Raw genomic sequence first — 55782 nt, 5'->3', positions numbered from 1 at the left:
GCCATCCGGGCGCGCAGCTGGTCGCACTCGCCTGCGAAGACGAGCGGCGGAAAGCTCTCCAGTTCGCTGACGACCTTACGCAGAGCTCCCTGGTCCGGATACTCCGGCTGCTGGGCCGCGGGGAGGTGTCGCCAGGTGTTCATGTCCAGGATGGAGGCGTTTGCGTTCACGCCCCCAGCCTACGGGCTGTGTGCGCGGTGTCAGTCCCACGCCCAAACTGTGGGACGCCGGGTCCCGGGACCCGGCGTCCGGCCCCCGCGTGGTGGACACGGGCGCGGCCGTGGGCCTAGGGTTCCCGGCATGTTCGCGCTTTCGACCCGGCACCGCGCTGGCCGGAACTGGTGGTGGACCGCTTCTCCGGCGGCCCGCTGACTGCGCGTACCCACGACTTCGCGAAGGCCGCCCGAGGGGCGGCCTTCGGTGTTTTCCGGGGTCGTCCCTCTCCGTCGGCAGACCGCGCCGGAAGACCGAGAAGGATGACCCGTGAACCTCCAGGACCTGCTGTCCGACCCCCGCCCCTTCGCCCTGCTGCGCCGCCGCACCCCGGGCCACGACGAGCACACCGTGGAGGTGCTGATCGGCCCGGTCCGCACCTACGGCCGGCTCGCCGACCTGCCCGACGAGGGCCTCGCCCTGGTGCCGTTCCGGCAGATCCGCGAGCGCGGTTTCGACGTACGGGACGACGGGACGCCGCTGGCGGTGCTCAGCCCCGAGGAGACGCACACGCTGCCGCTCGCCGAGGCGCTGGACCAGCTGCCCGGCCACGAGGTCCGGGTGCGCGACGGCGGCTTCGACGTCGACGACGAGGAGTACGCCGGGATCGTCGGCCGGGTGCTGCGCGAGGAGATCGGCCGGGGCGAGGGCGCGAACTTCGTGATCCGGCGGACGTACCGGGGCGAGATCCCCGGCTTCTCCCGCGCGGACGCCCTCGCCCTGTTCCGGCGGCTGCTGGCGGGCGAGCGGGGCGCGTACTGGACGTTCGTCGTGCACACGGGCGAGCGGACGCTGGTCGGGGCCAGCCCGGAGGTGCATGTGCGGATGTCCGGCGGCACGGTCGTGATGAACCCGATCAGCGGGACCTACCGCTATCCGGCGGCCGGGCCGACGCCGGAGCACCTGCTCTCCTTCCTCGCCGACGGCAAGGAGATCGAGGAGCTGTCGATGGTCGTCGACGAGGAGCTGAAGATGATGTGCACCGTCGGCGACCGGGGCGGGGTCGTCGTCGGGCCGCGGCTGAAGGAGATGGCACACCTCGCGCACACCGAGTACGAGCTGCGCGGGAGGTCCTCGATGGATGTGCGGGAGGTGCTGCGGGAGACGATGTTCGCGGCGACCGTGACCGGGTCGCCGGTGCAGAACGCGTGCCGGGTGATCGAACGGCACGAGAACGGCGGCCGGGGTTACTACGCCGGGGCGCTGGCGCTGCTCGGCCGGGACTCCGGGGGCGCGCAGACCCTGGACTCCCCCATTCTGATCCGCACCGCCGACATCGACGCGGCGGGCGGGCTGCGGGTCGCGGTGGGCGCGACGCTGGTGCGCGGTTCGGATCCGGCGGGCGAGGTCGCCGAGACCCATGCCAAGGCGGCGGGTGTGCTCGCGGCCCTGGGGGTACGGCCGTCCCGGGCGGCCGCGGAGCGGGAGCGGCCCCGGCTGGCCGACGACCCGCGGGTGCGGGCGGCGCTCGACGGGCGCCGGGCCTCGCTGGCGCCGTTCTGGCTGCGGATGCAGGAGCAGAGCCGGGAGCTGACCGGTCACGCGCTGGTGGTGGACGGCGAGGACACCTTCACCGCGATGCTCGCCCATGTGCTGCGTTCCACCGGTCTGGAGGTGACCGTACGGCGCTACGACGAGTCGGGGCTGCGGGCGGCGGTGCTCGCGCACGAGGGTCCGGTGGTGCTCGGTCCGGGCCCGGGCGACCCCGCCGATCCGGCCGATCCGAAGATGCGCCTCCTGCGCGGTCTGGCCGCCGCGGTGATCCGGGAGCATCCGCACGGTGTGCTCGGGGTCTGTCTGGGCCATGAGCTGATCGCGGCCGAGCTGGGGCTGGACCTGGTCCGCAAGGAGGTGCCGTACCAGGGTGCGCAGACGGTGATCGACCTGTTCGGGCGGCCGGAGACGGTCGGCTTCTACAACAGTTTCGTGGCCCGCTGCGACGAGGAGGCTGCCGGCGAGCTGGCGGCGCACGGGATCGAGGTGAGCCGCGCGGAGAACGGCGAGGTGCACGCCCTGCGCGGCCCCGGTTTCGCGTCGGTCCAGTTCCATCCCGAGTCGGTGCTCACGCTGAACGGGGCGGCGGTGGTGCGGGAGCTGATCGGCCGGCTGCACGGCGCCGGCACGTCGGTGTCCTGACCGGCCGGCCGTGAGCGGTGCGGTGTCCTGGTCGGGGGCCCCGTCCGGGACACCGCACCGCGTGGTCAGCCGAAGAAGACGCCGACCTCCTCGTACAGTTCGGGCTTGACCGTCTTCAGCCGGGCGGTGGCCTCGGCGAGCGGGACGCGGACGATGTCGGTGGCGCGCAGCGCGACCATCGTGCCGAAGTCGCCGTCGTGGACGCAGTCGATGGCGTGCAGTCCGAAGCGGGTGGCGAGCCAGCGGTCGAAGGCGCTCGGGGTGCCGCCGCGCTGGACGTGCCCGAGGACCGTCGTCCGGGCCTCCTTGCCGGTGCGCCGTTCGATCTCCTTGGCCAGCCACTCGCCGACCCCGGACAGCCGGACGTGCCCGAAGGAGTCCCGCGACGTGTCCTTGAGGACCATCTCGCCGTCCCGGGGCATGGCGCCCTCGGCGACGACCACGATCGGCGCGTAGGAGGCCCGGAAGCGGGAGGTGACCCAGGCGCAGACCTGGTCGACGTCGAAGCGGTGCTCGGGGATGAGGATCGCGTTGGCGCCGCCGGCCAGGCCCGCGTGCAGGGCGATCCAGCCGGTGTGCCGGCCCATCACCTCCACCACGAGGACCCGCATATGGGACTCGGCGGTGGTGTGCAGCCGGTCGATGGCCTCGGTGGCGATGGAGACGGCGGTGTCGAAGCCGAAGGTGTAGTCGGTGGCCGACAGGTCGTTGTCTATCGTCTTGGGCACCCCGACGCAGGGCACCCCGTACTCCCCGGACAGCCGCGCGGCCACGCCGAGGGTGTCCTCGCCGCCGATCGCGACGAGGGCCTGGACGTCCTGCTTGGCCAGGTTGTCCTTGATGCGGCGGACGCCGTTCTCGGCGGTGAGCGGGTTGGTCCGCGAGGAGCCGAGGATGGTGCCGCCGCGGGGCAGGATGCCGCGGACCGCCGGGATGTCCAGGCGGACGGCGTCGTTCTCCAGGGGGCCGCGCCAGCCGTCCCGGAAGCCGACGAATTCATAGCCGTAGTTCTGTACGCCCTTGCGCACGATGGCCCGGATGACGGCGTTGAGTCCGGGGCAGTCGCCGCCTCCGGTGAGTACTCCGACCCGCATGGACATGTCCCTTCGCCGCGGTGGTGTGACGCACTGTCACGCTAATGGTGAGTTGCGTCACATCGGGAGAGGCGGGAAGGGTGTTTCCGGCGCGTGCCGGTGACCGCGCCGGGGCGAACACGCCCTATGCGTCGTCGAGTCCGCGCTCTATCGCGTACCGCACCAGCTCGACGCGGTTGTGCAGCTGGAGCTTGCCGAGGGTGTTCTGCACATGGTTCTGCACGGTGCGGTGGGAGATGACGAGGCGTTCGGCGATCTGCTTGTAGCTCAGGCCCTTGGCGACCAGCCGCAGCACCTCGGTCTCCCGGTCCGTCAGCCGGGGCGCGCCGGGCTCCTCGGTGTCCGGGGCGGGGGCGGGTTCGGCGGCCAGGCGGCGGTACTCGCCGAGGACCAGTCCCGCGAGGCCGGGGGTGAACACCGGGTCGCCCACGGCGGTACGGCGCACCGCGTCGAGGAGTTCCTCGGTGGACGCCGACTTCACCAGGTAGCCGGTCGCGCCGGACTTCACCGCCTCCAGCACGTCCGCGTGCTCACCGCTGGCCGACAGCACGAGGACGCGCAACGCCGGGTTGTGGGCGACGAGTTCCTTGCACACCTGGACGCCCGGCTTGGCGGGCAGGTTGAGGTCCAGCACCAGGACGTCGGGGGCGGCGGCCTTGGCGCGGCGGACCGCCTGCTCACCGTCGCCGGCGGTGGCGACCACCGCGAAGCCGGCCTCGCCGAGGTCCCGGGCGACCGCGTCCCGCCACATGGGGTGGTCGTCCACCACCATGACCCTGATCGGGCCCTGTTCCTGCTGCTCGCTCATCGACGCCCCGCCTTCGTGCTCTTCGGTACCTTCAGTTCGACCTCCGTGCCCTGCCCGGGGACGGAGATCAGCTCGGCGCCGCCGCCGAGGTCGCGCAGCCGCCCGCGGATCGACTGGGCCACCCCGAGCCGGCCCTCGCCCTCCGCCTGGGCGAGCCGGCCCTCGGGGATGCCGGGGCCGTCGTCCCGGACGGTGACGACGATCTCGTCCGGCCAGTCCTCGACCAGGATCCAGGCCCGGGCGTCCGGGCCCGCGTGCCGGCGCACGTTGTCCAGCGCGGCCCCCACCGCTGCGGCCAGCTCCCGGGCCGCGGCGGCGGCCAGCTCGACCGGCGCGCCGGGTTCGGCCAGGCTGACCCGGGCGCCCGCGTGCGGGGCGAGCAGGGTCCGCAGGTCGACCGGGCCGTCGTGGCCGTCGTCCGCGGGCTCGTCCACGAGCCGTACGACGGCCCCGGCCAGGGCGTCCTCCGACACCCGGGACACCGGCAGCAGGCCGCCGGAGACCAGGGTGCGCAGGGCCACCTCCTGCTCCCCGGCGAGCCGCCCCAGCTCGGCCGCCTCGCCGCCCAGGGCGGCGCCCCGGCGCTTCACCATGGCGAGCACCTGGAGCACGCTGTCGTGGATGTCGCGGGCCAGCCGCTCGCGTTCCCGGGTCGCCGCCTCGATCTCCAGGGCGCGGGCGAGGGTGCGTTCGGAGGCGCGGGCGACCTCGACGACGTAGCCGATGGCGATGGAGGCGACCCAGACCAGGACCACGTTGTGCACGGTGTCCCGGGCGGGGCTGCCGCGCTCGACCAGGTTGACGGCGGCGACGGCGGTGGAGGCGACGGCCGCCCAGCGCCAGCCGCCCTTGACGGCGAAGGCCAGCACCGAGCCGGCGGTCCATATCGACGGCAGGGTGGGGCCGCCGCCCGCGATCCGCTCGTGGTTGTCGGCGAGCGGGGTGAGCAGGATGCCGGTGAGCGCGACGGTCAGATCGGCGGCCAGGAAGCCCTTGGTGCAGTTCGCCGCGTTCCGGACCCGGGGCAGGGTGGCGAGGGTCCACACCACCAGGACGGCGTAGTAGCCGACGGCGACCCAGGGGCGGACGAAGTGGGAGTACGCGGTGGCGCACAGGCCGATGGCGTAGAGCATGGTGAGCACGCGGTAGCCGGCGAGCGCGCGCCACAGCGGCAGCTCGACCGACATCCTCATGACCCGCTCGCGCTTCGCCACGCCCCCGTGCCCCCGTCGCCCCCCGTCGCCCGTGCTAGGCCTCGGTCTTCTTCTCCGCTTCCTTGGCCGCCTTCGCCGCCTCCGCGATCTGCCGTTTGGCGGCGGTCGCGTAGATGTCGACGTACTCCTGGCCGGAGAGCTTCATGATCTCGTACATGACCTCGTCGGTCACCGCGCGCAGCACGAACCGGTCGTGCTCCATGCCCTGGTAGCGGCTGAAGTCCAGCGGCTTGCCGATCCGGATGCCGGGCCGCATCAGCTTCGGTACGACCTTGCCGGGCGGCTGGATCTTCTCCGTGTCGATCATCGCGACGGGGATGACCGGGGCGCCGGTGGCGAGGGCCACGCGCGCGAGGCCGCCGGGCTTGCCCCGGTAGAGCCGGCCGTCGGGCGACCGGGTGCCCTCCGGGTAGATGCCGAACAGCTCGCCGCGGCGCAGCACCTCTATGCCGCTCTTGATCGCGGCCTCGCCGGCGCCGCGCGCCCCGGAGCGGTCCACCGGCAGCTGGCCGACGCCCTTGAAGAAGGCGGCGGTCAGGCGGCCCTTCACTCCGGGGGTGGTGAAGTACTCGGCCTTGGCGATGAAGGTGACCTTGCGGTCCAGCACGGCCGGCAGGAAGAACGAGTCCGAGAAGGACAGGTGGTTGCTGGCCAGGATGGCGGGGCCTTCGGCCGGAATGTTCTCCAGGCCCTCCACCCAGGGCCGGAAGGCGACCTTCAGCGGCCCTCCGATGGCGACCTTCATCGTGCCGTACAACACCCGTGCTCCTCCTGGTTTCGTCGAACAGACCTTAACCCGGAGAACCGGCGAAGGAGCCGACGACCCTGGTCGGTGTCAGTGCGGTCGCGTACGGTGAACCACATCCGCGAGTTCTTCACGTCTCCGCCGGCCGCCGACGGGGGCCTTGCCCAGGAACAGGAGAGTCGAAAGGTGCCGGTTCTCCCCGGAGCCGAGCCGTACCGCCACGCGGGCGGGGAGGTGGGTGTCCTCCTCTGTCACGGCTTCACCGGCTCGCCGCAGTCGCTGCGCCCCTGGGCGGAGCACCACGCGGCCCACGGCCTCACCGTGTCCCTGCCGCTGCTGCCCGGGCACGGCACCCGCTGGGAGGACATGCAGCTCACCGGCTGGCAGGACTGGTACGCGGAGGTGGACCGCGAGCTGCGGGTGCTCGCCCGGCGCTGCTCGCAGGTGTTCGTCGCGGGCCTGTCCATGGGCGGTGCCCTCGCGCTGCGGCTGGCCGCGCGGCACGGCGGGCGGGTCTCGGGCGTCGTCGTCGTCAACCCGGCGAACAAGGTGCACGGGCTGTCGGCGTACGCCCTTCCGGTGGCCCGGCACCTGGTGCGGACCACCCGGGGAATCGCCAGCGACATCGCGAAGGAGGGCGCGGCCGAGCTCGGCTACGACCGGGTGCCGCTGCACGCCGCGCACTCGCTGCGGGTGTTCCTGCGCCGGCTGGACGGCGAGCTGCCCCAGGTCACCCAGCCGTTGCTGCTGCTGCGCAGCGCCCGGGACCATGTCGTGCCGGCGGCCGACTCGGCCCGGGTGCTGAGCCGGGTGTCGTCCACGGACGTATCGCAGGTCGTGCTGGAACACAGCTACCACGTGGCGACGTTGGACGAGGACGCGGACCGGATCTTCGAGGAGAGCCTCGGCTTCATCGGCCGGCTCGCACCCAGTGTCGGCAAGGAAGGGACGGCCGCAGTTGGCTGAGCACGACTCCGACCGCGGGGACCGCGATCGGGAGGGCCCCGAGCCGGAGGAGCAGGGGGTGCCGTTCGACGAGGACGCCGCCTGGCTGGCCATCGTCGCCGGGTACGGCGAGGAGCCGCCGGATCCGCCGGGTTCCCGGCCCTTCCGGCGGGTGGAGGATCTCGCGCTGCCGGAACCCGAGGAGCCGGAGGAGGAGGGCGAGACCGCGCCGGCGCAGCGTCCGGTACGGCCGCTGGGCAGCTCGGTGTCCTTCGCGCCCGGGGTCGGTCCGCGCGACTACACCGTGGCCGAGCCCTCCGAGGACGACTTCGACGAGGACGACGAGGGTCACTTCGTACCGCCCGAGCCGCCTCCGCTGCCGACCGCCGACACCGCCGCCAAGTTCGCCTGGCTGGGCGTCGTCGGCGGCCCGGTCCTGCTGCTGCTCGCGGTGCTGCTCGGCTGGGACATGACCTGGTGGCTGGCGACCCTGAGCATCGGCGGCTTCCTCGGGGGCTTCGCGACGCTGGTCGCCCGGATGCGTACGGACGACGACGATGACGGCGACCCCGGCCGGGGGGCCGTGGTCTAGCGCGCGTCAGCCGGCCGGGATTCTGAGGGCGGCCAGGACCGGGAGGTGGTCCGTGGCCGCCCTCAGGTCTGCCCGGCTGACGCCCGGCTGGTCCAGGGGCACCCCGCAGCCGAGCACCTCGACGCCCTTGGTGGCGAAGACCGCGTCGATACGGCGGTGCGGCTCGCTGTGGGTCCAGGTGTCCTCGCCGCCCCAGGGGGCGACGGCCCGGCAGTCCTGGAGCGGCCCGGCAAGCCTGCGGAAGGCGCGGCCGCCGGGGCCCTCGTTGAGGTCTCCCCCGGCGACGGCGTGCTCGGTGCCGAGGGCGGCGAGCCGGTCGAGGAGCATGCCGCTCTGCTCGTACCGCTCGCTGCCGTCCAGGCTGAGATGGCAGCTGATCACGCCGAGGCGGGCGCCGCCGAAGCGGACCACCGCGGTGGCGAAGCCACGCCGGTGGAGGCCGGGGGTGAGCGGCAGGAGGGTGTCCTCGGTGCGTTCGACGGTGGCCCGCAGACTGCACAGGATCGCCGGTCCGGCGGCCGTCGCACCGCCGGTGAGGATCACCTGGCCGGAGGCCGCGGCCAGCCGGGCGAGCTTCTTGCGCCAGCGGAAGAAGCGGGGGGCTTCCTGGACGAGGACCAGGTCGGGGTCGCAGGCGGTGATCACCCGGGCGAGGGCGGCGGTGTCGTCGCGCATCGAGCGGATGTTGTAGCTGAGGACGCGGATGACGGCCGAACCGTCGGGCTCTGTCGTGGAGTTGGGGAGCGGCGCGATGACCATGCGGTCAATTTACGCCGCACGGGAGTGGGGGCGCCTCATAGCTCGGGGCGCGGGGTTTCGTGCGCGACTGCCGCGTTGTCGTGGCTGGTCGCGCCCACGCGGCGGAGCCGCATGTTGATACAGCCCCGCGCCCCTTGGTGCAGCACAGCCCCTGGTGCGGCACAGGCTTCTTTACATGATCGGGTCGGGCTCCCGGGCCAGGTCGGCCGCGCCCACCAGGCCCGCCTTGTTGCCCAGCTGGGCGGCGATCACATCGGCCACCGGGCGCCAGTTGCCGCCGACCAGCCAGCGCTTGTACGACTTGCGGATCGGGTCGAGGACCAGTTCGCCCTCGTCGGAGAGGCCGCCGCCGACGATGAACGCGGACGGGTCGAAGAGCGAGGCCAGGTCGGCGAGGCCCGCGCCGGCCCAGCGCGCCAGCTCGCGGTAGGAGTCCACGGCGACCGGGTCGCCCTGGCGGGCGGCCATGGAGATGTGCTTGCCCTCGATGCCGTCCGGGGTGCCGTCGCCGAGGGACAGCAGCACCTCGGCGTTCTCCGGGGTGGCGTTGGCGCGCTGCTTGGCGTAGCGGACCAGGGCGCGGCCGGAGGCGTACTGCTCCCAGCAGCCCTGGGAGCCGCAGCCGCAGAGCAGGCCGTCCGGGACCATCCGGATGTGGCCGAACTCGGCGGCCACGCCGAAGTGGCCGCGGCGCAGCTTGTTGCCGATGATGATGCCGCCGCCGAGACCGGTGCCGAGGGTGATGCAGATGACGTTGCGGTGGCCCTTGCCGGCGCCGAACTTGTACTCGCCCCACGCGGCGGCGTTGGCGTCGTTCTCGACCACGACCGGGAGGCCCACGCGGGCCTCGACCTTCTCCTTCAGCGGCTCCTGGCGCCAGTCGATGTTCGGCGCGAAGTACACCGTGGAGCGCTGCCGGTTCACATAACCGGCCGCACCGATACCCACGCCGACGATCTCGTGTCCGGCGCGCGCACCCTCCACCGCCGAGGCAATGGCGTCCACGATGCCCTCGGGCGTGGTGGGGGTCGGCACCTTGAAGGTCGAGAGGATGTTGCCTTCCTCGTCGACCACGCCGGCCGCGATCTTGGTGCCGCCGATGTCGACGCCGATGGTGAGTCCCATGAATCCCTCAGTTTCGGTCGAGCCCCGCTACGGCCAACCGTACCCGAGGCCCTGCCCCGCGAGGGCGTCAGTCCAGGTCGATGCGTTCCCCCGGGCCGCCGTCCTCCCCCTTGTCGCGCCGGTCCCGCCAGTCCTCGGCGAGGTCGTCGGCGGTCCGGGCGGTCCAGCGCCGCTCCTGGGCCTCGACGGCGGAGCGGTAGGCGGCCAGCAGTTCGCTACCGGCCGCGGCGAGGTGGTCGAAGACGTCCGGGTTGCGCTCTATGACGGGTTCCACGGCGGCCTTCGCCTGCTGGACGACCTGGCGCACCACCTGTTCGGCGGCGGGCCCGGCGAGTGCTCCGAGGAGCGGTGAGCGCAGGCCGGAGAGCTTGTCGGCCACCGTCTCCACGAGCTTCTTCAGTTCCTCGGCGGCCGAGCCCGGCGGGGGGCCGGAGTCGGCGCGGCGGCGGGCCTTCTCGGCGGCGAGGTCCTCGGCGCAGGCCGTGGCCCAGGCGTCGGCGTCGGTCGCCCGGGCCGGCTCCTCGTGCGGATCGGGTGCGGGGCGCTCTTCGCTCATGGCGGACTCCTGACTGCGGTTCGCCTTTACGACGTTACCCGAACGGGCGTGCCCGGTTCAGCGGCCGGCGGCGGGCCACAGGGCGGGGTCGGGGGCGAAGCGTATGCGCAGCTCGCCGTCGCGGAGCGCGGCTCCGGCGACGGTGCAGCGGCGCAGGGCGGAGGGCAGCGGGACGATCCGGCGGAACGGGCCGACGGTGAGGACGAGTTCGTCGCCGCGCCGGATGAGGTCCAGCTCGTCCCGTATCGCGCCGGGCAGCGGGATGTGCCAGACCAGTACGCCGTCCTCGCGGATGGCGTCGGTGACGGGCCACTCGACCGGGGTGGTCGCGGGGTTGACGGCGGGGACGGCGAGGGCGGTGAGGTCGTCGGCGCCCTGGGGGTCGCGGCCGAGGTGGGCGACGGTGTGCGGGGCGTGGTCGGGGCGCCACTCGGCGAGCGCCTTGCGCTGCTGGGCGAGGAGTCCGGCGCACCAGGTGTCGGGGGCGGTGTCCGGCAGGGTGCGGTTGGCGATCAGGGCCTCGGTGGGCAGGGCGCGCAGGGCGAGGCCGAGCCGGGCGGTGCGGACGGCGTCGGTGCCGGCCGGTCCGGGTTCGGCGACCAGTCGTACGGCGGTGCCGGGGTCGGCGAGCACGGATTCCACGGCGGCCAGCTCGACGTCCCAGCGGGCGGCCGTCTCGTACAGCCAGTCGGCGGGCATGGGGACGCCGGCGAGCCGGCCGAGGACCGGGCGCAGGGCGCGGGCCGCCTGCCGCTCGGGCGGGAGCAGCCGGCGCAGATAGCGGCGCAGTTCCCCGGGCAGGCCGAGCAGGGCGAGGGCCTGGGGCAGGGACGGGAGGTCCACGACGAGGAGGTCGTGGCGCTCGGAGAGGGCCGCGTCCCTGAGGGCCCGCAGGAAGGACAGTTCCTCGGCGCCGGGCAGCGGGGTGACCTCCTCGGCGTCCAGGCGGGCGGCGCCGAGCAGGTCGAGGACGCTCGCCGCGCGGTCCTGGAAGGCGGTGAGGTCCTCGCGGAAGCGGGTGGTGGCGTCCGGGCGCCAGACGGTGAGGTGGGGGGCGGCCTCGGTGGGGGCCGGTCCGGTCGGGTGGCCCAGTGCGGCGCCGGGGGTGTCGGTGCGGTCGGCGCTCAGCAGCAGCGTCCGGATGCCGTCGCGGGCGGCGTCGAGCGCGGTGGCGGCGGCGATGGTGGTACGACCGCTGCCGCCCGGGCCCGTGATCAGGATGGTGCGCATGAGGGTGAACCGTAACGGACGGGGTGCCGGACCGGCGCCCGGCGCGGTGGCACCTAGCCGTCGGACTCCACGCGCTGCTTCAGGCCCGCCAGCGCCCGGTCGATGATGACCTTCTCCGCCTTGCGCTTGATCATGCCGAGCATGGGGATCTTGACGTCGACGGTGAGGCGGTAGGTCACCTCGGTGGCCCCCGCGCCCGCCGGCTTCAGTAGGTAGGAGCCGTCCAGGGAGCGCAGCATCTGGGACTTCACCAGGGTCCAGGAGACCTCGTGGTCGCCGGTCCAGGTGTAGGCGAGGGTCTGGTCGTCCTTGATGGCGCCCGCGTCCATGACGAGGCGGACCTGCTCGGCGCGGCCCTGGCCGTCGGTGGCGAGGACCTGTGCCTCCTTCACCTCACCGGTCCAGTCCGGGTAGCGCGCGAAGTCGGCGATCACCGCCATGACGTCGGCCGGAGCCGCCTCGATCGTGATGCTCGAACTGGTGTGTTCCGCCATCGCCGTGGCTCCTCCAGATACCGGACCGAAGAGAGTCTTTCGTGCGCCGGGCTGCGCACGTGTGTGCAGCGTGAAGGCTACCGCGCCGCCGGCCCGCCCCCTTCACCCGCATGTCCGGCCGGTCACCAGGCGAGTGCGAAGGGCCGTCCGGTCCCGGCGAAGTGCCCCACGTTCACGCACTCGGTCGCGCCGATCCGCATCCGGGGGGCGAGCGGCTGGTGGACGTGTCCGAAGAGGGAGTACCGGGGTCTGGTCCGGCGGATGGCGTCCAGCAGTGCACGGCTGCCCCGCTCGAAGCGGCGCGCGACCGTGTCGTAGACCAGCTCGGGCACCTCCGGCGGGATGTGCGTGCACAGCACGTCGACCTCGCCGACCGCCTCGATCTTCGCGGCGTACTCCTCGTCGCTGATCTCGAACGGGGTGCGCATCGGTGTGCGCAGTCCGCCGCCGACGAAGCCGAAGGTCCAGCCGCCGATCTCCACCCGCTGCCCGTCGAGGACGGTGGTCCCGGGGCGCGCGTACTCCGGCCACAGATGCGGCATGTCGACGTTGCCGTAGGTGGCGTAGGTCGGGGTGGGGAACGCGGCGAACAGCTCGGCGTACTGCTTGCGCACCGCCTGTTCGATGGCGGTGGCGCGGTCCGCGGCGATGCCCGCCCACAGCCGGGCGCCGAAGGCGCGGGCCTCCTCGAAGCGGCGGGCGGTGCGCAGCTCCACGAGCCGGTCGGCGTTCTCGGTGCCGAACAGGTCGGGGAAGATCCCGCGCGAGTGGTCGGCGTAGTCGAGGAAGAGGACGAGGTCGCCGAGGCAGATCAGGGCGTCGGCCCCCTCACCGGCTCTGGCCAGGTCCCGGGCGTTGCCGTGTACGTCGCTGACCACGTGGACGCGGGTACCGCGCTGGGCGGAGGGTGTGGAGGCCATGACGATCAAGGGTAGGCGGAGCGGTGCAGTTGTGAACAGTCTCGGTGCCGCCTGCGGTTACTCGCCGGTTGCTTCGGCCGTGGACTACTGTGCGCGAAGGAACGCCGCACATGTGTGACGCAGCGAACATCTCGCAGGGACCCCCTGTCGTAGAAGCCATACCGGCGGGTAACGTCCGGGCAGTCCAGTCGTGCTCTGAATTTCAATCACCGGATTTCGAGCACTAGCCCGAGCCTTGGACCGCACCGTCGCATCGCACAACGTCGTGGCGCCGGCGCCCTATGAGGAGCAGCAGTCTTGCGCGAGTTCAGCCTTCCGGCTTTGTACGAGGTCCCTGCGGACGGCAATCTGACCGACATCGTCCGCAGAAACGCCGCGCAGCATCCCGACGTCGCCGTGATCGCCCGCAAGACCGGCGGGGCCTGGCAGGACGTGACGGCCACCGCCTTCCTCGCCGAGGTCCGGGCCGCCGCCAAGGGCCTGATCGCCTCCGGTGTCCAGCCCGGCGACCGGGTGGGCCTGATGTCCCGCACGCGCTACGAGTGGACGCTCCTCGACTTCGCGATCTGGTCCGCGGGCGCGGTCACCGTGCCGGTGTACGAGACCAGCTCCCCGGAGCAGGTCCAGTGGATCCTGTCGGACTCGGGCGCCACCGCGTGCGTGGTGGAGCTGGACAACCACCTGGCCGCCGTGGAGTCGGTGCGCGAGACGCTGCCCGCGCTGAAGCACGTCTGGCAGATCGAGGCCGGCGGGGTGGCGGAGCTGGGGCGGCTCGGCGAGGGCCTGTCGGACGCGACCGTGGAGGAGCGCAGCTCGCTCGCCCGGGCCGACGACCCGGCGACCATCGTCTACACGAGCGGCACGACCGGCCGGCCCAAGGGCTGTGTCCTCACCCACCGCAGCTTCTTCGCCGAGTGCGGCAACGTGGTGGAGCGGCTGCGTCCGCTGTTCCGCACCGGTGAGTGCTCGGTACTGCTCTTCCTTCCGCTCGCGCACGTCTTCGGGCGGCTGGTGCAGATCGCGCCGATGATGGCGCCGATCAAGCTCGGCTGTGTCCCGGACATCAAGAACCTCACCGACGAGCTGGCCGCGTTCCGGCCGACGCTGATCCTCGGCGTGCCGCGGGTCTTCGAGAAGGTGTACAACTCCGCGCGGGCCAAGGCCCAGGCGGACGGCAAGGGCGCGATCTTCGACCGGGCGGCGGACACCGCGATCGCCTACAGCAAGGCGCTGGACAGCCCCTCGGGTCCGTCCTTCGGTCTGAAGGTCAAGCACAAGGTCTTCGACAAGCTGGTCTACAGCAAGCTGCGGGCGGTGCTCGGCGGCCGCGGGGAGTACGCCATCTCCGGCGGCGCCCCGCTGGGCGAGCGGCTCGGGCACTTCTTCCGGGGCATCGGCTTCACGGTGCTGGAGGGCTACGGCCTGACCGAGTCCTGCGCGGCCACGGCCTTCAACCCCTGGGACCGGCAGAAGATCGGCACGGTCGGCCAGCCGCTGCCGGGCTCGGTGGTGCGGATAGCGGACGACGGCGAGGTGCTGCTGCACGGCGAGCACCTGTTCAAGGAGTACTGGAACAACCCGGGCGCGACCGCGGAGGCGCTGGCGGACGGCTGGTTCCACACCGGTGACATCGGCACCCTCGACGAGGACGGCTATCTGCGGATCACCGGCCGGAAGAAGGAGATCATCGTCACGGCCGGCGGCAAGAACGTCGCCCCCGCGGTGATCGAGGACCGGATCCGGGCGCACGCGCTGGTCGCGGAGTGCATGGTGGTGGGCGACGGGCGGCCGTTCGTGGGCGCGCTGGTCACCCTCGACGAGGAGTTCCTGGGCCGGTGGGCCGCCGAGCACGGAAAGCCGGCGGGCTCCACCGCGGCGTCGCTGCGCGAGGACCCGGATCTGCTGGCGGCGATCCAGGCGGCCGTGGACGACGGCAACGCCGCGGTGTCGAAGGCGGAATCGGTGCGGAAGTTCCGCATTCTTCCCTCCCAGTTCACGGAGGAGTCGGGCCATCTGACCCCGTCGCTGAAGCTCAAGCGGAACGTGGTGGCGAAGGACTACGCGGCCGAGATCGAGGCCATCTACCAGAAGTAGCGGCTTCCTCGCGTCATGGCGCGGTGTCCTCGGCGAGGACCCGCGCCATCGTGCGTTCGGCGAGCGCGGTGATGGTGACGAAGGGGTTCACGCCGATCGAGCCGGGCACCAGCGAGCCGTCGGTGACGTAGAGCCGCGGGTATCCCTTGACCCGGCCGTAGTCGTCGGTGGCCCGGCCGAGGACGCAGCCGCCGAGCGGGTGGTAGGTGAAGTCGTCCGCGAAGACCTTGCCGGCCGGGCCGAAGAGGTCGTAGCGGTAGAGGGTGGCGTTGGCCAGGTTGATCCGGTCGAAGAGCTTCTTCGCCATGGCCACCGACACCGCGCTCTGCTCGGCGGTCCAGCCGAGCCGTACCGCGTCCGTCCGGGAGTCGTACGAGAAGGACGCCCGCTCGGGGTTCCGGGTGATCGCCAGGTACAGGCTCACCCAGTGCTCGAAGCCCATGGGCAGCGGGGCGATCTCGGCGAAGACCGGGTTGTCGGCGTTGTCCCAGTCGTCGATGCCCAGCACCGGCATGGTCGACTGGTCGGCGCCGACGGTGTCCCAGAGGTGGTTGGCGCGGGCGAGCATGGTGTTGCCGTTGGTGCCCCAGCCCGCGCCGACCTCGGCGTTCAGGTCGGGCAGGGTGCCGGTGTCCCGGGCGCGGACCAGGAGTTCGGTGGTGCCGAGGCTGCCGCCGCCGAGGAAGAGGTAGGTGCAGCCGTACTGTTTGCGCTCCACCACCGCGCCGGTGGCGTCGATCCGGTCGGCGGTCAGGACGTACGACCCGTCGCTCGCCCGGCGGACGGAGGTGACCTTCTCCAGGGTGTGCAGGGTGACGTTGCCGGTGCCGAGGGCGGCGGCGAGGTAGGTCTTGTCGAGGCTGCGCTTGCCGTGGTTGTTGCCGTAGATGACCTCGCCGGCGAGCGCGGACCGGGTGGCGGTGCCGGCCGCCTCGGCCTGCATGTAGCCGAAGTCGTAGACGTTGGGGACGAAGGTGGTCTTCAGGCCCGCGCAGGCCGCGGCCTTGCGGGAGGTGCGGGCGAAGCGGTACCAGTCGGTGGACTCGAACCAGGCCGGGTCGACGGTGTTGACGCCGAGCGCGGCGCGGGCGCGCGGGAAGTACGTGCCGTACATCTCGTCGGCGTCCACGGTGGGGAACTGCTCGGTGAAGTAGGAGCGTCGCGGGGTCACCGCCATCCCGCCGTTGACGAGCGAGCCGCCGCCGACGCCGCGGCCGACGTAGACGGACATGGCGTCGTGGTGCACGCGGTCCAGGACGCCCGGGTAGGCGCTGATGTCCCGGTTGACCACGTCCAGCCAGAGGAAGGTGGCGAGCGGGGCCTCGGTGCGGCTGCGGAACCACATGGAGCGCCGGTCGGGGGCGGTGGTGGAGCAGAACACCGTGCCGTCGGGGCCGGCCGTGTTCCACAGCCGGCCCATCTCCAGGACGAGGGTGCGGATGCCGGCCTGGCCGAGCCGGAGGGCGGCGACGGCGCCGCCGTATCCGGAGCCCACGACGACGGCGGGGGCGGACTCGGCCGCGGCGGGCTCGGCCGCCCGGGCCGACTGGAGTCCGATGCGGGTGAAGCCGAGGGCGGCCGCGGTCTGGAGGGCGGCCATGCCCAGGATGTGACGTCTCGTCAGCTGACGCTGTATCAGTTTGGGTGCCATGCGCGCAGCATGGGCGGATTACGGGCTTCCGCCAAGCGTCAACGCACCATCCGGTCAAGGAAGTTCGGGCTGGTTCGCGCTAGAGCACGGCTTTGAGCCGCTCGGCGAGCAGGTCCCAGCGCCAGCGTTCCTCCACCCACCGGCGGCCGCGCTCGCCCATGCGGCGGCGCAGCTCGGGGTCGTCGAGGAGGGCCACGATGCGCTCGGCGGCCTCGGCCGGTTCGCCGCCCCGGACGACCCAGCCGGTCTCGCCGTCCAGGACCGCGTCGGGAGCGCCCCCGGAGTCGCCCGCGACCACCGGCAGCCCGGTCGCCGACGCCTCCAGGTAGACGATGCCCAGGCCCTCCACGTCCAGGCCGCCGCGCCGGGTGCGGCAGGGCATGGCGAAGACGTCGCCGGCGCCGTAGTGGGCGGGCAGCTCGGACCAGGGGACGGCGCCGGTGAAGCGGACGGCGGAGGCGACCTGCGTCTCGGCCGCCATCCGGCGCAGCTCGCGCTCGTAGGGGCCGCCGCCCACGATGAGCAGCACGGCGTCCGGCTGGGCGGCGAGGATGCGGGGCATGGCCCGGATGAGGGTGTCCTGGCCCTTGCGCGGGACCAGCCGGGAGACGCAGACCACGACCGGGCGGTCGGTGAGGCCGAGCCGGGCGCGCACCTCGGCGCCGCCGGAGTCCGGGTGGAAGGTCTTCTCGTCCACGCCGGGCGGCAGCTGCACCATCCGCCCGGCGGCCTCGGGGGTCAGCGCGGTGGCGATCCTCGACCGGGTGTACTCGCCCAGATAGGTGATCGTGTCCGTCGACTCCCCGATCCGCCGCAGCAGCTGCCGGGCGCCGGGCAGCTGGGCCCAGCCCGCCTCGTGCCCGTGGGTGGTGGCGACGAGCCGTTCGGCGCCGGCCCGGCGCAGCGCCGGGGCCATGAGGCCGAGCGGGGCCGCCGCGCCGAACCAGACGGAGGTGCACCCGTGTTCCCGCAGCAGCCCGACCGCGCGCCGGGTCGCCTGCGGGGTGGGCAGCAGCATGGTCGTACGGTCGCGTACGACGGTGAAGGGCTGCTCGGCGTCGAAGGCGGCCGTGGCCAGGGCGCCCTCCCGGCCGCGCTTCCAGGTGGAGGCGTAGACGACCAGCCGGCCGGGGTCCAGGCGGAGCGCCATGTTGTGCAGGAAGGCCTGGATGCCGCCCGGCCGGGGCGGGAAGTCGTTGGTGACGATCAGGGTCTTGCGCATCGCCGCCGACCCTACCGAATCGGACGGCCCGGCCGGGTCTGTGGCAGGTACACAGGAGGGCACGACATCATGGTGCCCGGCCCAGAAATCGAACGGCAGGGGAGCACGTGGAGACGAACGGCACCGGGCGGCCTCCGGCATGGCTGCTCGCGACCTGGGTCGTCACCCGTGCGGTCCTGCTGCTCTTCGTGTTCGGGGTGTTCGTCTTCCCGGGCCCGGACGTCACCTCGGACGTGTCGGTGATCTACCAGGGCTGGTACGAGGTGCTGCGCCACGGAACGTTTCCGCTGGACGACGTGACCTGGCAGTACCCGCCCGCCGCGGCCCTCGCCGTGCTCTCCCCCGCCGCGCTGCCCTTCCTGTCGTATCCGCACGCCTTCTTCGTCCTGGCGTGCCTGGCGGACGCGGCCGTGCTGGCGCTGCTGCTGGCCGCGGGCCGGCGGCCGGGCCGCTCCGCGCACGGCGCCCTGGTGTGGGTGGTGGCGGTGCCGCTGCTGGGCCCGACCGTGTACGCCCGCTACGACGTGATGGTGACCGCGGTGGCGGTGGCGGCGCTGCTGGCCGGGGCGCGGCGGCCGCGGCTGCTGGGCGCGCTGGCCGCGTTCGGGGCGCTGCTGAAGGTGTGGCCGGCGCTGCTGCTGGCCGGTGCCGGGCGGCGGGCGTGGCGGTCGGCGGCGGTGACCGGGTCCGTGGTCGCGGCGCTGTTCGCGGTGTCCATGCCGGGGGCGCTCGCGTTCCTGACCTTCCAGCGGGACCGGGGCACCGAGGTGGAGTCGCTGGGCGGCCTGGTCTTCCATGTGGCCCGGCACTTCGGCTGGCCGGGACAGGTGCTGCTGAACTACGGCTCGGTCGAGTTCGTCGGGCCCGGTGTGGCCACGGTGAGCGCGGGCGCGCTGGTGCTGACCGGGATCGCCTTCGCCTGGCTGGTGCGGTGGCGGCTGCGCGCGACCCGGACCGGGCCGCACTCCCTCGCCGACGCCGCGCTCACCGCGGTGCTGCTGTTCACCGTGACCAGCCGGGTGATCAGCCCCCAGTACCTGGTGTGGCTGATCGGCCTGGCCGCGGTCTGCATGACGCACCGGGCGAGCCGGATGGGCGTCCCCGCGCTGCTGGTGGCGGCCGCGTCCTTCGTGACCGTCCTGGAGTTCCCGCTCGGCTTCCTCCACGTGGTGCTGAGCGACGGCTACGGCCTGACGCTGCTGGCCGTACGCAACGGCCTGCTGGCCACGGCCGCCCTCCTCGCGGCCCGCACCCTGCGGCGCTCGACCGTCCCCCCACTCCCACCACTCCCCTCTGTCCCCGATCAGGCCACTCGCACACGGCACACCTCGGTCCCCTCCTGACCCGGCACGCGGCGCGGGCGCGCCGTCCAGCCATCGGGAAGCTCAGCCGAGCTGGGTCTTGACGTAGGCGCGCCAGCGGGTGGTGAAGGCTTTCGGGGTGGTGGCCAGGACCTTCCGCAGGGCCGTCTCGACCGCGCCGGACCGTTCGTGGTGGGCGCCCACGGCTCGGTAGAAGGTGCCGAGCCGGGCCGTGCCCCAGTGGTCGACGATCATCCGGCAGGCCAGCCAGCCGCCCTCGTAGGCCCGGGCCAGCTCGGTGGGGTCGCTGGTGAAGCGGAAGTCCTTGTCGGCCGGGAGCGCCGGGGGCAGCCGGCCGCCCTGGACCGCGCGGGCCAGTTCCGGCGCGATCTCGTCCGGGGTGCGGCCGGTGCCGAGGTAGCCGATCCAGTCGGCGTAGCCCTCGGAGAGCCACAGCGGGGTCGCCGCGGTGGTGTGGGCGCGGGTGGCCACATGGGTGGTCTCGTGGGTGAGGACGACCTGCCGGCCGAGGGCGCCGAGGGCGGCGTACGCGTCCGGGTTGACCACCACCCGGTCCGCGGGGGCCCGCCCGGCACCCCCCACCTCGCCGGTGGTGACGGCGGCGATGCCCCGGTAGTCGGAGGCGGGCGAGCCGAGCAGGGCCGCCATGCCCGCCAGGGACCGCGGGACGAGCACGACGACCCGCCGGGTCCAGTCCGTGCCCCAGGCCCGGGAGACCGCGGGCACCGCACGGTCGGCCAGCCGGGCGAAGGCGCGCAGCGCGGCGGCGGAGCGGCCGGTGCCGAGGACCAGGCTGTGCGCGCCCTTGACCGCGGTCACCGTGCCCTGGTCCCACAACTGCTGCCCGGCCCGGCCGGCGGGCCGGTCGGCGCTGACGTACCACCTGCCGTCGGCGGTGCGGCCGAGTGTGAGGGTGCGGCGGGCGTCCACGGGGGCGGTGTCGTACCCGGCGACCCGGTAGCGCAGCTCGGCGTCGGCGGTGGCGCCGGAGGCCGTACGGTGCACCGCGGTGACCGTGTAGGCCCAGGAGGCGAGCGGAAGGGCGCGCAGCCGGGTGTACTCGGTCCGGGTGCCGGTGGCGCCGTAGGCCGGTTCGTCGTGGCCGAGCAGCGCCGCCGCGCGCCGGTCCAGCACCCGCTGCACCTCCGCCCGCGCGGAGTCGGCACCCGTCCGCCCGCCGCACCCGGCGAGGGGTACGGCCAGCAGACAGGCCGCCACCGCCGCGGCGCTCCGCACCCGTCTACGACCAGCCATTTGCCGATCGTAAGGGGCACCCCCGGGGCCGCGGCCGGGGAACCGGTCTCACGGCCGGGTCACCGAGGAGACCGGCATCATGTTCACCGGGTCGTAGCGGACCCGCGCGCCCGGGTAGGGGGCGTGGATGACCTGGCCGTTGCCGACGTACATCGCCACATGGCTGGCGTCGGCGCGGTAGACGACCAGGTCTCCCGGGCGGGCCTGGGAGAGCGGGACCTGCCGGCCGGCGAACCGCTGCTCCTGCGAGGTGCGCGGCAGGTGCACTCCGGCGTGTGCGTACGACCACTGCATCAGCCCCGAGCAGTCGAAGCCGGAGGGGCCGTTCGCGCCCCACACATAGGGCCGGCCGAGGGCGGACTGCGCGGCGGCCACCGCGGCGGCGGCGCGGGCGTCGGGAGCGACGGCGCCGGTCAGGTCCGGCAGGTCCGCCGCGCCGGGCATGCCGGGCAGATCGGCGCGGCCGGCGTCGTCGGAGCGCGAGGCCCGGTCGTAGGCGGCGCGGGCGGCCGGCGGCAGCGCGTTCAGCAGCCGCCGGGCCGCGGCGAGCTTGCCCTCCACGGTCTTCTTGTGCGCGGCGACCGCCTTGCGGCTGCGCTCCAGTTCACTGAGCTTCCCCGTGGCCTCGGCGCGCTCCTGGGCGAGGTCGCGCAGCGCGGACCGCAGCTCCTTGAGCCGGCCGGCCTGCTGGCTGCCGATGCGGTCGAGGGTGGACGCCTTGTCGAGGTAGTCCTGCGGGTCGTCGGAGAAGAGCAGCGCCACGGCGGGGTCGATGCCGCCCGCCCGGTACTGCGCGCCGGCCAGCGAACCGAGCTGCTCGCGCAGGGAGTTGACCTGCTGCTGCCGGCGGGCGATGCGGTCCTGCGCGTCGCTCACCTCGCGGCGCAGCGTGTCCTCGCGCTCGGCGGCCTTGTCGAAGGCCTGGGTCGCCTGTTCGGCCTGCTGGTACAGCCGGTCCACCTCGGCACGGGCGTCGCCGGGCGGCGCCGCCTGCGCAGGTACCGCGCCGAACGCGGCGGCCGCGGCGGAGAGTACGCACAGGGCGGCGGCGCCCCGGTCGAATCCGGATGGTGCAAGGCGACGACGGTGGGACCCCACGGCAGTCCTTCTGTTCACGGACAGATACCGTTCCCCGGCGCCTGGGGACGGGGAGGCCCCGGCGCCGGGGAAACGCGGCAGACAGTAGCCGTGCGGAAGGGCTCCGGCCAAAGACCTCGTGCGCCGTCTTCGGCCCGGATACGGTCGCGCCCCGCCGCTGACGCAGGTCACCGGCGGGGCGTGGAGTCAGTTCCGGTCCCGGGGATTCGCTCGTTCGGGCGCCCTCGGGCGGTGGACGTTTCGCGGGTCGGACCGCGGGTCAGACGCGAACGCCGAACTGGAACGGCATGTCCGACATGGCCTCGTAGCGGACCACGGCACCGGTGTGCGGGGCGTGCAGCACCATGCCGTTGCCGGCGTACAGGCCGACGTGGTGGATGTCGCCGTAGAAGAAGACCAGGTCGCCGACCTGGAGGTCGTTGATGCTGTAGATGCGGGTGCCGATGTTCGCCTGCTCCTCCGAGGTGCGCGGGATGGAGACACCGGCCTGCGCGTAGGCCCAGGAGGTCAGGCCCGAGCAGTCGAAGGAGGAGGGGCCGGAGGCGCCGTAGACGTACGGCGAGCCGATCTTGCTCTGGGCGGCGGAGAACGCGGCGCCGGCGCGGCCGGAGGCCGGCGGGGTGTCCTTGTTCCCCATGTCGACCCGCTGGGTGGAGGAGCGGTCGGCGCGCTGCTGCTTCTGCGCCAGCTCCTGCTTCTCCTTGGCCGTCAGGGTGTTGAGGAGCTTCTGCGCCTCGGCGAGCTTGCCCTGGACTTCCTTCTTCTTCTTGCCCAGTTCGGTGCGGGTGGCGGAGAGGTCCTTGAGCTTGTCGCTCGCCTCCGCCCGCTCCTGGGCGAGTTCGCGCTGTTTGTCCTGGATCTTCTTCAGCGCGTCGACCTGCTGACTGCTCAACTGGTCGAGGGTGGACGCCTTGTCGAGGTAGTCGTCCGGGTTCGAGGAGAGGAAGAGCTGGACCGAGGGGTCGATGCCGCCGGAGCGGTACTGGGCCGTGGCCAGCGAACCCAGGCCGTCGCGCAGCTTGTTCAGCTCCTGCTGGCCGCGGGCGACGTTGTCCTGGATGGTGGAGATTTCCTTTTGCAGCTTCTGCTGCTTCTCCTGGGCGCCGTTGTACTTCTCGGTGGCCTGCTCGGCCTGCTCGTAGAGCTTGTCGACCTTTGCCTTGACCTCGTCCTTGCTGAGCTTCTCGCTGGGCGCGGCGTTGGCGGCGTTCGCGCTGAGCGCGACGGCAGCGGCTGCGGCGGTGGTGAGCACGGTCACGCGGGTGCGGCTCGGCTGCTTGGGTCGACGGTGGGACGCCACTGAGGACGAACTCCTTCTTGTGAGTGATCACCCGTTCGGAGGTTCGAGCCCAGACCCTAGTGACCCAGCTGTGATCAGTTCAAATCCTCACAGCAGAAAATCGCATCACGCAAGCCATTCTTTGCCCATAACTCACACGGGGTGAGACGCGATTGACGCTACGTTGCGTGACGATGCGGCCAATTCGGGCATTGAGTATGCCCGTTGGGCGTTCAGGACAGTCGCTTCAGAAGCACCGCAGAGGCCACGGGTCGGGCACCCGCCCTGGCGACCCCGTCGGCCACCTCCCGGTCGGTGGAGGCGACGATGACCGGACGGCCCGGCGGCTCCGCGCGCACCAGCTGCCGGATCAGCTCGTCGGCGGTGATCCCCGGCTTCGAGAACAGCACGCGGACGCCGCGCGGCGGCGCGAGCAGCACCGGCGCGGCCAGTTCGGCGCCGTCGAAGACACAGGTCACCTCGGCGCCGGTCTGCGCGGCGAGCGCCGAGAGCTGGCCGAGCAGCCGGAGCCGCTGCTTCTCCAGCGGCATCTGCGGATAGCCGGTCTTGGTGACGTTGTAGCCGTCGACCACCAGATGCGCCTGCGGCAGCGCGAGCAGCTGGTCGAGGATGGCCGGGTCGTGCTCGGACAGGGCGCGGGCCGCGATGTCCTTGGGAGTCATCCGCCCCGGCTCCACCGCGTCCACCGTCTCCGCCGGGCGCACCGAGACCGGCGGCAGGGCGAGTTCGCGGCGCAGCCCCTGGGTCGCGTCCAGCAGGGTGTCCAGCAGCAGCCGTACCCGCATGTCCTCCACACTGCGGCCCTCGCGGGCGGCCCGGCGGGTCGCCTCCAGCGCGGCCTCCGCCTCGCCGAGCCGGGCCTTGAGCCGCCGGGACTCGCTCTCGGCGGCCGACAGCTGCGTCTGCCCTTCGGCGCGTACGGCCTCCATCTCGGCCTGCGCCTTGCGCAGCGCGGCCTCGCCCCGCTTGACGTCGCTGAGCGCGGCCCGCAGCTTGCGCTGAAGCGATTCCGCTTCCTTCTTCGCCGACTCCAGCTCCGCGCGCAGCCGTTCGGTCTCGGTCCGGGTGTGCTCGCGGGCCTGGGCCAGCTCGGCGCGCAGCCGCTCCAGCTCCGCCCGGCTCTCCTCGTCGGCGCGCTCGGCGTCCGCGCGCTGGGCCTCCTCGCCGGCCGCGGTGACCAGCTTCACCCAGCCCGCGGGGCGCAGTACATAGGCCGCGGCCGCCACATCGAGCGGGTCCGCGGCCGGGGGCGGCGAGCCGGAGTCCAGGGCGCCGGCGAGTTCCGGATGCGCCTCTCTGAACTTCTCCCCGATGCGCTGCCGGAACAGCGGATCGGTCTCCAGCGCCGCCGCCATGGCGTTCCCGGCGAACTTCGCCCGGCGGTTGGGGGCGAACCGGGCATACTGCCGCAGCTGCGCGGGCAGTTCCGCCACGGTCAGCCCGCCGAAGCCGTCCGAGACGATCTGTACGACCCTGCGGCGCACGCCGTCGGGCAGCGGACGGTCAAGCACCTCAGCGGTGCCGTCTTCCGGCCCCCCGCCTGCGGTCTCCACCATCCGTCACACCCCTAAGCCGTCCGCTGTACCCGGGGCCGCTCCGCTCAGGAGTCGGCGCCCGGCCTGTCCACGAGTTCCACCTGGTCCACCGCGTTGCACCAACGGCAGCGCACCGACTCGATGGTCTCACTGACCACCTCGCGCTCCTCCACCTTCGGCTCACCCGCCAGGTCGAGGTGCACGTACTCGACCACCTTCGAGGAACGGGTCACGTCGAACCGGGTGAGGTTGCCGCACAGGGTGCAGCGCCAACGCGTCGTGGCGGTCGGCAGGGGAACCGTCATCGTGGCTGTTCGCTTCCTTCTCGGGTCGGTCCGCGCCCGGGGGGCGGACCCGTGTGGCCGTAACCCTACGGCCTGCCGGGGACTCGCCGCCCGTCCGTTCACGGCGGCGAGGCGGTCTATCCCCTTGCGTCCCCTTACGTCATGCTCTGTGTCCATGATCGGCAACTGGAGCACGGCGGGCCGGACCCTGAGGGCGGTCCGGAACACATCGGCACCGATGACCTACACCCTCATCGCCCTGTGCTGTGTGATCTTCGTGCTGGGCCCGGCCTCCGGGCTCACCGGGGCGTACGGCTCCGGGGAGTCCCTGCTCGCCGCACAGCGCGTGTACTTCCACCGCTGGGGCGTGGTCCCGGCCGAGCTGTTCGAGGGCGTGCCGAGGGCGGCGCTCACCCCGCTCACCGCGCTGTTCGTGCACGGGAGCTGGGTGCATCTGCTCGGCAACATGCTCTTCCTCTTCGTCTTCGGCGCGATGACCGAGGAGCGGATGGGCCGGGTGGAGTACACGCTCTTCTACGTCGGCTGCGGCTACCTGGCCCTGCTCGGTTACGCGGCCGCCAACGCGGCCTCGGAGCAGTCGCTGGTGGGTGCCTCCGGGGCGATCTCGGCGGTCCTCGGCGCCTTCCTCTACCTGTTCCCGCGGGCGCGCGTGACCAGTCTTCTGCCGTTCCTCCTCTTCCTGCCGGTACGGTTCCCGGCCTGGGTCGTGCTGCCGTTCTGGGCGGCGCTCCAGTGGCTCTCGGCGGGGCGGGCCGGACAGGGCCCGGGGGTGGCGTATCTGGCGCACCTGGTGGGCTTCGGGCTGGGCTTCGGCTACGCGTGGGTGCGCTACGGCCGTACGGATAGAGTGAAAGCCGCCCCTGCCCAGGCGCCCGAGGGAGAGAAGCAGCCGTGATCACCGCGATCGTCCTGATCAAGACCAGCGTGGACCGGATCCCCGAGATCGCGGAGCAGATCGCTTCGCTGGACTCGGTGAGCGAGGTGTTCTCCGTGACGGGGACGTACGACCTGATCGCGATGGTCAGGGTGCGGGAGCACGAGGACCTCGCCGAGGTGATCCCGGGCCGGATCAGCAAGATCCCCGGCGTGGAGGGCACGGACACGCATGTGGCGTTCCGTACCTACTCCCAGCACGACCTGGAGGCGGCGTTCGCGATCGGCCTCGACTCCTGACCGTCCGGACACCGCCTCATCGGGAGGTACGGCCCCTCACACCGCCGGCACGCAGCGGCCGTCCTCCGTGCGGTACGTCCACTTGGCACCGTCCCTGACCAGTTCCCGGACCGCGCTCACAAAACGGTCGACGTGCTCGTCGGGGGTGCCCGCGCCGAAGCTGACGCGCACGGCGTTGAGGGACTTCTCGCCCGGGGCCGCCTCCGGCGCACCGCACTCGCCCTGGGTCTGCGGGTCGCTGCCCAGCAGCGTGCGGACCAGGGGGTGGGCGCAGAACAGGCCGTCGCGGACGCCGATGCCGTACTCCGCGGAGAGGGCGGCGGCGAAGTGGGAGCTGTTCCAGCCGTCGACCACGAAGGAGATCACCCCGACGCGCGGGGCGTCGTCGCCGAACAGGGAGAGGACCCGCACCTCGGGGATCTCGGCGAGCCCCTCGCGCACCCGGCGGATCAGGTGCTGCTCCCGGGCGACCAGGGTGTCCCAGCCGGCCTCGGTGAGCGCCTTGCAGGCCGACGCGATGGAGTAGGCGCCGATGACGTTCGGCGAGCCGGCCTCGTGCCGGGCCGCGCTCTCGTGCCACGCCACCTCCACTCCGCCGTCCGGGCGCCGGGTGACCGTGCGGCTGGCGCCGCCGCCCGCGAGGTACGGCTCGGCCGCGCGCAGCCAGTCCGCGCGGCCGGCCAGGACGCCGGAGCCGAACGGCGCGTACAGCTTGTGTCCGGAGAAGGCGATCCAGTCGACGTCGAGGTCGCGGACGTCCACCGGCTGGTGCGGGACGAGCTGGGCGGCGTCCACGACGATCCGGGCGCCGTGCGCGTGCGCGGCGGCGGCCAGCTCGCGCACCGGCCACAGCTCGCCGGTGACGTTGGAGGCGCCGGTCACACAGACCAGGGCCGGGCCGTGGGGCTCGCGGGCGGCGAGCGCCCGCTCCAGGGTCTCGACCGCCTGCCGCGGGGTGCGCGGGGCGTCGAGGTAGGTGACCCGGGTGTCCTGCCAGGGCAGCAGGGAGGCGTGGTGCTCGGTCTCGAAGACGAAGACCTGGCAGCCGGCGGGCAGCGCGCGGGCCAGCAGGTTCAGCGAGTCGGTGGTGGACCGGGTGAAGACCACCTGGTCGCCGGGGCGGCAGCCGAGGAAGTCGGAGACCGTGCGGCGGGCGTTCTCGAAGAGGTCGGTGGAGAGCTGGGAGAGGTAGCCGGCGCCGCGGTGGACGCTGCCGTAGTAGGGGGCGTAGGCGGCGACGTCGTCCCAGACGCGCTGGAGGGCGGGGGCGCTGGCCGCGTAGTCGAGGGCCGCGTAGGTGACCTCGCCGCCGGTGACCAGCGGAACGGTGACATCCCGCCCCAGAACCGGCAGAGGGGCACAAACGGACTGGTCGGCGGCAGCGGTGGAGACGGACATGGCGGAACTCCCGTGAGGCGTGTGGGATCACCGCGCGAGCAGAGGTCGCTCAAGCACGGAGAAAGGGGAAAAGGGTGCGCGGAGGCGGGGCTCGGCGGCCCTAACGCATTCGCTTGCTCACGGAAGACTCCTCGACGACCAGGACCCCTGGTCCACGCTTCGACTCAGCGTGCGAGGGGTCCGCGCTTGCCGTAGACCTCGCTGCCTACGACCTGGTCCTCACCCGGGGCACCCCGCCACGGACGGAGGGTTGCCGGACAGCCGGCCGGGGCCTTGTGGCTGTCGCTCATGACCTGGACAGGAACGTAACGGAGCTGATCGCCGCGCCGCAACTCCTGTCCGCATATCGGGACCTCGGCATGCCGGCGAGGCATGCCGAGGCCGTCGGTCGTGCCGTCAGCTCGACTCGGGCATGCCGGACTCCGGGTAGCCGCCGTAGCGCCGCTCGCGGTTGCGGAGGTCCTTCATCGCGGCGTCGAAGTCGGCCCGCGTGACATCCGGGAACAGCAGCGGGGAGAAGTACAGCTCGGCGTACGGGGACATCAGCGGGAAGAAGGACGACATGCGGACGGCGCCGCCGGTGCGTATGACGAAGTCGACCTGTTCCGGGACGTACGCGTTGCTGGCCAGGATCTCCTCGGTCATGACCGGGATCTTCCCGTTGAGCTTGTTGAAGATCCCGATGACCTCGCGGGAGAGGGACATTCCGAGGATGTAGTGGACCGTGAAGTCCGAGTCGGTGTCCGACGCCTTCCGCATGGTTTCGAGCGATTCGAGGTAGCGGTCCGGCACCAGGTCCAGGGAGCCGGAGTACGCGAAGTTGCAGCTGCCGTGGACGCGCTGGGCCAGGTCGTCGAACGCGTCGAGGAACGTCGTCACCGCGGCCTCGGGGCGGTTGAAGTTCTTCACCGAGGACGTCGTGATGTAGAGGGTCTTGATGCCCTCCTCCCGGGTCCAGCCGATGAACTCTTCGAGCTTGTCCGCCATCGCCTTGTAGCCCTCGTCGAGGGAGACACCGTTTTCGATGGACCAGCGGCGCATGCCGTCGGGCAGAAGCATCAAGTTGGTCACCGTGTTCTCCTTTTGCTGAATGCGCTGGCGCGAACAAGTGCGGGTGTGCGTCGACGGCACGTCCGAGGGGATGCCGACGAGGGAGGAGAGGGTGTCGCCAGAGTGCGCAGGCCTGTTCCGCACCCGTGCTGGGTGCGGTTACCGGTTCGGTCTGCGGATGTGACGGCCGTCGAGAAGGCCGGAATGGGCAGAGCAAGGGCCGGTGAGAATGTTCCGGCGCTTGAAGAGCGGTCGATGCCGCCCGGTGGTGAAGACACGCGCATCACGCGCGGAGTGACATGAAAACGGTGCGGAGCCGAGTCGGCTCAGGTATGGACCGGACGTAATCGACGGTCCGGCGGCGTCGGATTCCTATTCCATGGCTGGGTACAGCTGTCCCTCATCCATGCCCCCGTCATCCCTTCGTTGTCCCCGTTCAGATGCGTGCTCCGGACAAAGCGGAGGCACACACATCACCACGAGGGAATGCACTTGACGCTAGCATATCCACAGACCCGGCCAGGTGATCAAGATCTGACGCCAATTTCCCGCAGCGCGGGGCGACTTGTGCGGCCGCCCCGCCGGGCGGACGTCAGGCGTTGGTGGCCGCGACCCACCGCTCGAGAAGCCTGCCCGCAGCCCCGGAGTCGATCGACTCGGCCGCGCGGTCCATCCCGTCCCGCAGCTGCTCCGCCAGGGACCCCGGGCCCGGCTCCAGGGCGACCAGCGCGGCCGCGGAGTTCAGCAGCACGGCGTCCCGCACGGGACCCTTCTCGCCGTCCAGCAGCCGCCGCGCGACACCCGCGTTGTAGGTGGCGTCCGCCCCGCGCAGCGCCTCGACGGGCACCAGTTCCAGCCCCACGTCCCGCGGGTCGAAGGCCTCCTCGGTCACCTTGCCGTCGCGTACCACCCACACCCGCGAGGTGGCCGTGGTCGTCAGCTCGTCGAGCCCGTCGTCGCCGCGGAAGACCAGGGAGGAGTGGCCGCGGGCGGCGAACACGCCGGCCATGATCGGGGCCATCCGGGGGTCGGCGACACCGACGGCCTGCGCCTTGACCCGGGCCGGGTTGGCCAGCGGGCCGAGCGCGTTGAAGACGGTGCGGATCCCCAACTGGCCGCGCGCGGCGGCCACATGGCGCAGCGCCGGGTGGAACTTCACCGCGGCGCAGTACGTGATGCCGGCCTCCTCGGCGACCTCGGCCACCCGCTTCGGCGCCAGGTCCAGGTTGACGCCGAGCGCCTCCAGCACATCGGACGCGCCGGAGGCCGAGGAAGCGGCCCGGTTGCCGTGCTTGACGACCTTGGCGCCGGTACCGGCGATGACGATCGAGGACATCGTGGAGATGTTGACGGTCTTGGCGCCGTCCCCGCCCGTTCCGACGATGTCGACGGTGTTCCCGGAGACCTCGATGACGGTGGCGTGCCGGTACAGCGCGTCCACCAGCCCGGCGATCTCCTCCACCGTCTCGCCCTTGGCCCGCAGCGCCACCACGAACCCGGCGATCTGCGCGTCCGTGGCCTCGCCGCGCATGATCCGGTCCATCGCCCAGTACGTCGCACCGGCGTCCAGGTCACGCCCGGACAGCAGGGCGTTCAGCACCTCGGGCCAGGAACGGCCCGCCGCGGTGTCGCCTCCAGCGGGGGTCACAGCGCTCATACGGCCGCTCCTGAGTCGTCGGTTTCAGCCATCCACCACCGCGCGCGCGGGGGGGCTCCCAGCCTATCCAGCCGGGCGGGGCGCGGGGGCGCCGGTCTCACAGTGCGACCACTCAAAAGTAAGGAATCTTACGTTTGAACACCGGAACCAATGCATGTTGAACGAAGTCCAGGCCGCTTTCCCTGGCACACCCGGACATCGCGGATATCTTCCCCCCAGAGCGACCGTTACCTTACGGTTACCTAACTGAGATCTGGCCGTGACCGTGATGATCATAGAGTTGCCATCGCTTTTGCGCCACTTGCAAGCACGCTCGACATAAACGCCACTCCAAAGCGTCAACGGGGGACTCGAGGGGGGAACGTGCAGCGCATTCTCTTTTTTCTTTCCGCCACACCTCTCCTGGTTCTCCCGGTCAATGCATGACTAGCACTCCCACCGCGAAGATTGGGAATTTTTGTGGTATCGACTCGCGTTGTCGATGTAGTCAATTTCATGCCGGAAAAAGTGGTTCGAAACAGTGAGCTGCTTTCCGAGGACAGCGACCTGAGTGACCATGCGTTCTTCGCGGGCGTTCACGAACGACGTTTCGCGTGGCCCGAGTACACCTCCGCCCGGCTGGGTACCGCCGCTCTCGAGAAGCTGCTCGAGCGCAATGGCGTGGATCCGGCGACCGTGGATCTCATCATCTGCGCCTCCCAGCTGAACGACGCCTTCTCGCCCGGTGTGGGCACCGCCATTCAGCACGCGGTGGGCGCGACCTCGGCAGCGGTTCTCCAGGTGGACAACGGCTGCTGCTCCTGGGTCTCCTCGATCAACACGGCCAAGGCCTTCATCGACTCGGGCCAGTACCGCACGGTGGCCGTGGTCACGGTCACCAACTTCGTCTCCCGGCTGGAGGAATTCCAGCAGAGCCCGGAATCCCGGGTGCTCGGCGACGGGGCCTCCGCCACCTTGCTGACCGCCGGCGAGGAGCCCACGATTCTCTCCGTGCACGAGCAGTCCTTCGGTGAGAACTGGGGCGCGCTCAAGGTCGAGCCGAGTGCCGTCGACGGAATGGAAATTCCCTATTGGGCGCACGGTTCCGGCGCCCTGACGGTAAACTTCGACCAGAAGATGCTGGCGCGGCTCTACACCGTCACCATGGAGCAGCTCCCGCGGGCCGTCGAGACCGCCCTGGAGAAGGCCGGCGTACGGAACGAGGACATCGCCCGCCTCATCACCCACCAGCCGAACGAGAAGTACGTCGCGGAGTGGCGCAAGCGCTGCGGCTTCGACGACTCCCGTGCGCACGACACCCTGGGCATCTACGGCAACCTGTTCCAGGGCTCCCTTCCGGTGACCTTCGCCGACGCCCTGGAGAAGAAGCTGATCTCCCCCGGAGACCTCGTGGCGTTCGGCACGTTCTCCCACGGCGGCGAGCTCGTCGCGTCCATGGTCTGGCGCTGGAACTGAGCCGTCCCGGCCGTCCGGACAGCCCCTCATCGACCATCACCGCATGTCCGGCACCGCATGTCCTGCACCACCTGTATGTGTGTTCACCATTGCTTCATTCAGGAGGAAACATGGCCAACCGCGTCCCCGACGAGTCGGGCCTCGCGCAGAACTACGTCCTCGACCGCTCCGACCTGGTGGAGCTGGGCCTGGTGTGGAACGAGAACACCGGCATGGACGACATGATGAAGCTGATGGAGAGCAAGACGAAGGAGACGTACGACCACAACGAGGTGTTCGGCGACTACTGCTCCCTCGCCGAGCACATCAACGTGCCGTACGACATCGTCTTCGAGTACGCCGCCAACGCCCGTTCCCTGGAGGAGTGGACGTACAGCATCCGCAACATGAGGCACCTGGGCGGCGGTCTGTACAAGGCCGACGAGATGATCCAGCCGAACACGGACATCTACATCCGCGCCGACGCCCAGAAGGGCCCCGAGCACGGCCTGGTGATCTACCCGTGCGCCTGGGACCAGGGCCACGAGCTGTGGATGCGCTACTACCTGACGATCATCGACTCCTCGAAGGTCCTCAACAAGCCGGGCACCGTGGTGCTGTGGACCAACTGCAAGCACCCCTACTACGACCGCAAGACGGAGAACGTCCCGGACTACATCGCCGAGGGCCGGGCCCGCACCGACCGCGTCTGGGTCGGTGACATCTGGCCCATGTTCCACGCCGGCCACAGCATCGAGATGGGCAACCTCAAGCGGATCCTCGAGCACCGTTTCGGTTCGGCGCAGAGCTGACGCGGGGCGGGGCACAGCCGGGGCAGCACATCCACGACGAACGGGGGTAGGACGATGCGGCTGGCCGACGCGCTGGTCACCGTTCTGCGGGACCTGGACACCAGGTATGTCTTCGGTGTCAGCGGCGCGAACATCGAGCACATCCACGACGCCGTCGAACGGCTCGGGCAGGGGCAGCTCACCTCGGTCCTGGCGAAACGGGAGGACGGCGCGGCGTTCATGGCCGACGCCCGGGCCCGGATCCACCGGACCCTGGGCGTGTGCTGCTCGACCTCGGGCGGCGGCATGGTGAACCTGGTGGCGGGGCTGGCCGAGTCCTACGCCGAATCGGTGCCGGTGCTGGCCCTCGTCGGCCAGCCGCCGGCCGCCCTGGACGGCAAGGGGTCCTTCCAGGACTCCTCCGGCATCGGCCGCACGGTGGACGCGCTGCCCCTGCTGAGCGCGGTCACCAAGAAGACCGTCCGGATCACCGGGGCGGACGCGTTCTGGCCCGCCCTGAGAGAGGTGCTCGGCACGGCCCTCAGCGGGCGCAAGGGTCCCGTGGCCCTGCTCATCCCCCGGGACAGCAACGAGCTGGAGGTCGGCGAGCCGCCCGCCGACTGGCCCCGCGACCTCGGTGCCTTCGCCGATCCGGGACCGGTCGACGAGCCGGCGGTGCGGGAGCTGTTCGAGCGGCTGGGCGAGGCCCGTTCGCCGGTGCTGCTGCTCGGCCACGGGGTACGCCGGTCCGCCGCCCCCGAGGCGGTACGGCTCTTCGCGGAGCGCGCCCGGATACCGGTCGTGACGACCATGGGCGCCCGGGGCGAGTTCCCGAACGACAACCCGCTGTACCTGGGGGTCGTCGGCGAGGGCGGCCATCCCTCGGCCGCCGCCTATGTGGAGCGCTCGGACCTCGTGGTGCTGGTCGGTACCGGCCTGAGCATGATGACCCGCCGGGCGATACCCGGCTGGGACCCGGCGAAGGCCGCCGCGGTCAATGTGGACCTGGGCCAGCTGGCCCGCTCCGGCGCCGCCGACCTGCTGGTCCGCGGGGACGCCGGCCGGGTGTTCCAGCTGCTGGAGCGGTTGCGCGAGGTGAGCCCGTTCACCGCCCCGGTGGTCGACGGGTACACGATGACGCGGTTCCTGCCCCGGCGGGCCGACCGGCTCCCCGGCCGGGACACTCCCCCGGCCGACGACGTGCTCCTCCAGAGCGAGGCCGTCCAGCTGATCCAGGAGCACCTGCCGCCCGGGGGCCATCTGCTGTACGACGCGGGCAACTGCGCCGTCGCCTCCATGCACTACGGGTCCGTGCCGCCGGGGTCGACCTCGACGATCGCGCTGGGCATGGGCGGCATGGGGTACAGCATCGGCGGCGCGATCGGCGCCCAGCTCGGCTGCTCCGAGTCCACCCGGACGGTGGTGTTCTGCGGCGACGGCGCCTTCCTGATGAGCGGTCTGGAGCTGCACACCGCCGTCGAACTGCAACTGCCCATCCTCTATGTCGTCTTCAACAACGGCATGCACGGGATGTGCGCCACCCGGCAGCAGACGTTCTTCGACTCCCGCATCACGGCGGTGGACTACCGGCCGGCCGATGTGTGCACGGTGGCACGGGGGCTCGGCACCCCGGACCGGCTGTGGGTCGCGAGCGCGGGCACCCGTGCGGAACTCGTCCGGCACCTGGACGACCACGCCCTCGACGGCCGGCGCCCCGGTGTGCTGGAACTCCGGCTCCCGGTCGAGGAGATGCCTCCCTTCGCCTCCTTCCTGCCGGCCGACGAGCCCACGGTGTCGGTGCCGCGGCAACGGCGGTCCGTCGACTCGTACGAGATGAGCGGAAGCACCCTCTAGCGGCCGGCCGTCGGGCCGGCCCACACGAAAGAGCACAGACATGACGATGGTTCAAGAGCTCGATCTCGCGGGCATCAAGGACTCCGGTCTTCGCGCCGACTACATCACCGTCTCCCAGCTGTTCCGCAAGATCGGCCGCGGACGCTTCCTGGGCCGGTACATGTTCCCCGAGGCCAAGCGGCCCTACTTCGACGCCTTCATCACCTTCGTCGCCTACGTCGACAACCTGACCGACGACATCAACCTCAGCGTCGATGTCCGCAACCGCCGGCTCGACGAGTGGGAGCGCACCTATCTGGCCGTCGCCAAGGGCGACCCGCTGCCGGTGGACCGGCCGCTGTCCCGCTCGGAGGAGACCGACGCGGCCGTCGCCCGCGCCCTGGTGCACACCCTGCGCACCTGGGACCTGCCCTACCTGCGCGTGCCGGAGTTCGTCGCCGGCAACCGCCGGGCGCTCACGACGTACGAGTACGCGGACGACGCCGCGCTCGACGACTTCCTCGAGAACGTCACCCTGCTGCCCGCCACCTGGATCAACCAGATCTTCGAGCCGCGCGGCGAGGAGGCCGAGGAGCTGTGCCGGCACACCATCACGGCCTTCCAGCTGCTGGACTTCATCTGGGACCTGCGCGAGGACATGGACCTCGGGCGGCTCTACCTGCCGCTGGAGCACCTCGCCCGGTTCGGCGTGGAGCGCGAGGACCTGGACCGGCAGATCGGCAGCGGCCGGATCAGCGACCCGGTGCGGGAGCTGATCCGCTACGAGATCGGTGTGGCCAGGAAGCACCTGGACGCCGGCCGCTCCTGGCCCCAGGCGCTGCACCCGACGTCGCGGACGTTCATGGAGGCCGACATCCAGCTCCATGACTCGATGTTCCCGACCCTGGCCAAGGACGACTACGCCTTCTTCAAGACCGCGCGGAAGGGGCTGGGCCTCACCTCGGGGCTGATGATCGCGCGTACCGCCCAGGCCATCGCCCGCGCCCGGAAGATCAACCAGCAGGCGGCGCAGCGGGGTTACCGCGTCCGGCCCGCCTTCGAGGGCGGCAGCGCCGCATAAGGGAGCACCGACCATGACACGCACCGCGGTCCTCGGCGGGCTGGGTACCTGGGTCCCGCCCCGGGTGGTCACCAACGACATGCTCGCGGCCGAGCTGGACACCACCGACGAGTGGATCAGAACCCGCACCGGCATCGAGCGGCGCCATGTGGCGTCGCCCGGCATGAGCACCGGCCATCTGGCGACGGAGGCCGCCCGGCGGGCGCTGAAGTCGGCGGGCACCGAGCGGGTGGACCTGGTGGTGGTGGCCACCAGCACCCCGGACCGGCCGTGTCCCGCGACGGCCCCGGTGGTGGCCGACGCCCTCGGGCTCACCGGGGTGGGCGCGTTCGACGTGGCCGCGGTGTGCACCGGGTTCGTGTACGGCCTGGCCACCGCGGCGGGACTGATCGGCACCGGGGTGGTCGACACCGCCCTGGTGGTGGGGGCGGACACCTTCTCCACGATCCTGGACCCGGCCGACCGCACCACCCGGGTCATCTTCGGGGACGGCGCCGGGGCCGCGGTGCTCCGGGCCGGCGAGCGGACGGAGGACGGCGCGCTGCTCGGGTTCGACCTGGGCAGCGACGGCCGGGGGGTGGACCTCATCACCGTGCCGGCCGGCGGCTCGGAGCAGCGGCTCGCCGAGACCGGTCCGGCGCCGTCGGACGTCTACTTCCACATGGACGGGCCCCAGGTCTTCGCGCGTGCGGTCCGGCACATGAGCGGCTCGGTACGCGCCGTGCTCGACCGGGCCGGGCTGGCACCGGACGACCTCGCCCATCTGGTGCCGCACCAGGCCAATGTGCGCATCCTGGACACCTGCGCCCGCGATCTGGGCCTGCCGGCGGAGCGGGTCGTGAAGAACATCGACCGGGTCGGCAACACCGTGGCCGCGTCCATTCCGCTGGCGCTCGCCGCGGGCGCCACGGCCGGCCGGTTCGAGGCGGGGCAGTCCGTCGTCCTCACCGGCTTCGGCGGCGGACTGACCTGGGGCTCGGCCCTGCTCACCTGGCCGGGCTCGCTCGTCCCCATCACCGAGAGCTGAGCAGTCGTACAAGCGAGAAGAGAACCATGGGCAACCTTGACGAAAACCTGAAGTCACTGCTTGACGAGCGTTTTCCCAAATCCACCGACTCCCTTTTCGCGGGGGCCACCTTCAAGGAGTCGGGAATCGACTCGATGGGGGTGGTCGAATTCATCGTGGAGATGGAGCGTCACTTCGGCACCCCGATGCTGAACGGAAACGAGCTGGGCATCGACAACAATCTGGAGGACGCCCGCGAGTTGCTCAGATCCCTGGGTGTGAGCTGATGCCCGGGGAACACCGGCTGGCCCTGAACGAGAATCCGCTTCCGCCGTTGGAATCGGTGACCGCGGAGATCGCCCGGCATGCCGCCGCGGTCAACCGGTATCCGGAGTTCTACCCGGAGCGGCTGAAGGGCGTGCTCGCCGACTGGCTCGGCTTCCCGCGCGAGGGTGTCGTGGTGGGCTCCGGGTCGGTCGGTGTCGCGCTCCAGGCCCTCCAGGCGACCGTGCGTCCCGGCGGCGGCCTGGCGTACGGCTGGCGCAACTTCGACGCGTACCCGCTGCTCGCCCGGATGACGGCGGCCCGTCCGCTGGAGGTTCCGCTGCTGCCGGGCGGCCACCAGGATCTCACCCGTCTGGCGAAGGCGGCGGCGGAGGCCGATGCGGTGATCGTCTGCAACCCGCACAATCCGACCGGACGGTTTGTCACGGCCAATGAGCTGCGGGACTTCCTCGCCCTGGTCCCGGCCGGGACCACGGTCGTGCTGGACGAGGCGTACATCGAGTTCGTCGCGGCCGAGGAGCGTCCGGACTCGGCGGAGTGGGTGCGGGAGTTCCCCAACCTGCTGGTGCTGCGCACCTTCTCCAAGGCGTACGGCCTCGCCGACCTGCGCGTCGGCTACGGCCTGACCAGCCCCGAGCTGGCCCGGCGGATCAACGAGTTCCAGCTTCCCTTCGCCATCAGCTCGCTGTCGGTGGCCGCGGTGGAGGCCTCCCTGCGCGAGCAGGGCGAGCTGGGCGCGCGAGTGGAACGCATCGTGCGGGAACGCGACCGGCTGGCCCGGGGGCTCACCGCCGCCGGCTGGGCGGTCCTGCCCAGCCGGACGAACTTCCTCTGGTTCGACGAGCCGGAGCGGGTGCCGCAGCTCCGCGCGGCCCTGGAGCAGAGCGGGGTCCTGGCCCGGTTCTTCGAGGGCGAGGGCGTCCGGCTCACCGTCGGCGACGCCGAGGCCAACGACGCGGTGCTGCGCGCGCTGTCGTAACGCCCGCACCGCGGACGAAGAAGAGCGGTCGTGGCCGGGATCTCCCCGCCACGACCGCTCTTCGCTGTTCCCGGGTGCCTTACCAGCCGCCGCCCGGGGCGACCTGCCGTACGCCCGGCAGGGCCGCGGTCAGCACCGTCTCGAACCAGGCGGAGACCGGGGCCGTCGCGCGCAGCGCGTCGAGTTCCGCGCGGTTCACGAAGCGGTAGTCGCCCACCTCCTCCGGGTCCGGCTCGGGCTTGGCCTCCACCACGCCCACGAACAGGTGGTTGTACTCCTTCTCCACCAGCCCGGAGATCTCGTCCGGGTGCTCGTAGGTGACCGTGCCGGCCGTCCGGAGGGAGACGTCCACCAGGCCGAGTTCCTCGCGCACGCGGCGCACGGCGGCGTCCTGCGGGGGCTCGTCGGGGTAGGGGTGGCCGCAGCAGGTGTTGGACCACACGCCCGGCGAGTGGTACTTCGTCAGGGCGCGCTGCTGGAGCAGCATCCGGCCCTCGGTGTCGAAGAGGAAGACCGAGAACGCCCGGTGCAGATGGCCGGGGGCCTGGTGCGCGGACAGCTTCTCGGCGACGCCGATCGTGCGGCCGTCGTCGTCCACCAGCTCCAGCAGAATCGGTTCGGTGGAGACGGCCTCAGCGGCAGAGGTCATGCCGAGGCCTCCCGGGCGGTCACCTTGACGGGCAGCCGGGCCGGGCCCCGCAGCCACAGACCGGGCTTGAGGTCGACCTCGTCCCCCTCCAGCTCCAGGGTGCCGCACCGCCGCGCGAGGCCGATCAGCGCTTCCTTGGCCATCAGACGCGAGAGGTTGTCACCGAGGCAGTAGTGGATGCCCCGGCCGAAGGAGAGGTGCTTGCGGCCGTGCGCGCCCAGCGACACCGCGTCGGGGTTCTCGAACTCCCGCTCGTCGCGGTTGGCCGCGGCCAGCATCAGCAGCACCACGTCGCCGGTCTGCATGGTCTGGCCGTGCAGCTCGATCGGCTCGTTGACGACCCGCCAGGACGCGTGCGTGGGGGGCTCCAGACGCAGCACCTCGTCGAGGACGTCGTCCCCGAGAGCGGGGTCCTCGGCCAGCCGGTTCAGCACCTCCGGGTGCTGGGCCAGCAGCACCACGGCGTTGCCGATGAGGTTGGCGAAGGTGTCCAGGCCCGGGACGATGAGCAGCACGCACATCGCCGCGACGTGGTGCACCGTCAGCCCCTCGATGGTGTCCGCAACGCTCAGCAGCGTGGACATCAGATCGGTGCCGCCCTCGGCCCGGCGGGCCTCGAGGGCCTTGACGAAGTACTCCGTGCACTCGGCCACCGCGCGCTGCGAGGCCGCCGCCAGGTCGTCCGGCGGGGCCGCGCCCAGCTCCAGCAGGCGCGCGATCTCGGTGGACCAGTCGACGAACTGCTTCTGGTCCTCGCGCGGAATGCCCATCATGTCGCCGAGGACACGGACCGGCAGCAGCGCGCCGAGCACCTCCATGGCGTCGAAGTGCGAGGGCAGGTCGGCCAGCAGCTCGTCGGTGATGTCCGTGACCGACTTGATCAGGGCCTCGACCGCGGCCGGCGTGAAGGGCGCCGCCACCAGGGTGCGCAGCGTCGTGTGGTCCGGCGGGTCGAGCAGCTTGAAGAGGTTGCCGTCCCAGCCGTCCATGCCCAGCCCCAGGAAGGGCGGCGGCTCCTCGTCGGGCCCGCCCGCCAGCTGGGCGAAGTAGGCGGTCTTGCTGAGGTCCTTGCCGAGCCTGCGGTCACGAAGCAGGAATTCGACGTCGTCGTACCGGCTCACCACCCAGGAGTTCAGCGGCCCGGGAAGGAGCGGGAATTCATCACGGAGCTTCCGATACGCCGGATAAGGGTCTCGGCGGAAGTTCGGATCGATTGGGTTGAAGAAAAATCCGGCTTCGGCAGCAGGATCCGGCATTACTGTCTCCCCGTCTGTCATGCCGCGGGCACGCCTGTCTGAGCAAGAAATGCCCACGGCTCAAGATCGCGACCACGATGATCCTAGCTTCCCACCCCGACCCAGTCATATAAGAAGTTCCAAAAAAAAGGGGCGGCCCCCCGGAGTTCTCCGGGGGGCCGCCCATGTGGCCTTGCAGCAACGGGTGGGATCAGTGGTGGCCGTGACCGGCCGTGATCTCCTTGTACTCCTCGACCGTCGGCTTCGGGATCTGGGAGTCCTCGCCGTAGTAGGCGTTGCTGAGCTTGGCGCGCAGCTTCTCCGAGCCCTTCACCTTGCGCTCGACGCCGTTCTCGTCGACCGTCGGGCCGATCTCGGCCGGCTTGAGCTGCTCGTGAGCCGTGAGCGTGTGCAGCTGCTCCTGGCTGAGCGGCTCGTGCACCTCGATGAACTCACCGTGCGGCAGGCGCTTGATGATGCCGGTCTCCCGGCCGTGCAGCACCTTGTCGCGGTCGCGGCGCTGGAGGCCGAGGCAGATCCGCTTGGTCACGATGAAGGCGATGACCGGTCCGGCGAAGAAGCTGATCCGCACGAACCAGGTGACCGCGTTGATCGACAGGCTGAAGTGGGTGGCCCACAGGTCGTTGCCACCGCCGATCAGGGTCACGCCGTAGAGCGTGAGCCAGGCGACACCGAGAGCGGTACGGGTCGGCGCGTTGCGCGGACGGTCCAGGATGTGGTGCTCGCGCTTGTCGCCGGTGATCCAGGTCTCGATGAACGGGTAGACACCGATCGCGAACAGGAGGATCGGGAAGAGCATCAGCGGGATGAACACGCCCAGGACGAACGTGTGGCCCCAGACGTTGATCTCCCAGCCCGGCATGAAGCGGATCAGACCCTCGGCGAAGCCCATGTACCAGTCGGGCTGGGCGCCGGTGGACACCTGGTCCGGACGGTAGGGACCCATGGCCCAGATCGGGTTGATCTGCGCGATCGCCGCGATGGCCGCGATGACACCGAAGACCAGGAAGAAGAAGCCTCCGGCCTTGGCCATGTAGACCGGCAGCAGCGGCATGCCGACGACGTTCTTCTCGGACTTGCCGGGACCCGCGAACTGCGTGTGCTTGTGGTAGAAGACCAGGATCAGGTGGGCCACCATCAGGCCCAGCATGATGCCCGGCAGCAGCAGGATGTGCACCGAGTAGAACCGGGCCACGATGTCGTGGCCGGGGAACTGGCCGCCGAAGGCGAAGAACGAGATGTACGTGCCGACGATCGGGATGGACAGGATCGCGCCCTCGATGAAGCGGATACCCGTACCCGACAGCAGGTCGTCCGGGAGCGAGTAACCGGTGAAGCCGGTGATCAGACCCAGGAAGAACAGCAGGAAGCCGAAGAGCCAGTTGATCTCACGCGGCTTGCGGAACGCGCCGGTGAAGAACACGCGCATCATGTGGACGAGCATGCCGCCCAGGAAGATCAGCGCGGCCCAGTGGTGGATCTGCCGGATCAGCAGACCGCCACGGACGTCGAAGCTGATGTGCACGGTGGAGGAGTACGCCTCCGACATCTGGATGCCCTGCAACGGGACGTAGCTGCCGTGGTACACCACCTCGTTCATCGACGGGTGGAAGAACAGCGTCAGATACACACCCGTGAGGATGATGATGATGAAGCTGTACATGCACACTTCGCCCAACATGAACGACCAGTGGTCGGGGAAGATCTTGCGCATGTTGGCCTTGGCCAGGGAGTAGATCCCGAGCCGGCCGTCGGCCCAGTCGGCGACGCGCTCGCCGGCCGGTGCCTTCCCGCGGGGGCGGGACTCGTCGTTGGAGTTAGTGCTCATCCGCGCTCCCAGAAAGCAGGACCGACGGGCTCTTCGAAGTCGCCGAGGGCCTCGAGGTAACCGTCCGAGTTGACCCCGATCCGCAGCTGCGGCAGGGCGTGGCCGGCCGGGCCGAAGATCACTCGGGCACCGTCGGAGAGGTCGAAGGTGGACTGGTGGCACGGGCAGAGGACGTGGTGCGTCTGCTGCTCGTACAGGGAGATCGGGCAACCGACATGGGTGCAGATCTTGGAGAAGGCGACGATGCCCTCGTGCGACCAGTCGAGCTCGCGCTTGTCCTTGATGTTCTCCGGCTGGAGCCGGACGATCATCAGGGCCGCCTTGGCGATCTCGTTCTGGAAGTCCTCCTGGGTCTCTTCCAGGCCCTCGGGCTTCGCGAAGGTGAGCGAACCGACCGCGACGTCCTCGGGACGCAGCGGCTGGTTGGTGTTCACGTTGACCAGCAGCTTGCCCTTGGCCCACAGCGTGTGGCGCAGCGAGGTGCCGGGCAGCGGGCCCAGGTCACGCAGCAGCACGACGCCGGAGAGCGGCACCAGGGTGAGCGCGCCGAGCATCGTGTTGCGGATCAGCTTGCGACGGCCGAGCGCGGACTCCGCGGCGCCCTGGCGGAAGTCCGCCATGACCTTGGCGCGGGTCTCGGGGGACGCCTCGATGGGGTGACGCTCGTCGGCGACCTCCACGTCGGACATCAGGGTGCGGGCCCAGTGGACCGCGCCCGCGCCGATGCAGAACAGCGCCACGCCGAGGGTCAGACCGAGCGCGAAGTTCAGCGCGCTGATGTGCCCGATCGGGAAGACGAAGATCGACTTGTCGACCGGGATCGTCACGTACGACGCGATGAAGGCGACGGTGGCCAGCATCGAGACCGTGAACAGCAGGGCGACGACGCGCTCGGACCGCTTGGCGGCACGCTCGTCGATGTCCTGGATCCGGTGCTCGTGGGGCGGCAGGCCGGGGTCGGCGAACGGGTTCTCCTCGTCCGCGACGCCTACGGCGCCGTGGCCGGCCTCCTGCGCAGCGGGCAGGTTCTCTTCTGGAATGTCTTGGCTACTCATGACTTCTTGGCCTTTGCGGTCCGAGCGGCGACCCACACGGCGACGACGATCAGGGCACCGAGGCCGGCGATCCAGCTGAAGAGGCCCTCGGTGACCGGGCCGAGCCCGCCCAGCGCGAGGCCGCCGGGGTTCACCGTCTTGTCACCGTTGACCGCGTTGAGGTACGCGATGATGTCCTTCTTGTTCTTCTCGGACATCGTCGTGTTCGGGAACGACGGCATGTTCTGCGGGCCGGTCAGCATGGCCTCGTAGATGTGCTTGGGCGCGACGCCCTCAAGGCTCGGCGCGAACTTGCCCATCGACAGGGCGCCGCCCTTGCCGGCGAAGTTGTGGCACTGCGCGCAGTTGGTGCGGAACAGCTCGCCACCCTTGCCGACGTCCGCGCCGTCCGGACCGTACTGCTGCTTGGTCGGCACGCTCGGGCCGGCGCCCAGCGAGGCGATGTAGGCGGCGAGCTGGTCGATCTGGGCCTGGTTGTAGACAGGCTTCTTGCGCACGGCCTGGGCGCCCTGCGAGGTGGCGGCCGGCATCCGGCCGGTGCCGACCTGGAAGTCGACGGCGGCGGCGCCGACGCCCACCAGGCTGGGGCCGTCGGAGGAGCCCTGGCCACCGGTGCCGTGGCAGCTGGCGCAGCCGACCTCGTAGAGCTTCTTGCCCTCCGAGATGGTGGTCAGGGACTGGGAGGTCTCATCGGCCTGCGCCTTGCCCGCGGGCGCGAACGCGGCGTAGAGCCCCCCAGTGGCCGCCAGCGCGAGGAGTAGGACGACGACCGCCGCCAGCGGATGGCGTCGTCGTGCGGAGAGCTTTTTCACGGATTACCCCGGTGTCAGGATCTTCTGCGTCGTGCTTCTGGATGTGCGGGAGTCGGTCCCGCTACTTGATCAGGTAGATCGTGGCGAAGAGGCCGATCCAGACCACATCGACGAAGTGCCAGTAGTAGGACACGACAATGGCGGCGGTCGCCTGCTCGTGAGTGAACCTCTTGGCCATGTAGGTACGGCCGAGGACCAGCAGGAAGGCGATGAGACCGCCCGTCACGTGCAGGCCGTGGAAGCCGGTGGTCAGGTAGAACACCGAGCCGTACGGGTCGGAGGACAAGGAGATGCCCTCGTCCCTCACCAGGCTGGTGTACTCGTAGATCTGACCGCCGATGAAGATCGCGCCCATGATGAAGGTGAGGATGAACCACCCACGGAGCTTCTTCACGTCGCCCCGCTCGGCAGCGAACACGCCGAGCTGGCAGGTGAGCGAGGAGAGCACCAGGATCGTGGTGTTCGTCGCGGAGAAAGGCACATTGAGCGCGTCGGCCATGTGCTTCCAGTGATCCGGACCGGTGACGGACCGGAGGGTGAAGTACATCGCGAAGAGGGCCGCGAAGAACATCAGCTCGGAACTCAACCAGATGATGGTTCCGACGCTGGTGAGGTTCGGCCGGCTGACCGACGGGTGCGCGTGCCCGGTTTCTACTGTCGTTGCTGTCGCCACGACCGACATTATGTCGGTCGCTTATCTCGCGCTCACTCCGGGGGGTGCCGTTCGGAGTGTTGCCACCCGCCGGACCGGTGTTGACGTGGTGTTCATGGGGACTTCGACGGGAGTAACATCCGCCCGAACGGCCCTGTCCGTGCTGTCCGTACGACGCTGACGTCCCGGAGGAACAATGCAGCCGACCGCCACAGTGCTGGTCTACAGCGACGACTCCAACACGCGGGAACAGGTCCGGCTGGCAGCCGGCCACCGGCCCGCTCCGGACGTCCCTGTCGTGGAGTTCGTCGAGTGCGCGACGCCGGAGGCGGTGCTGCGCGAGCTGGACAAGGGCGGCATCGACGTGTGCGTCCTGGACGGCGAGGCCGTGCCCATGGGGGGCATGGGGATGTGCCGGCAGATCAAGGACGAGGTGTTCGGCTGCCCGCCGGTGCTGCTGCTGATGGGCCGGCCGCAGGACGCCTGGCTGGCCACGTGGAGCCGGGCGGACGCGGCGGTCACGCTGCCGGTGGACCCGGTGGAGTTCGCCTCCCAGCTGGCCTCCCTGCTGCGGCAGAAGCGGCTGCTGAGCGCGTAGCGGGACGACGGGGCGCGAGGAGCCTGTGCGGGTGCCGGCCCGGGCCGGGCCGGCACCCGGTTCCGCGCGCCCCCTGCGGGTGTTCACACCGCCGTGGGCCGCAGGCGTACCGCGTCCTGCGCCGCCGGGCCGTCCGGCGAGCCACTGGACAGGGCGCTGCCCTCGCGCCATTTCCGCCAGTCGACGTTCCAGTCGCCGAAGCCGTTGCCGAACGGCTCCATGGGGTCGCCGTTGGAGTTGACGACCCTGACGATGTCGCCCTCGTGGATGTGGTCGAAGAACCACTCGGCGTTGGACGTGCTCATCCCGGTGCAGCCGTGGCTGACGTTGGCGTAGCCCTGTGAGCCGACGGACCAGGGCGCGGCGTGCACGTACTCGCCGGACCAGGTGACCCGGGTGGCGTAGTAGACCGGCAGGTCGTACGAGTCCGAGCTGCCCGCGGCGATGCCGACCGTGGTGCCGCGCATCCGCACGAAGTACTGCTTGGCGAGGACCACCTTGACGCCGTTGCGGGTCTCGAAGCCGGGCTTGCCGGTGGTGACGGGGATCTGGTTGATCTCCTCGCCGTTCTTGTAGAACGTCAGCTGGTGCGCCGCGGCGTCGGTGACGGCCTCGATGCGTTCCCCGATGGTGAGCTTCAACGGCTTGCTCCGGCCGCCCCACAGCCGGTCGCCGATCCTGATGCCCTCCAGGTTGCTGTGCACCTGGATGGTGGTGTGGGTGGGCCAGTACTCCTTGGGCCGGTAGTGGAGTTCCTTGTCGCTCACCCAGTACCAGGAGCCCTGCACGGCCGGTGTCGACTCCACCCGCAGGGCGCGCTCCACGACGGCCCGCTGGGTCCGGTCCTTGATCTCCTGGTCGAGCTGGGCGGTGATGGGCTGCCCGACGCCGTACTGGCCCGAGTCCGGCCCGAAGGTGACGGTCAGCCGCTTCTTGCTGGTGGGCTTGGTGGTGTCGAAGGCGATGACCTTGCGGCCGGGCGCGCCGTCCTCGTCCTCGGTGCTCACCGTGACCGTGTAGTGGGCGTTGGCGGCCAGCGGGGAGGTGCTGTGCCAGCGGCTGCCGTCGGCGGCGAGTTCGCCCGCCACATAGCGTCCTGTGGAGTCCTGGGCGGTGACGTCGGTGATCCGTCCGTCGCCGCTCCTGGCGGTGACCTCCAGGGGCTTGTCCGGATCGGCCCGCTTCCCCTCACCGACGGGGCCGTTGAAGTCGATCAGGCCCGCTGCGTCGTACGGCTTGGCCGACAGGGGGTTGCCGTCCGAACCGCAGGCGGTGACGCCCGCGCCGAGGGCGGTCACCAGCAAGGTGCAGCTGACGACGGTGCGGGTCCGCGGAGTGTGGTTCATACGATCACGCTATGAGGAGGAGACCCTACCGGCGCGGCACGTAACCCGTACGAGCGAACGACACTGCTGCGAACGACGGATACGCAAAAGCCGGGAGCCCGGACCCCCCTGGCGGAGGATCCGGGCTCCCGGATGGGTACGCGTGTGCTACTGGGTGCGGTTCTCACCGTGGTAGTACTCGAACACCCAGCCGAACAGACCGATCAGGATGAACGGCGCGGAGAAGTAGATCAGCCACCAGCCGACCGCGATGCTGAGGAAGGCGATCGCGCCGCCGACGCCCAGCATGAGCGGCTGCCAGCTGTGCGGGCTGAAGAAGCCCAGCTCGCCCGCGTCGTCCGCGACGTCGGCCTCCTTGTCGTCCTGCGCACCCGCGTCGACCCGCCGGGCGGTGAAGCCCAGGTAGAAGCCGATCATGATGCTCAGGCCGAAGGCCATGAACAGCGCCGTGGTACCGGCCGGCTCCTTCGACCACACGCCGTACACGACGGCCATGATCAGGATGAAGAAGCTCAGCCAGATGAACATCCGGCCCTGGATCTTCACTTGCCGGCCTCCTTGCTGCCCTCGACGGCGCTGGCGCCGTGACCGGCGTACTCAAGCTGCTCGAGCGCGGCGATCTCGGGGTGGTGCAGGTCGAACGCCGGGGATTCGCTGCGGATCCGCGGCAGGGTGGTGAAGTTGTGCCGCGGCGGCGGGCAGGAGGTCGCCCACTCGAGCGAACGACCGTAGCCCCACGGGTCGTCGACCTCGATCTTCTTGCCGTACTTGGCCGTCTTCCAGACGTTGTAGAGGAACGGCAGGATCGACAGGCCGAGCAGGAACGAGCAGATGGTCGAGACCGTGTTCAGCGCGGTGAAGCCGTCGGCCGCCAGGTAGTCGGCGTACCGGCGCGGCATGCCCTCGGCGCCCAGCCAGTGCTGGACCAGGAAGGTGCCGTGGAAGCCGATGAACAGCGTCCAGAAGGTGATCTTGCCGAGGCGCTCGTCCAGCATCTTGCCGGTGAACTTCGGCCACCAGAAGTGGAAGCCGGAGAACATCGCGAAGACGACCGTACCGAAGACCACGTAGTGGAAGTGGGCCACCACGAAGTACGAGTCGGACACGTGGAAGTCCATCGGGGGCGAGGCCAGGATGACACCGGTCAGACCACCGAACGTGAAGGTGATCAGGAAGCCGGCGGCCCAGAGCATCGGCGTCTCGAAGGACAGCGAGCCCTTCCACATCGTGCCGATCCAGTTGAAGAACTTCACACCGGTCGGGACGGCGATCAGGAAGGTCATGAAGGAGAAGAACGGCAGCAGCACACCACCGGTGACGTACATGTGGTGGGCCCACACCGTCACGGACAGACCGGCGATCGCGATGGTGGCGGCGACCAGACCCATGTAGCCGAACATCGGCTTACGGGAGAAGACCGGGATGACCTCGGAGATGATGCCGAAGAACGGCAGCGCGATGATGTACACCTCTGGATGGCCGAAGAACCAGAAGAGGTGTTGCCAGAGCAGGGCTCCGCCGTTGGTCGCGTCGAACACATGGGCACCGAATTTGCGGTCCGCCTCCAGGGCGAACAGCGCGGCGGCCAGCACCGGGAAGGCGAGCAGGACCAGCACACCGGTCAGCAGCACGTTCCACACGAAGATCGGCATGCGGAACATGGTCATGCCCGGGGCACGCATGCAGATGATCGTGGTGATGAAGTTGACCGAGCCGAGGATGGTGCCGAAGCCGGAGAGGGCCAGACCCATGATCCACATGTCGGCGCCGGCACCCGGGCTGCGGACCGCGTCCGACAGCGGGGAGTAGGCGAACCAGCCGAAGTCGGCCGCACCCTGCGGGGTGAGGAAGCCGCCCACGGCGATGAGCGAGCCGAACAGGTACAGCCAGTAGGCGAACATGTTCAGCCGCGGGAACGCCACGTCCGGCGCGCCGATCTGAAGCGGCATGATCCAGTTCGCGAAGCCGGCGAACAGCGGCGTCGCGAACATCAGCAGCATGATCGTGCCGTGCATCGTGAACGCCTGGTTGAACTGCTCGTTCGTCATGATCTGCAGGCCCGGACGGGCCAGCTCGGCGCGCATGAGCAGCGCCATCACGCCGCCGATCAGGAAGAACGCGAACGACGTAGCGAGGTACATCGTCCCGATCGTCTTGTGGTCGGTGGTCGTCAGCCACTTCACCACGACATTGCCGGGCTGCTTGCGCCTGACGGGCAGCTCGTCGGAGTACGAGCCGTCAGCTGCCGCGGCACCCTGGGGTTCGTTGAGGATGCTCACAGGTTGTTCGTCTCCCGGTTCTTCTCGTGGCTCGTCTGCGCGATGCCGGCGGGAATGTAACCGGTCTGCCCCTTCTTGGCGAGGTCCTTGAGGTGCTGCTCGTACGCTGCCGGGGAGACGACCTTCACGTTGAACAGCATCCGGGAGTGGTCGACGCCGCAGAGCTCAGCACACTTGCCGAGGAAGGTGCCCTCCTTGTTGGGGGTCACCTGGAAGGCGTTGGTGTGGCCCGGGATGACGTCCTGCTTCATCAGGAACGGCACCACCCAGAAGGAGTGGATGACGTCCCGGGAGGTCAGGACGAACCGGACCGTCTTGCCCTTGGGGAGCCAGAGGGTCGGACCGGGGTTGTTCGTCTGCGGGTTCCGGGTACCGGGCGTGCCGACGTCGTAGACACCGCCGGCGTTCGCCGGGAAGTCCTTCTTGAACCGGTCCGGAATGGCGTCCAGGTTCTTGTCGGTCTTCGCGTCACCGGAGACACCCGGGACGTTCTCGACGTAGTTGAAGCCCCAGCTCCACTGGAAGCCGACCACGTTGACCGTGACGTCGGGCTTCTTGGAGAGGTCCAGGAGCTTCGACTCGTCCCGGGCCGTGAAGTAGAAGAGCACCGAGATGATGATGATCGGGACCACCGTGTACAGGGCCTCGATCGGCATGTTGTACCGGGTCTGCGGAGGTACCTCGACCTTGGTGCGGCTGCGCCGGTGGAAGAAAGCACTCCACAGGATCAGGCCCCACACCAGCACGCCGGTGGCCAGCGCGGCAGCCCAGGAGCCCTGCCACAGGGAGAGGATCCGCGGAGCCTCTTCCGTGGTCGGGGTGGGCATGCCAAGGCGGGGGAAGTCCTTGTATGTGCAACCGGTTGCGGTCGCCAGGACCAGGCCCGCGGTCAGTGCCTGCAGCAGCTTCCGCCGCATCGGGCGCCGCGGCGAGCGGTCGGAGCCGTTGGGACTCACGTAGCGCCTTCCCGAGAGTCTCGCCCGCGCGGTCGGCTGCGGCCTTCTCGCTGGTCGGTCGCCGCCCTGCGTCGGGCAGGGGTTTGGATGTTTATGCGGACCAAACCCTAGCCCACCCTCTCCGAGGGTTCGCGAGGAGGGGTGCCTACTAACTCGGGTGGTTCGCTTGATTGGCGGCTGCGGGCCTGTTGTGGCTGGTCGCGCCGTTCCTCGCGCCCCTTTGGGGCGTCCCCCTGACCGGCGGTTTAGCGTTGCCGTATGGCCTACTTTGATGCTGCTTCCGCCGCTCCTCTCCACCCTGTGGCCCGTCAGGCGTTGTTGGCCTCTTTGGATGAGGGGTGGGCCGATCCCGCGCGGCTGTACCGGGAGGGGCGAAAGGCCCGGATGCTGCTCGATGCCTCCCGGGAGGCGGCTGCCGAGGCGATCGGGTGCCGGGCCGACGAGGTGGTGTTCACCTCGTCCGGGACCCGGGCCGTACACACGGGTGTGGCCGGGGCGTTGGCCGGGCGGCGGCGGGTGGGGCGTCACCTGATCGTGTCCGCCGTCGAACACTCTTCGGTCCTGCACTCCGCCGACCGGCACACCTCGGAGGGCGGCACCGTCACCCAGGTGGCCGTCAGCCGGACGGGAGCCGTCGACCCCGGGGAGTACGCCGCCGCGCTCCGGCCGGACACCGCGCTGGCCTGCTTGCAGTCGGCCAACCACGAGGTGGGCACCGTACAGCCGGTGGCGGAGGTGGCCGAGGTGTGCCGGGCGGCCGGGGTGCCGCTGCTGGTGGACGCGGCGCAGTCGCTGGGCTGGGGGCCCGTGGAGGGCGGCTGGTCGCTGCTCGCGGCCAGTGCGCACAAGTGGGGCGGGCCCTCGGGGGTCGGGCTGCTCGTCGTGCGCAAGGGGGTGCGGTTCGCCGCCCAAGAGGCGGTGGACGAGCGGGAGTCGGGGCGGGCGCCGGGGTTCGAGAACATCCCGGGGATCGTGGCGACCGTCGCCTCGCTGCGCGCCGTGCGGGCGGAGGCGGCCCAGGAGTCGGTACGGCTGCGGGAACTGACGGCGCGAATCCGGGACCGGGTGCCACAGCTGGTGCCGGACGCGGAGGTGGTGGGCGATCCGGAGCGGCGGCTGCCGGGCATCGTCACCTTCTCCTGCCTGTATGTCTCCGGCGAGACGCTGCTGCACGAGCTGGACCGGGCGGGCTTCTCGGTCTCCTCCGGGTCCTCCTGCACCAGCAGCACGCTGACCCCGAGCCATGTGCTGAGGGCCATGGGGGTGCTCAGCGAGGGCAACGTCCGGGTGTCGCTGCCGTTGGGTGTGGCCGAGGCGGATGTGCGGCGGTTCCTGGAGGTGCTGCCGGGGGCGGTGGCGGGGGTGCGCGAGCAGCTGGGGGCTCCGGCGGCGGCGCCGGCCGGGCAGCCGGGCCCCGGGGAGCTGGTCGTCGACTCGCTCGGCAAGCGCTGCCCGATCCCGGTGATCGAGCTGGCGAAGGTGTTCGGGCAGGTGCCGGTGGGCGGCACCGTACGGGTCCTCTCCGACGACGAGGCGGCGCGGCTGGACATCCCCGCGTGGTGCGAGATGCGGGGCCAGGAGTACGTCGGAGAGGAACCGGCTCAGCGGGGTACGGCCTACGTGGTGCGCAGGGTCGCCTGAGGCGGGTGCCCCGGCCCGGTCAGCTCAGGTGGGCGCGGACCTCGTCCGCGGCCTCCTCGCCGTACGCCTTGGTGAAGCGCTCCATGAAGTGGCCGCGCTGGAGGCGGTACTCCTGGGTGCCCACCGTCTCGATGACGAGCGTGGCCAGCATGCAGCCGACCTGGGCGGCGCGCTCGTGCGAGACGCCCCAGGCGAGGGCGGACAGGAACCCGGCGCGGAAGGCGTCGCCGACGCCCGTGGGGTCGGCCTTGCGCTCCTCCTCCGGGCAGCCGACCTCGATCGGGTCCTCGCCGGTCCGCTCGATCCGCACGCCCCGGGAGCCGAGCGTGGTGACGCGGTGGCCGACCCGGGAGAGGATCTCGGCGTCGCTCCAGCCGGTCTTGGCCTCGATGAGGCCCTTCTCGTACTCGTTGGAGAAGAGGTACGTCGCCCCGTCCAGCAGGATGCGGATCTCCTCGCCCTCCATCCGGGCGATCTGCTGGGAGAAGTCGGCGGCGAAGGGGATCCCCCGGGAGCGGCACTCCTCGGTGTGGCGGAGCATCGCCTCGGGGTCGTCGGCGCCGATGAGGACCAGGTCGAGGCCGGACACCCGGTCGGCCACGGTCTTCAGCTCGATGAGGCGGGCCTCGCTCATGGCGCCCGTGTAGAAGGAGCCGATCTGGTTGTGGTCGGCGTCGGTGGTGCACACGAAGCGGGCCGTGTGCAGGGTCTCGGAGATCCGGACCGAGTCGGTGTCCACACCGTGCCGCTCCAGCCAGGCCCGGTACTCGTCGAAGTCGAAGCCGGCGGCGCCGACGAGGATCGGCCGGGTGCCGAGCTGGCCCATGCCGAAGGCGATGTTGGCGGCGACACCGCCGCGGCGCACGTCCAGGTTGTCGACCAGGAAGGAGAGCGAGACCGTGTGCAGCTGGTCCGCGACGAACTGGTCGGCGAAACGGCCGGGAAAAGTCATGAGGTGGTCGGTGGCGATGGAGCCGGTGACTGCAATGCGCACGACGGAGATTCTCCTGCGGGAGGCGGGATTGACAGTTCACGCTACCCGGTCGGAGGTCGCCACTGTAGGTGGCAAAACTACCCGATAGTAGATCTTTCTTCGCAGTCTTCGTGTGCCTACGGTTCGACTATGACGAACCTCAAGGTCCACTCCACCACCGCCCCGGCCGACCTGGAAGAGGGTCTGGCCGCGCTGCGCGGTGACTGCGCCCGCATGGTTCCGCACTGGGCGGTGCCGGAGCGCCCGAAGTCCCGGCCGGTGCCGCCGTCCCTGATCCACGGGGTGACCGTGCCCGCGCGCTCCGCCCGGCTGCTGGACGCGATGTCCGACTACGGCGACTGAGCCGGGGGCGCGTTTTCCGGGAACCGTGCGCTCCTCTGCCGCGTCCCATCGCCGTCCCCCAGGCGGGGGATGCGGGATACGACCCAGCGAGGAGCGATGCGGTGAACAGCGAGCGGCCCGAGAACTCCGAGACTCCCGAGACCCCCGGGGCGTCCGGGACACCCGGGGACGACGTGACCACCGGGGACGACGTGACCGCGGTCGAAGAGGGCGGCGGCGGGCGGGCCGGACGGCGCCGGTCGTCCTGGGCCGTCCTCTCCGTCGCCGCCGCCGTGCTGCTGGTCGGCGGCGGCGGGGCGTATCTCGCCGCGGGCGGTGGCCCGGACGGCCGGGGCGGCGCGTCGGCCGGGGCCGGCGCGGGGGCCACTCCCCCGCCGCTCGTCCTGGACGGCGCCGGGGAGCAGGATCCGTACGGCGCCCGGTACGTGGCGCACGGCGAGCTGCCGGCCGGGCCCGGCTCGGCGCCGGTGTACGGGCCGGGGGCGGAGATCGGCCGGGACCGGGTGGCCCGGCTGGCGAAGGCGCTGGGGGTGGCGGGGACGCCGGTGGCCGAGGGCCGGATCTGGCGGGTCGGCGGCAAGGACGGGACCGGGCCGCGCCTCCAGGTGAACCGGGACGCGCCGGGCAGCTGGACCTTCAGCCGGTACGCGCCGGGCACCGACGACTGCAAGAAGGGCGTCCTGTGCGCGCATGACCCGATGGCCCCCGCGGGCACCCCGGTGAGTGCGGCGGCGGCCGAGAAGGCGGCGGCGCCGGTGCTGGAGGCGGCCGGGCTGGGCGGCGCGAAGATCGAGGCGGACCAGGTGCTGGGCGCCCAGCGGGTGGTCGACGCGGATCCGGTGGTCGGCGGGCTGCCGACGTACGGCTGGACGACCGGCCTGACCGTCGACAAGCAGGGTGTGCTGGTCGGCGGGCACGGGCTGCTGGGGACGCCGGTGAAGGGGTCGGTGTATCCGGTGCTGGGGGCGCGCAGGACGCTGGAGCTGATGAACGCGGCGCCGAAGGGCGGGCACCGGATGGGGATCGGCGGGTGCACCCGTTCGATGCCGCTGAAGGACCGGCTGGAGAAGCCGTGCCGGACGGCGCCGTCGGCGGGGGCGTCCGGGGACACGATGACCGTGGGCAGGGCGGTGTTCGGGCTGGCCGCGCACTCCGTCGCGGGGCGGCAGACGCTGGTGCCGTCCTGGCTGTTCGAGGTGCGCGGGGCGGAGCCGGGAAGCGCGTCCACGGTGACGTACCCGGCGGTCGATCCGCGGTACGTGGCCTCGGCGACGCCGGCCACTCCCCCGGCGCCCACCGGGCCCGCGGCACCGGGGACGGTGAAGGTGACCGGCTATACGGCGAAGGGCCGGGAGCTGACCGTGCGGTTCTACGGCGGAGTGTGCGCCGACTACACGGCGGTGGCGCGGGAGAGCGGTGAGCGGGTGACCGTGACCGTGACCGAGCACCCCTGGCGGGGCAAGGTGTGCGTGATGATCGCCAAGGAGTTCGTGAAGACGGTACGGCTGGCCGCGCCGCTGGACGGGCGGACGGTGGTCGGCGCGGACGGCGGCCGGATCGCGCCCGGCGCGCCGCAGGCGCCCTCGCGCCCCTGAGGGATGCGGACGGAGGACGTACGACGAAGGCGGCGGCCCGCTGCACGGACCGCCGCCTTCGTCATGCCCTGGGCTCAGCTGAAGGAGTCGCCGCAGGCGCAGGAGCCGGTCGCGTTCGGGTTGTCGATCGTGAAGCCCTGCTTCTCGATGGTGTCCACGAAGTCGACGGTGGCGCCGCCCAGGTACGGAGCGCTCATGCGGTCGGTGACGACCTTGACCCCGCCGAAGTCCTTCACCACGTCGCCGTCGAGCGAGCGCTCGTCGAAGAAGAGCTGGTAGCGCAGGCCGGAGCAGCCGCCGGGCTGGACGGCGACGCGCAGCGCGAGGTCGTCGCGGCCTTCCTGGTCGAGCAGGGCCTTCACCTTGGCCGCGGCGGCGTCGGTCAGGATGATGCCGTCGGTGACGGTGCTGGTCTCGTCCGATACGGACATCTACATCTCTCCCGGGTTGTACGGAGACTGCTTGCCGACGAGTGCAACCGGCGCTTCCGCGGATTCATTCCGGGCCGGGCAGTCGCGTTGTCGCGTTGGCGGTTCTGTCTTCATGCTCGCACATGCCCGCAGACGCGGACAGCGATCCCGGGGGCTGCGCGCACGGGATTCACGTCACATCGACGCTATGGCCATCGTCAAAGTGACGTGAAGCGGTTATGATAGATAGCGTCAGTTAGACGAAAAGTAGAAAGGGTGCGTGTCGTGACCACCGCCCAGACCCCGGAGCTCGACGTGCAGCCGACTCCGCTCGCCCTGTTGCTGCTCGGCCGCGAGGCCGACCCGAAGAGCGAGCGGGGCGTCGAGTGCCCCGGTGACCTGCCGTCGCCGTCCGACCCCGACCTGGTGATGCGCGCCCGCGCGGCCAAGGAGAAGCTCGGCGACAAGGTCTTCGTGCTCGGTCACCACTACCAGCGTGACGAGGTCATTCAGTTCGCCGACGTCACGGGTGACTCCTTCAAGCTGGCCCGGGACGCGGCCGCGCGCCCGGAGGCCGAGTACATCGTCTTCTGCGGTGTGCACTTCATGGCCGAGTCCGCGGACATCCTGACGTCCGACGCCCAGAAGGTCGTGCTGCCGGACCTGGCGGCCGGCTGCTCGATGGCCGACATGGCGACGGCCGAGCAGGTCGCCGAGTGCTGGGACGTGCTGACCGAGGCCGGGATCGCCGAGCAGGTGGTCCCCGTCTCGTACATGAACTCCTCGGCCGACATCAAGGCGTTCACCGGCAAGCACGGCGGCACCATCTGCACCTCCTCCAACGCCCAGCGGGCCCTGGAGTGGGCCTTCCAGCAGGGCGAGAAGGTGCTGTTCCTGCCGGACCAGCACCTGGGCCGCAACACCGCCGTGCGGGACATGGGGATGTCCCTGGAGGACTGCGTCGTCTACAACCCGCACAAGCCGAACGGCGGGCTGACCACGGAGGAACTGCGCGCCGCCAAGATGATCCTGTGGCGCGGGCACTGCTCGGTGCACGGCCGGTTCAGCCTGGACTCGGTCAACGACGTGCGCGAGCGCATCCCCGGGGTGAACGTCCTGGTGCACCCCGAGTGCCGGCACGAGGTCGTGGCCGCGGCGGACTACGTCGGCTCCACCGAGTACATCATCAAGGCCCTGGAGGCCGCCCCGGCCGGCTCCAAGTGGGCCATCGGCACCGAGCTGAACCTGGTACGCCGCCTGGCGAACCGTTTCGCTCCCGAGGGCAAGGAGATCGTCTTCCTCGACAAGACGGTCTGCTTCTGCTCGACCATGAACCGCATCGACCTGCCCCACCTGGTCTGGGCCCTGGAGTCCCTCGCCGAGGGCAACCTGGTCAACCGCATCGAGGTCGACCCGGAGACGGAGGCGTTCGCCAAGCTGGCGCTGGAGCGGATGCTCGCCCTGCCGTAACCGGTGCGTCCGGTCGCTCCCGGCCTCGGCGTGCGGTCACGCCGAGGCCGGAGTGCGTTCCGGGTGCGCCGGGTCCAGGGAGAAGACGGTGCCGTCGGGCGCGGTGACCAGCAGCGCGCCCCGGTCCAGGAAGGCCAGCGCGGGGTAGCCGCTCTGCGCGCCGCCGGCCAGGGGGTACGACTCCCACAGCCGGTGCCCCCGGCGGGCGTCCAGGGCGGCCGCGCGGCCGCTGACACTGGCCAGGAACACGGTGCCGTCCGGGCCGTCGGCCACCGGGCGGCCCGGCTGCTCCAAGGTCGTCCGGGTCCGCCACAGCCGCTTTCCCGTCTCCGGGGAGTGGGCGGTGACCAGCCCGTTGGAGACGGTGAAGCAGAGCATGCCGCCCGTGAGGGTCACCTCCCCCTTGGGCGCGCCCGCCAGCGCCACCGTCCGCTGCGCCCCGGTCTCCCGGTCCACCAGGATCGCGTGGCCGTAGGCCGTGTCGTCCGGGCCCTGGCTCCCCGTCCCGCTCTGCTGGGCGAAGACCAGACGGCCGCCGAGGGCGCCCAGATAGGTGGTGCGGGTCGGGAGCACGGCCAGCGTGCGGGTGGTGCCGTCGGC

At 71.0% G+C, this 55782-nt stretch carries 53 protein-coding genes and 1 riboswitch (2 of these 54 only partly in view); of the genes, 19 read left to right on the top strand and 34 right to left on the bottom strand.

The genetic code is table 11. The features are described from left to right. Positions 1-143, bottom strand: the start of a protein-coding gene (locus ACZ5CZ_RS28110) for a class II 3-deoxy-7-phosphoheptulonate synthase (RefSeq protein WP_385844108.1). 1177 nt of this gene lie to the left of the window's left edge; 143 of the gene's 1320 nt are visible here — the first part of the coding sequence; its start codon is at positions 141-143; its stop codon lies beyond the left edge, outside the window. Positions 144-483: 340 nt separating this feature from the next. On the opposite strand from ACZ5CZ_RS28110, the gene ACZ5CZ_RS28105 reads away from it, so the two are divergent. Then, positions 484-2349: an anthranilate synthase family protein gene (locus ACZ5CZ_RS28105; protein WP_468947056.1), complete on the top strand. Its 1866-nt coding sequence runs from the start codon at positions 484-486 to the stop codon at positions 2347-2349. Between the two features lie 65 nt (positions 2350-2414). Here the strand turns inward: ACZ5CZ_RS28105 and ACZ5CZ_RS28100 are convergent, their stop codons facing one another. The 4 genes from ACZ5CZ_RS28100 to ACZ5CZ_RS28085 all read right to left on the bottom strand — a co-directional run bounded on the left by ACZ5CZ_RS28100 (position 2415) and on the right by ACZ5CZ_RS28085 (position 6222). After that, positions 2415-3443: a 6-phosphofructokinase gene (locus ACZ5CZ_RS28100; RefSeq protein WP_385843996.1), complete on the bottom strand. Its 1029-nt coding sequence runs from the start codon at positions 3441-3443 to the stop codon at positions 2415-2417. A gap of 124 nt (positions 3444-3567) precedes the next feature. Next, positions 3568-4251: a response regulator gene (locus tag ACZ5CZ_RS28095; protein ID WP_468947053.1), complete on the bottom strand. Its 684-nt coding sequence runs from the start codon at positions 4249-4251 to the stop codon at positions 3568-3570. Continuing rightward, on the bottom strand, positions 4248-5465 hold the full coding sequence (macS, locus tag ACZ5CZ_RS28090) for a MacS family sensor histidine kinase (RefSeq protein ID WP_468947050.1): 1218 nt from the start codon (positions 5463-5465) through the stop codon (positions 4248-4250). Before macS ends, ACZ5CZ_RS28095 begins: the two co-directional genes overlap by 4 nt. 34 nt (positions 5466-5499) lie before the next feature. Then, positions 5500-6222, bottom strand: a complete 723-nt coding sequence (locus ACZ5CZ_RS28085; RefSeq protein WP_385844109.1) for a lysophospholipid acyltransferase family protein — start codon at positions 6220-6222, stop codon at positions 5500-5502. Between the two features lie 174 nt (positions 6223-6396). Here ACZ5CZ_RS28085 and ACZ5CZ_RS28080 point away from each other — a divergent pair, with 174 nt between their 5' ends. Together ACZ5CZ_RS28080 and ACZ5CZ_RS28075 are read left to right on the top strand one after the other, a co-directional pair. Then, the gene (locus tag ACZ5CZ_RS28080) at positions 6397-7176 is read left to right on the top strand and encodes an alpha/beta hydrolase (RefSeq protein ID WP_468947047.1); all 780 of its coding nucleotides are present in this window, start codon (positions 6397-6399) and stop codon (positions 7174-7176) included. Further along, positions 7169-7747: a hypothetical protein gene (locus ACZ5CZ_RS28075; RefSeq protein ID WP_385844001.1), complete on the top strand. Its 579-nt coding sequence runs from the start codon at positions 7169-7171 to the stop codon at positions 7745-7747. The genes ACZ5CZ_RS28080 and ACZ5CZ_RS28075 overlap by 8 nt, the downstream gene beginning before the upstream one ends. 6 nt (positions 7748-7753) lie before the next feature. Here the strand turns inward: ACZ5CZ_RS28075 and ACZ5CZ_RS28070 are convergent, their stop codons facing one another. The 6 genes from ACZ5CZ_RS28070 to ACZ5CZ_RS28045 all read right to left on the bottom strand — a co-directional run bounded on the left by ACZ5CZ_RS28070 (position 7754) and on the right by ACZ5CZ_RS28045 (position 12831). Then, positions 7754-8506: an endonuclease/exonuclease/phosphatase family protein gene (locus ACZ5CZ_RS28070; protein WP_385844002.1), complete on the bottom strand. Its 753-nt coding sequence runs from the start codon at positions 8504-8506 to the stop codon at positions 7754-7756. A gap of 171 nt (positions 8507-8677) precedes the next feature. Next, positions 8678-9631, bottom strand: a complete 954-nt coding sequence (locus ACZ5CZ_RS28065; protein ID WP_385844003.1) for an ROK family glucokinase — start codon at positions 9629-9631, stop codon at positions 8678-8680. 67 nt (positions 9632-9698) lie between these two features. Then, positions 9699-10187: a DUF5304 domain-containing protein gene (locus ACZ5CZ_RS28060; protein WP_385844004.1), complete on the bottom strand. Its 489-nt coding sequence runs from the start codon at positions 10185-10187 to the stop codon at positions 9699-9701. Between the two features lie 57 nt (positions 10188-10244). Continuing rightward, a complete protein-coding gene (locus tag ACZ5CZ_RS28055) occupies positions 10245-11417 on the bottom strand; it encodes an ArsA family ATPase (RefSeq protein WP_385844005.1) in 1173 nt (390 codons plus the stop codon). A gap of 53 nt (positions 11418-11470) precedes the next feature. Further along, the gene (locus ACZ5CZ_RS28050) at positions 11471-11911 is read right to left on the bottom strand and encodes an SRPBCC family protein (protein ID WP_467542684.1); all 441 of its coding nucleotides are present in this window, start codon (positions 11909-11911) and stop codon (positions 11471-11473) included. A 122-nt stretch (positions 11912-12033) separates the two neighbouring features. Continuing rightward, positions 12034-12831 (bottom strand): metallophosphoesterase family protein, encoded by a 798-nt coding sequence (locus tag ACZ5CZ_RS28045; RefSeq protein ID WP_385844009.1) that lies wholly within the window; start codon positions 12829-12831, stop codon positions 12034-12036. A 297-nt stretch (positions 12832-13128) separates the two neighbouring features. Here ACZ5CZ_RS28045 and ACZ5CZ_RS28040 point away from each other — a divergent pair, with 297 nt between their 5' ends. Continuing rightward, positions 13129-14925, top strand: a complete 1797-nt coding sequence (locus ACZ5CZ_RS28040; protein ID WP_385844010.1) for an AMP-dependent synthetase/ligase — start codon at positions 13129-13131, stop codon at positions 14923-14925. 13 nt (positions 14926-14938) lie between these two features. On the opposite strand, the gene ACZ5CZ_RS28035 is transcribed toward ACZ5CZ_RS28040, so the two are convergent. After that, positions 14939-16576 (bottom strand): GMC oxidoreductase, encoded by a 1638-nt coding sequence (locus tag ACZ5CZ_RS28035; protein WP_385844011.1) that lies wholly within the window; start codon positions 16574-16576, stop codon positions 14939-14941. Positions 16577-16655: 79 nt separating this feature from the next. Further along, positions 16656-17798 carry a glycosyltransferase family 4 protein gene (locus ACZ5CZ_RS28030; RefSeq protein WP_468947039.1) on the bottom strand — a complete coding sequence of 381 codons (1143 nt, stop codon included), beginning with the start codon at positions 17796-17798 and terminating at the stop codon, positions 16656-16658. A gap of 107 nt (positions 17799-17905) precedes the next feature. On the opposite strand from ACZ5CZ_RS28030, the gene ACZ5CZ_RS28025 reads away from it, so the two are divergent. Beyond that, the gene (locus tag ACZ5CZ_RS28025) at positions 17906-19141 is read left to right on the top strand and encodes a glycosyltransferase 87 family protein (RefSeq protein ID WP_468947036.1); all 1236 of its coding nucleotides are present in this window, start codon (positions 17906-17908) and stop codon (positions 19139-19141) included. 42 nt (positions 19142-19183) lie between these two features. On the opposite strand, the gene ACZ5CZ_RS28020 is transcribed toward ACZ5CZ_RS28025, so the two are convergent. The 5 genes from ACZ5CZ_RS28020 to ACZ5CZ_RS28000 all read right to left on the bottom strand — a co-directional run bounded on the left by ACZ5CZ_RS28020 (position 19184) and on the right by ACZ5CZ_RS28000 (position 24612). After that, positions 19184-20374: a hypothetical protein gene (locus ACZ5CZ_RS28020; protein ID WP_468947033.1), complete on the bottom strand. Its 1191-nt coding sequence runs from the start codon at positions 20372-20374 to the stop codon at positions 19184-19186. Positions 20375-20422: 48 nt separating this feature from the next. Beyond that, on the bottom strand, positions 20423-21472 hold the full coding sequence (locus tag ACZ5CZ_RS28015) for a C40 family peptidase (protein ID WP_385844015.1): 1050 nt from the start codon (positions 21470-21472) through the stop codon (positions 20423-20425). A gap of 259 nt (positions 21473-21731) precedes the next feature. Next, positions 21732-22772 carry a C40 family peptidase gene (locus ACZ5CZ_RS28010; protein WP_450785553.1) on the bottom strand — a complete coding sequence of 347 codons (1041 nt, stop codon included), beginning with the start codon at positions 22770-22772 and terminating at the stop codon, positions 21732-21734. A 212-nt stretch (positions 22773-22984) separates the two neighbouring features. After that, positions 22985-24328, bottom strand: a complete 1344-nt coding sequence (locus ACZ5CZ_RS28005; RefSeq protein WP_385844018.1) for an NYN domain-containing protein — start codon at positions 24326-24328, stop codon at positions 22985-22987. Between the two features lie 44 nt (positions 24329-24372). Then, positions 24373-24612 (bottom strand): hypothetical protein, encoded by a 240-nt coding sequence (locus ACZ5CZ_RS28000; RefSeq protein WP_009309707.1) that lies wholly within the window; start codon positions 24610-24612, stop codon positions 24373-24375. A gap of 154 nt (positions 24613-24766) precedes the next feature. Between ACZ5CZ_RS28000 and ACZ5CZ_RS27995 the strand changes: the two genes are divergently transcribed. Both ACZ5CZ_RS27995 and ACZ5CZ_RS27990 read left to right on the top strand, forming a co-directional pair. Further along, on the top strand, positions 24767-25507 hold the full coding sequence (locus tag ACZ5CZ_RS27995) for a rhomboid family intramembrane serine protease (RefSeq protein ID WP_450785550.1): 741 nt from the start codon (positions 24767-24769) through the stop codon (positions 25505-25507). Next, positions 25504-25785, top strand: a complete 282-nt coding sequence (locus tag ACZ5CZ_RS27990) for an Lrp/AsnC family transcriptional regulator (RefSeq protein ID WP_037931200.1) — start codon at positions 25504-25506, stop codon at positions 25783-25785. Before ACZ5CZ_RS27995 ends, ACZ5CZ_RS27990 begins: the two co-directional genes overlap by 4 nt. Positions 25786-25821: 36 nt before the next feature. On the opposite strand, the gene ACZ5CZ_RS27985 is transcribed toward ACZ5CZ_RS27990, so the two are convergent. The 3 genes from ACZ5CZ_RS27985 to trpD all read right to left on the bottom strand — a co-directional run bounded on the left by ACZ5CZ_RS27985 (position 25822) and on the right by trpD (position 29890). Continuing rightward, positions 25822-27183, bottom strand: a complete 1362-nt coding sequence (locus ACZ5CZ_RS27985; RefSeq protein WP_385844020.1) for an aminotransferase class V-fold PLP-dependent enzyme — start codon at positions 27181-27183, stop codon at positions 25822-25824. A gap of 177 nt (positions 27184-27360) precedes the next feature. Further along, positions 27361-27477: riboswitch (SAM riboswitch) on the bottom strand. 102 nt (positions 27478-27579) lie between these two features. Then, entirely contained in the window at positions 27580-28254 is a 675-nt protein-coding gene (locus ACZ5CZ_RS27980; RefSeq protein WP_385844022.1) for an undecaprenyl diphosphate synthase family protein, read from the bottom strand. A 571-nt stretch (positions 28255-28825) separates the two neighbouring features. Beyond that, on the bottom strand, positions 28826-29890 hold the full coding sequence (gene trpD, locus ACZ5CZ_RS27975) for an anthranilate phosphoribosyltransferase (protein WP_468947025.1): 1065 nt from the start codon (positions 29888-29890) through the stop codon (positions 28826-28828). 507 nt (positions 29891-30397) lie between these two features. On the opposite strand from trpD, the gene ACZ5CZ_RS27970 reads away from it, so the two are divergent. The 7 genes from ACZ5CZ_RS27970 to ACZ5CZ_RS27940 all read left to right on the top strand — a co-directional run bounded on the left by ACZ5CZ_RS27970 (position 30398) and on the right by ACZ5CZ_RS27940 (position 37299). Then, positions 30398-31345, top strand: a complete 948-nt coding sequence (locus ACZ5CZ_RS27970; protein WP_385844024.1) for a 3-oxoacyl-ACP synthase III family protein — start codon at positions 30398-30400, stop codon at positions 31343-31345. A 110-nt stretch (positions 31346-31455) separates the two neighbouring features. Continuing rightward, on the top strand, positions 31456-32136 hold the full coding sequence (locus ACZ5CZ_RS27965) for a hypothetical protein (RefSeq protein ID WP_385844025.1): 681 nt from the start codon (positions 31456-31458) through the stop codon (positions 32134-32136). 54 nt (positions 32137-32190) lie between these two features. After that, on the top strand, positions 32191-33969 hold the full coding sequence (locus tag ACZ5CZ_RS27960; protein ID WP_468947022.1) for a thiamine pyrophosphate-binding protein: 1779 nt from the start codon (positions 32191-32193) through the stop codon (positions 33967-33969). 40 nt (positions 33970-34009) lie between these two features. After that, entirely contained in the window at positions 34010-35029 is a 1020-nt protein-coding gene (locus ACZ5CZ_RS27955) for a phytoene/squalene synthase family protein (protein ID WP_385844028.1), read from the top strand. 13 nt (positions 35030-35042) lie between these two features. Next, positions 35043-36056, top strand: a complete 1014-nt coding sequence (locus ACZ5CZ_RS27950; protein ID WP_385844029.1) for a beta-ketoacyl-ACP synthase III — start codon at positions 35043-35045, stop codon at positions 36054-36056. 26 nt (positions 36057-36082) lie between these two features. Continuing rightward, the gene (locus ACZ5CZ_RS27945; protein ID WP_468947018.1) at positions 36083-36322 is read left to right on the top strand and encodes an acyl carrier protein; all 240 of its coding nucleotides are present in this window, start codon (positions 36083-36085) and stop codon (positions 36320-36322) included. Further along, positions 36322-37299 (top strand): aminotransferase class I/II-fold pyridoxal phosphate-dependent enzyme, encoded by a 978-nt coding sequence (locus ACZ5CZ_RS27940; protein WP_468947016.1) that lies wholly within the window; start codon positions 36322-36324, stop codon positions 37297-37299. Before ACZ5CZ_RS27945 ends, ACZ5CZ_RS27940 begins: the two co-directional genes overlap by 1 nt. A gap of 79 nt (positions 37300-37378) precedes the next feature. Here the strand turns inward: ACZ5CZ_RS27940 and idi are convergent, their stop codons facing one another. The 6 genes from idi to ctaE form a co-directional block, all read right to left on the bottom strand. Further along, complete coding sequence (idi, locus tag ACZ5CZ_RS27935) at positions 37379-37948, bottom strand: isopentenyl-diphosphate Delta-isomerase (RefSeq protein ID WP_385844032.1); 570 nt, start codon at positions 37946-37948, stop codon at positions 37379-37381. Further along, positions 37945-39069 (bottom strand): cytochrome P450, encoded by a 1125-nt coding sequence (locus tag ACZ5CZ_RS27930; protein WP_450785531.1) that lies wholly within the window; start codon positions 39067-39069, stop codon positions 37945-37947. Before ACZ5CZ_RS27930 ends, idi begins: the two co-directional genes overlap by 4 nt. A gap of 325 nt (positions 39070-39394) precedes the next feature. Then, positions 39395-41032, bottom strand: a complete 1638-nt coding sequence (gene qcrB / locus ACZ5CZ_RS27925) for a cytochrome bc1 complex cytochrome b subunit (protein ID WP_385844034.1) — start codon at positions 41030-41032, stop codon at positions 39395-39397. Continuing rightward, entirely contained in the window at positions 41029-42087 is a 1059-nt protein-coding gene (gene qcrA / locus ACZ5CZ_RS27920) for a cytochrome bc1 complex Rieske iron-sulfur subunit (protein WP_385844035.1), read from the bottom strand. The genes qcrB and qcrA overlap by 4 nt, the downstream gene beginning before the upstream one ends. Further along, positions 42084-42899 (bottom strand): cytochrome bc1 complex diheme cytochrome c subunit, encoded by an 816-nt coding sequence (gene qcrC, locus ACZ5CZ_RS27915; RefSeq protein ID WP_467542722.1) that lies wholly within the window; start codon positions 42897-42899, stop codon positions 42084-42086. Before qcrC ends, qcrA begins: the two co-directional genes overlap by 4 nt. 61 nt (positions 42900-42960) lie before the next feature. After that, positions 42961-43581: an aa3-type cytochrome oxidase subunit III gene (gene ctaE, locus ACZ5CZ_RS27910; RefSeq protein WP_450785528.1), complete on the bottom strand. Its 621-nt coding sequence runs from the start codon at positions 43579-43581 to the stop codon at positions 42961-42963. Positions 43582-43747: 166 nt separating this feature from the next. Here ctaE and ACZ5CZ_RS27905 point away from each other — a divergent pair, with 166 nt between their 5' ends. Next, the gene (locus ACZ5CZ_RS27905) at positions 43748-44149 is read left to right on the top strand and encodes a response regulator (RefSeq protein ID WP_385844039.1); all 402 of its coding nucleotides are present in this window, start codon (positions 43748-43750) and stop codon (positions 44147-44149) included. Positions 44150-44232: 83 nt separating this feature from the next. Here the strand turns inward: ACZ5CZ_RS27905 and ACZ5CZ_RS27900 are convergent, their stop codons facing one another. From ACZ5CZ_RS27900 to ctaC, 4 genes are all read right to left on the bottom strand, one after another. Next, positions 44233-45495 (bottom strand): L,D-transpeptidase, encoded by a 1263-nt coding sequence (locus ACZ5CZ_RS27900; RefSeq protein WP_385844041.1) that lies wholly within the window; start codon positions 45493-45495, stop codon positions 44233-44235. Between the two features lie 147 nt (positions 45496-45642). Beyond that, positions 45643-46041 (bottom strand): cytochrome c oxidase subunit 4, encoded by a 399-nt coding sequence (locus ACZ5CZ_RS27895; RefSeq protein WP_385844042.1) that lies wholly within the window; start codon positions 46039-46041, stop codon positions 45643-45645. Further along, positions 46038-47774, bottom strand: coding sequence for an aa3-type cytochrome oxidase subunit I (gene ctaD / locus ACZ5CZ_RS27890; RefSeq protein WP_385844043.1), 1737 nt, complete (start codon positions 47772-47774; stop codon positions 46038-46040). The genes ACZ5CZ_RS27895 and ctaD overlap by 4 nt, the downstream gene beginning before the upstream one ends. Then, positions 47771-48730, bottom strand: coding sequence for an aa3-type cytochrome oxidase subunit II (ctaC, locus tag ACZ5CZ_RS27885; RefSeq protein WP_385844044.1), 960 nt, complete (start codon positions 48728-48730; stop codon positions 47771-47773). Before ctaC ends, ctaD begins: the two co-directional genes overlap by 4 nt. Positions 48731-48988: 258 nt before the next feature. Between ctaC and ACZ5CZ_RS27880 the strand changes: the two genes are divergently transcribed. Then, positions 48989-50371 (top strand): aminotransferase class V-fold PLP-dependent enzyme, encoded by a 1383-nt coding sequence (locus ACZ5CZ_RS27880; protein ID WP_468947008.1) that lies wholly within the window; start codon positions 48989-48991, stop codon positions 50369-50371. 19 nt (positions 50372-50390) lie between these two features. On the opposite strand, the gene ACZ5CZ_RS27875 is transcribed toward ACZ5CZ_RS27880, so the two are convergent. Further along, complete coding sequence (locus ACZ5CZ_RS27875) at positions 50391-51365, bottom strand: carbohydrate kinase family protein (protein WP_385844047.1); 975 nt, start codon at positions 51363-51365, stop codon at positions 50391-50393. A gap of 129 nt (positions 51366-51494) precedes the next feature. Here ACZ5CZ_RS27875 and ACZ5CZ_RS27870 point away from each other — a divergent pair, with 129 nt between their 5' ends. Next, complete coding sequence (locus ACZ5CZ_RS27870; protein WP_385844048.1) at positions 51495-51707, top strand: hypothetical protein; 213 nt, start codon at positions 51495-51497, stop codon at positions 51705-51707. A 101-nt stretch (positions 51708-51808) separates the two neighbouring features. Continuing rightward, entirely contained in the window at positions 51809-53302 is a 1494-nt protein-coding gene (locus ACZ5CZ_RS27865; protein ID WP_468947006.1) for a hypothetical protein, read from the top strand. Positions 53303-53376: 74 nt separating this feature from the next. Here the strand turns inward: ACZ5CZ_RS27865 and ACZ5CZ_RS27860 are convergent, their stop codons facing one another. Continuing rightward, positions 53377-53733 carry an iron-sulfur cluster assembly accessory protein gene (locus ACZ5CZ_RS27860; protein WP_385844052.1) on the bottom strand — a complete coding sequence of 119 codons (357 nt, stop codon included), beginning with the start codon at positions 53731-53733 and terminating at the stop codon, positions 53377-53379. Positions 53734-53997: 264 nt separating this feature from the next. Here ACZ5CZ_RS27860 and nadA point away from each other — a divergent pair, with 264 nt between their 5' ends. Next, complete coding sequence (nadA, locus tag ACZ5CZ_RS27855; RefSeq protein ID WP_467542738.1) at positions 53998-55182, top strand: quinolinate synthase NadA; 1185 nt, start codon at positions 53998-54000, stop codon at positions 55180-55182. Positions 55183-55218: 36 nt separating this feature from the next. Here the strand turns inward: nadA and ACZ5CZ_RS27850 are convergent, their stop codons facing one another. Beyond that, positions 55219-55782: the final stretch of a protein kinase domain-containing protein gene (locus ACZ5CZ_RS27850; RefSeq protein WP_468947002.1), read on the bottom strand. 1650 nt of this gene lie beyond the right edge of the window; 564 of the gene's 2214 nt are visible here — the last part of the coding sequence; its start codon lies off the right edge, out of view; its stop codon occupies positions 55219-55221.

This window comes from Streptomyces sp. NPDC031418 (genome assembly GCF_055581605.1).
This window is presented reverse-complemented; position numbering and strand designations above follow the sequence as displayed.

What these genes read in the sequence shown, in the direction of transcription:
- ACZ5CZ_RS28060 (WP_385844004.1), bottom strand. Translation starts at nt 10,187, where the DNA reads ATGAGCGAAGAGCGCCCCGCACCCGATCCGCACGAGGAGCCGGCCCGG.
- ACZ5CZ_RS27900 (WP_385844041.1), bottom strand. Translation starts at nt 45,495, where the DNA reads ATGAACCACACTCCGCGGACCCGCACCGTCGTCAGCTGCACCTTGCTG.
- qcrB (WP_385844034.1), bottom strand. Translation starts at nt 41,032, where the DNA reads ATGAGCACTAACTCCAACGACGAGTCCCGCCCCCGCGGGAAGGCACCG.
- ACZ5CZ_RS28030 (WP_468947039.1), bottom strand. Translation starts at nt 17,798, where the DNA reads ATGCGCAAGACCCTGATCGTCACCAACGACTTCCCGCCCCGGCCGGGC.
- ACZ5CZ_RS28055 (WP_385844005.1), bottom strand. Translation starts at nt 11,417, where the DNA reads ATGCGCACCATCCTGATCACGGGCCCGGGCGGCAGCGGTCGTACCACC.
- ACZ5CZ_RS28065 (WP_385844003.1), bottom strand. Translation starts at nt 9,631, where the DNA reads ATGGGACTCACCATCGGCGTCGACATCGGCGGCACCAAGATCGCGGCC.
- ACZ5CZ_RS28045 (WP_385844009.1), bottom strand. Translation starts at nt 12,831, where the DNA reads ATGGCCTCCACACCCTCCGCCCAGCGCGGTACCCGCGTCCACGTGGTC.
- ACZ5CZ_RS28100 (WP_385843996.1), bottom strand. Translation starts at nt 3,443, where the DNA reads ATGCGGGTCGGAGTACTCACCGGAGGCGGCGACTGCCCCGGACTCAAC.
- ACZ5CZ_RS28005 (WP_385844018.1), bottom strand. Translation starts at nt 24,328, where the DNA reads ATGGTGGAGACCGCAGGCGGGGGGCCGGAAGACGGCACCGCTGAGGTG.
- ACZ5CZ_RS27960 (WP_468947022.1), top strand. Translation starts at nt 32,191, where the DNA reads ATGCGGCTGGCCGACGCGCTGGTCACCGTTCTGCGGGACCTGGACACC.
- ACZ5CZ_RS28050 (WP_467542684.1), bottom strand. Translation starts at nt 11,911, where the DNA reads ATGGCGGAACACACCAGTTCGAGCATCACGATCGAGGCGGCTCCGGCC.
- ACZ5CZ_RS28000 (WP_009309707.1), bottom strand. Translation starts at nt 24,612, where the DNA reads ATGACGGTTCCCCTGCCGACCGCCACGACGCGTTGGCGCTGCACCCTG.
- ACZ5CZ_RS27995 (WP_450785550.1), top strand. Translation starts at nt 24,767, where the DNA reads ATGATCGGCAACTGGAGCACGGCGGGCCGGACCCTGAGGGCGGTCCGG.
- ACZ5CZ_RS28020 (WP_468947033.1), bottom strand. Translation starts at nt 20,374, where the DNA reads ATGGCTGGTCGTAGACGGGTGCGGAGCGCCGCGGCGGTGGCGGCCTGT.
- ACZ5CZ_RS27950 (WP_385844029.1), top strand. Translation starts at nt 35,043, where the DNA reads ATGACACGCACCGCGGTCCTCGGCGGGCTGGGTACCTGGGTCCCGCCC.
- ACZ5CZ_RS27860 (WP_385844052.1), bottom strand. Translation starts at nt 53,733, where the DNA reads ATGTCCGTATCGGACGAGACCAGCACCGTCACCGACGGCATCATCCTG.
- ACZ5CZ_RS28095 (WP_468947053.1), bottom strand. Translation starts at nt 4,251, where the DNA reads ATGAGCGAGCAGCAGGAACAGGGCCCGATCAGGGTCATGGTGGTGGAC.
- ACZ5CZ_RS27985 (WP_385844020.1), bottom strand. Translation starts at nt 27,183, where the DNA reads ATGTCCGTCTCCACCGCTGCCGCCGACCAGTCCGTTTGTGCCCCTCTG.
- trpD (WP_468947025.1), bottom strand. Translation starts at nt 29,890, where the DNA reads ATGAGCGCTGTGACCCCCGCTGGAGGCGACACCGCGGCGGGCCGTTCC.
- ACZ5CZ_RS27955 (WP_385844028.1), top strand. Translation starts at nt 34,010, where the DNA reads ATGACGATGGTTCAAGAGCTCGATCTCGCGGGCATCAAGGACTCCGGT.
- qcrA (WP_385844035.1), bottom strand. Translation starts at nt 42,087, where the DNA reads ATGAGTAGCCAAGACATTCCAGAAGAGAACCTGCCCGCTGCGCAGGAG.
- ACZ5CZ_RS28035 (WP_385844011.1), bottom strand. Translation starts at nt 16,576, where the DNA reads ATGGCACCCAAACTGATACAGCGTCAGCTGACGAGACGTCACATCCTG.
- idi (WP_385844032.1), bottom strand. Translation starts at nt 37,948, where the DNA reads ATGACCTCTGCCGCTGAGGCCGTCTCCACCGAACCGATTCTGCTGGAG.
- ACZ5CZ_RS27945 (WP_468947018.1), top strand. Translation starts at nt 36,083, where the DNA reads ATGGGCAACCTTGACGAAAACCTGAAGTCACTGCTTGACGAGCGTTTT.
- ACZ5CZ_RS27870 (WP_385844048.1), top strand. Translation starts at nt 51,495, where the DNA reads ATGACGAACCTCAAGGTCCACTCCACCACCGCCCCGGCCGACCTGGAA.
- ACZ5CZ_RS27905 (WP_385844039.1), top strand. Translation starts at nt 43,748, where the DNA reads ATGCAGCCGACCGCCACAGTGCTGGTCTACAGCGACGACTCCAACACG.
- ACZ5CZ_RS27880 (WP_468947008.1), top strand. Translation starts at nt 48,989, where the DNA reads ATGGCCTACTTTGATGCTGCTTCCGCCGCTCCTCTCCACCCTGTGGCC.
- ACZ5CZ_RS27965 (WP_385844025.1), top strand. Translation starts at nt 31,456, where the DNA reads ATGGCCAACCGCGTCCCCGACGAGTCGGGCCTCGCGCAGAACTACGTC.
- ctaE (WP_450785528.1), bottom strand. Translation starts at nt 43,581, where the DNA reads ATGTCGGTCGTGGCGACAGCAACGACAGTAGAAACCGGGCACGCGCAC.
- ACZ5CZ_RS28070 (WP_385844002.1), bottom strand. Translation starts at nt 8,506, where the DNA reads ATGGTCATCGCGCCGCTCCCCAACTCCACGACAGAGCCCGACGGTTCG.
- ACZ5CZ_RS27940 (WP_468947016.1), top strand. Translation starts at nt 36,322, where the DNA reads ATGCCCGGGGAACACCGGCTGGCCCTGAACGAGAATCCGCTTCCGCCG.